The following is a 57,671-nucleotide window of genomic DNA, read 5'->3' on the forward strand; positions in this document are numbered from 1 at the left end:
CCCTGGCCGCTCTCGGTGCGAGCGTGCTCATCGACGGGGTACGGATGCGGCCCGGCCACCCCGTCATGGTGGCCCGCCTGGGCGACGGCCGGCTGATGCTCTGCCTGCCCGGCAACCCGCTGGCCGCCATGCTGGTCCTGGCCAGCCTGGGGATGCCGCTGATCGACGGGCTGCTCGGCCGGCCGCTGCTGCCCCTGGACCGGGTGGCCCTCGCGCACGACATCGCCAACCTCAGCGGGTCGACCCGTCTGGTGGCATACCGGCTCACCGACGACGGCGCGGTGCCCACAGCACGGCAGGGCTCCGGCATGCTGCGCGGGCTCGCGGAGGCCGACGGTGTGGCCGTGGTCCCACCCGGCGGGGCGTGCGCCCCCGACCCGGTCGCCACGCTTCCGCTGCCCTGGTAACCGCTCCGGTCTGCCGTCGGCCGTCGGCCTCTCGGAGTGGCCCAGGTGCTGGCAGACGGCTGCTCAACAGGCCAGGGAAGTGAGGGTCTTCGTCTCGCCGTTCCAGAACCGTGCCGCGACGCAGGACCCGGCCGCCGGCGGCTCACCGAGAACCGCGAGCGCATGGCCGACCTGATCGGCGCCGAGCCGGCGGGCGAGGGTGACGTGCGGCGTCCACCGATCGGGCCGGGTGAGCTCCACGGCCCCTGGCGCCACTCCGAGCACGGTCCGGTGCACCTCCAGCAGGACCCTGGTCATCACCACGGGGCGGGCGAGCACGAACCGGCCGGGCCCCGCCCGGAACAGCACCAGTCCGGAGACCCTGAGTTCAACGGGCAGCGGCGCGGCCGCCCGGTCGAACGCGGCCCGCACGGCATCCGTGAGCTCGAGTGCCGGTCCGGCCGCCAGCGTGAGGTGCGGCCGGTTGCTCGCACCCTGGTGCCGGCCCAGATTCGGCAGCCCGGCCTCCTCCAATGCCGTCCACTCCGCGCGAAACGCAGCCTCGGTAGCCGGGTCGAAGGTCAACTCGATGCTTCGCATGGCTTCATCCTGCCCTGTTCCCGGCTGGCCCATCGCACCACGGATAGCGCACCACGTTTACGGGAAGAAGTGAGATTCCAAGGACGGAATCCGGCACAGCATCCTTTCTGCCGGCCGTTGTCCTGATAAACGTTCGTCGCAGGGAACCGCGCGGACCGACCGATTGCCGTGGCACCTTTCCGGTGCTATTTCTGGAGCGCACGTTTCCTGCCCCGACCGAAGGAGACCCATGAACGCCCCCGTACCCGACGACGGGCGGCCCGACGGCCGGCTCGACGACCTCAGCCGACGGTTGACCCAGGCACTGCAGATTCTCGACCTCGACGTCGACTACCCCCTGCTCCTCGGACTGGCCGCCGATACCTCCCGAGCAGTGGGGCCCGACGGCGGACCGATCAGCACCTTCCTGGTGGGCTATGCGGCCGGCCTGACGAGCACCTCCGACAAACAGTCCGTGACCGACGCCGTGCAGCGCGCCGTCGACGTGGCCAGGCAGGCCACCCGGAAGACCGGGGACGGCGGCATCGACGACGGCTGGGCGAACACCGCGCAGTAGCCGTCGGTGCGGCACCGGTCTGCAGCCGCCGGTGTCGTGGCGCCCTGCAGCCGTCGACGTGGGCCGCCCCAGACGACGAACGGCGCCTACGTGGTCAGCACCGCTTCGACGTTGTGCGCCGGTTCCAACCGCACGATCACGGCCTTGGACACCGGGGTGTTGCTGCCCTCCGCCACCTGGTCGAGCGGAACGAGCACATTCGCCTCCGGGTAGTACGCCGCCGCGCATCCCCGGGCGGTGGGATACGCCACCGCTCGGAACCCGTGCAGCACCCGGTCGACGCCGTCGTCGTAGACGCCGTGGACATCCACCAGCTGCTCGTCGGCCAAGCCCAGCTCGACCAGGTCGTTGGGGTTGACGAACACCACGTGCCGGCCCTTCTTGATGCCGCGGTACCTGTCGTCATGGCCGTAGATGGTGGTGTTGAACTGGTCGTGCGAGCGCAGGGTCTGCAGGATGAGCGTGCCGTCGGGCCGGTCCAGGTGCTCGAGGTCGTTGACCGTGAGCATCGCCTTGCCTGTGGGGGTGGGGAAGGTGCGGGAGTCGCGCGGCCCGTTCGGAAGCAGGAAGCCGCCCTCCCGGCGGATCTTGGTGTTGTAGTCGTCGCAGCCGGCGACGACGTGCGAGATGTGCTCCCGGATCAGGTCGTAGTCGCGCTCGAAGCCCGTCCAGTCCACATTCACCTTCGTGCCCAGCACGGCGCGGGCGAGGCGGCTGACGATGGCCACCTCGGAGAGCAGGGTGGGCGCGACCGGGCTCACCTTGCCCCAGGACGGATGCACGGCGCAGACGGTGTCCTCCACCGACACGAACTGTTCCCCGGTGGCCTGCCGGTCGATCTCGGTGCGTCCCATTGTCGGCAGGATCAGGGCCTCATCGCCCACCACGGCGTGTGAACGGTTGAGCTTGGTGGAAACCTGCACCGTCATTTCGGCGCCGTGCATGGCGGCCTCGGCGGCCTGGGTGTCGCTGATCGCGCTGACCAGGTTGCCGCCGAGGGCCATGAAGACCTTGATCTGACCGTCCCGCAGCCCCCGGATGGTGGCGACGGCATCCACACCGTGCTCGCGGGGCGGGTTGAAGCCGAACTCCCGTTCGAGGGCGTCCAGGAACGCCGGCGGCATCTGCTCCCAGATGCCCATCGTGCGGTCGCCCTGCACGTTGCTGTGCCCACGGATCGGCGAGGCGCCGGCGCCGGGCTTGCCGATGTTGCCCCGCAGCAGCAGCAGGTTGATGATCTCCTTGATGGTGGCGACGCCCTTCTTGTGCTGGGTGAGCCCCATCGCCCAGGTGATGATCACCTTCTCGGCACGGAGGTACCGGGCGGCAAGCTCGTCGATCTCGGCGGCGCGCAGCCCGGTGGCCTCGAGCACGGCCTTCTCGTCGACCCGGGCGAGGTGTGCTGTGAGTTCCTCGAGACCCTGGCAGTGCTCACGCAGGAACTCGTGGTCGAGAACGGTGCCCGGGTTCGCGGCCTCCGCGGCGAGCACCCGCTTGGACACCGCCTGCAGCAGCGCCATGTCACCGCCGAGCCGTACCTGCACGAACTGGTCGGCCATGTCGGTGCCGTGCCCGATGATGCCCTTCACCCGCTGCGGGTTCTTGTAACGCTTGAGGCCGGCCTCCGGCATGGGATTGACCGCGACGATCTCGGCGCCGTTCTCCTTCGCCTCCTCCAGGGCGGTCAGCATCCGCGGGTGATTGGTGCCCGGGTTCTGGCCCATCACGATGATGAGGTCGGCCTTGCCGAAGTCGTCGTAGGTAATGGTGGCCTTGCCGATGCCGATGGTCTGCCCCATCGCCCAGCCCGACGACTCGTGGCACATATTGGAGCAGTCCGGCAGGTTATTGGTGCCGAAGGCGCGCACGAAGAGCTGGTAAGCGAAGGCGGCCTCATTGGAGGTGCGGCCGCTCGTGTAGAAGGCGGCCTGGTCGGGCGAGTCCAGCCCGTTGAGCTTGTCGGCGATCACCCTGAACGCCTCCGCCCAGCCGATCGGCCGGTAGTGGTCGTCGCCGGCGGCCTTGTACACGGGTTCGGTCAGCCGCCCCTGCATGCCCAGCCAGTAGTCAGTGCGGCCGAGCAGGTCGCTGACCGGATGCTCGGCCCACCATTCCCTACCGATCGTGATGGGCGTGGCCTCCCAGGTGACGGCCTTGGCGCCGTTCTCGCAGAATTCGAACGTCTTGCGGTGGGTGGGATCCGGCCAGGCACAGCTCATGCAGTCGAAGCCGTCCTTCTGGTTCATCGCCAGGAGGGTCTTGCGGCTGCGACTGACGCCCATGCCTTCCAGCGCCGGGATGGTGGAGTGCAGCACGCCCGGCACCCCCGCCGCCCAGGACTTGGGCGAGCCGACCTCGAGGGTGGACTCCCCCGACTCGTCGGTGTCGTCCAGGTGCACGGGACTCTTCTGGTGCGCCGCCGGGTTGGTGGTCACTTTCTTGGGCGTCATCCTGGGCATCCCTTTCGCCGGCCGGGATCCACCGGCACCTCTGCGCCGTCGCCCCGGAGAACATTGGAGTTACCCTGTCAGAGCTATCAGCATCCGCGGCTCACGGCAAGGACCCTGGGCTGTTCAGGGCACACTCTGGGCGGCGGCGCGCTCGAGGACCTCGCCGATGCGTCCCTTGCAGCCGCCGCAGCCGGTGCCCGCTCGGGTGGCCGCCCCGATGCAGGCCACGGTGACGTTGCCCGCCGCGGCGGAGGCGGCGATCGCCTCCACGGTCACACCGTTGCACCAGCACACCGTGGACTCCGGCGCGAAGGCATCGCCCGCGGTCTCCGGGTCGTAGTCGGGGCCGTCGAACCGGAGCAGCACCGACCTGTCGGCGGGCAGTTCGCTGCCTCGCTCGAACAACAGGGTCAGTTCGGCGCCGGTGCGCGGCATACCCACGCAGACGAAGCCGGTGAGGATGCCACCACGGGTGACCATCTTCACGTACCGGCCATGCTCGGGGTCGGCCCACTGCGCCACTGCCAGCGGTGCCGGGTCCCCGGCGGCGCAGCCGTGCGCGTGCGCCGAATCGTCGACATCGAACGGGTCGGCCGCGGTGTCGCCGGCGGCGACCACGTCGATTCCCTCGGCCTTGAGCATCACGACGGATGCCCCGGGCCCGGCAGCAAGCACCGGCGCTGACTCCGCAACCGCGGGCGCCGCGCCCCAGTCGACCGTGGTCGTGCCGGCCGTGGTCATGCCGGCGGTGATCTCGGCACTGAACCGGGCCGCGAGGCTGTCGGCCTGGCGCCAGCCCGGACCGATCAGGCCGGAGGGCCCGCCGGCCGGGGCCATCCGGGCACCGTTCCAGGCTGCGCCGAGGTCGGCGTCGACGGGGCGGGCGGCCACGTGCGCGCAGTCGCCGATGGCGTGGATGGCCGCATCCGCCCAGCTCTGCAACGACTCGTCGACCAGCACACCGGTGGACACCGGCAGGCCGGCCAGGTGGGCCAGTTCGGTGCGGGCGCCCACGCCGCAGGAGAGCAGCAGCAGGTCGCCGCTGATCTGCTTGCCGTCGGCGCAGATGAGGGCTTCGAAGCGTTCGACGCCGGCGTCGTCGTGGTGGAACAGGACGCTCTCGGCGCGGGCGTGGTTGACCATGGTGACCCCGGCGCGCCTGGCGCTGCGGGTGAGCACCGAGCCGGCACCGCGGTCGAGGTTGCGGTTCATCGGGATCTCGCCGTGGTAGACCACGCAGACCTGGGCGCCGGCGGCCGCCGCGGCGAGCGCGATCTCCATGCCCAGCACGCCGGCGCCGAGCACCACGATGCGTTGGCCGGCCTGCACGGCCGCCAGAACGGTGGCGGCGTCGGCGAGGTCGCGCAGCGCACTGATGCCGCTCGGCAGCGGGGCCTCGGCGGAATCGAGGGTGGCGGCAGCCGCGCCGGGCTTCATCAGGCCGCGCCGCACCCGCTTGACACCGTCGAGGGTGGGCACATTGGCGCGGGCACCGGTGGCCAGCACGAGCCTGTCGTAGGGCAGGGTGCTGCCATCGCCGAGACTGACCGTGCGGATGGTGCGGTTCACCGCTACGACTGCGGTGCCGGTGAGGATGCGGGCGCCGGCGGCTCGGGCCCGGCTGCCGTCGGTGAGGTCGAGGGTGTCGCGGTCGGTACGGCCAACGGCGTAGTCGGCCAGCAGCACGCGGTTGTAGGCGTGCTCCCCTTCGGCGCCGACCACGGTGAGGTCGGCCAGGCCGGCCTCCACCAGCGGCAGGATTTCGTCGACGAACCTGGCGCCGACGGGGCCGTAGCCGACGACGACGATGCGTTCGGGGGTGGGGCGTGCGGCTCCGGTCGGTTCAGGCATCCGCCATCACCCTCTCGTGGTCGGTGGTCGGCAGGTCAGGACCCGCGATCGCCCGCACCCGCACAGCAGTGCGCTTGAATTCGGGCATCCCGGAGATCGGGTCGGTGGCCGCGGCGGTGAGCAGGTTGGCGCGCTGGTCGGCGGGGAAGTGGAACGGCAGGAAGACCGTATCTGGCCGGATGTCGGCGCTCAGCTGCGCGCGGCAGCGCACAGTGCCGCGCTCGTTGGCCAGTTCGGCCCAGCCACCATCGGTCAGGCCGAGCCCGGCGGCGGTGGCCGGATGCACCTGCATGCGGGCCTCGGGCTGGGCGGTGGCGAGTTCGGCCACCCGCCGGGTCTGCGCACCGGACTGGTAGTGCTCCAGCAGCCGGCCGGTGATGAGCGTGAGCGCCCCCCGGGTCTGCGCCGGCGCCAGCACGCCGCGCGGCGTCACGGCCACGATGCGGGCCCGGCCGTCGTCGTGCGCGAACCGGTCCAGGAACAACCGCGGGGTGCCGCCGGACCCGGCCGGGTAGGGCCAGTAGGCCGGCTCCCCCGCATCCAGCAGTGTGTAGTCGAGGCCGGAGTAGTCGGCGATTCCGCCCGCCGAGGCCTGGCAGAGCTCGTCGAAGACGGCGCTGGGGTCGGCGCTGTACACGCCGGGGGCGTCCAGGCGCCGGGCCAGCTCCTGGAAGATCCACAGTTCGCTGCGCACGCCGGCGGGCGGGTCGATCGCCCGCCGGCGGCGCAGAACTCGCCCCTCGAGCGACGTCATGGTGCCCTCCTCCTCGGCCCACTGGGTGACCGGCAGCACCACGTCGGCCAGCGCGGCGGTCTCGGAGAAAAAAAAGTCGCAGACGACCAGGAAGTCGAGGTTCTTCAGGCCCCGGCGAACGCTGTCGGCATCCGGTGCAGAGACCACGACGTTGGCGCCGTGCACGAGCAGGGTGCGGATGCCGCCCGGCCGGCCGAGCGCGCCCAGTAGTTCGACGGCGGGGATGCCCGCGCCGGGGATCTGCTCCGGCTCGACTCCCCAGACTCCGGCGACATGGGCGCGGGCGGCCGGGTCGGTGATCTTGCGGTAGCCGGGCAGCTGGTCGCATTTCTGGCCGTGTTCCCGGCCGCCCTGCCCGTTGCCCTGCCCGGTGAGGGTGCCGTAGCCGGAATGGGTCGTGCCGACCAGGCCGAGCACGAGCGCGAGGTTGATGGCCGCGGTGGCCGTGTCGGTACCGTCGACGTGCTGCTCGACGCCGCGTCCGGTGATGATGTAGGTGCCCCGGCCGGCGGCCAGCCGGCTCGCCAGTTCCCTCAGCTGCCGGACCGGCACCCCGGTGTGCTCCTGCACCCGCTGGGGATACCAGCCGGCCACGCTGTAACGCAGCTGGTCGAAGCCGGTGGTGCGCCGGGCGAGGTAGTCGGTGTCAGCGAGGCGTTCGGCCAGAACCAGATGGGTGAGCCCGAGCAGCAGCACCAGGTCTGTACCGGGGGCGGGCTGCACGTGCAGGCCGGCGCCGTCGTCGGTCAGGCGGGCGGTGGCGGTACGGCGCGGGTCGACGACGATGAGGCCGCCCGCTTGCCGGGCACCGTCGAGGTGGCCGATGAACGGCGGCATGGTCTGGGCCACATTGGAGCCGAGCATCAGGATGGTGTCGGCCGCGTCGAGGTCTTCGACCCGGAACGGCAGGCCACGGTCGAGGCCGAAGGCCCGGTTGCCGGCCGCCGCCGCGCTGGACATGCAGAACCGGCCGTTGTAGTCGATGCGGGAGGAGCCGAGGGCCAGGCGGGTGAACTTGCCCAGCTGGTAGGCCTTCTCATTGGTCAGCCCGCCGCCGCCGAACACACCCACGGAGTCGGCGCCGTGCTCGGCCCGGCTGGCGCGGAGCCTATCGGCGATCAGGTCGAGCGCGTCCGTCCAGGAGATCGGGGCGAAGCTACCGTCGGCCGCGCGCCGCATGGGTTCCCGGATGCGCTCGGCCGAGCCGAGCAGTTCGGCCGCGGTCCAGCCCTTCTTGCAGAGGCCGCCGCGGTTGGTGGGGAAGGCCCGGCCGGCGATGGAGACCGGGAGGCCGATCGCATCCGCGGGGCGGACGGCCGGCGCCGGGCGGGCGGCGGGCGTGGCTGCTGCTGCGGGCGTGGCTGCTGCGGCGGCGGGTGTGAGCGTCATCGCGCACTGCAGGGCGCAGTACGGGCAGTGCGTGTCGACGGGGTTCACGGTGGTGCCTTTCGTGGGAGCACAAGTTCGCGAGAGCGGCCGTGTGGTTGCTTCAGCTGGCTGAGGCGACCACACGACCGCTTTCGCGGGATGTGCGGGGTGCGATTTGCGAGCGAGAAGAGCTAGATGCGGTGGCCGGCCACGGAGGAGCCGCGGCGGAGGTAGACGAACGCGGTGACGGCCATCATCACGACGTAGGCGCCGGCGAAGGCGAAGATCGCGCTGGAATAGTCGCCCGTCGAGGTCTTCGAGAAGCCGAGCACCTGCGGGATGACGAATCCGCCGTAGGCGCCGATGGCGGAGATGAGGCCGAGGGCCGCCGCGGTCTTGCGCTGCGTGCCGACATCGCCGGACTCCCTGTGGGCATCCGTGACCCCGCTCTTGGCGGCGAAGACACTGGGGATCATGCGGTAGGTGGAACCGTTGCCGACGCCGGTGGCCACGAAGATCAGCAGGAACGTGACCAGGAACAGCCAGAAGCTGCCCAGCGGCAGCACCAGGTTCACCAGCACCGCGCCGACGGCCATCACGCCGAAAGCGAAGACGGTCACCAGGGCACCGCCGAAGCGGTCGGCCAGGCGACCGCCGAACGGGCGGGCCAGGGAACCGGTGAGGGCGCCGAGGAACGCGAGCGACAGGGATGCGGAAACGACCTGGAACGAGGAGTAGTCGGGAAACTGGTCGGCGATGAGCTTGGGGAACACGCTGGCGAAGCCGATGAACGAGCCGAAGGTGCCGATGTAGAGGAACGCCATGATCCACAGGTGCGGTTCCTTCACCGCGGCGATCGAGCCGGCGAAGTCGGCCTTGGCGCTGGAGAGGTTGTCCATGTACTTCCAGGCCCCGAACATGGCGAGCAGGATGAACGGCACCCAGAAGAAGCCGGCCAGTGGCAGGTTCAGTGTGCCGAGGGCACCGAGGGTGATCACGATGGGCACGACCAGCTGGGCGACGGCTGCACCGAGGTTGCCGCCGGCGGCGTTCAGGCCGAGCGCGTACCCCTTCTGGCTCTGCGGGTAGAAGTAGGTGATGTTCGACATCGAGGAGGCGAAGTTGCCGCCGCCGAGACCGGCGAGCGCGGCGATGAGCAGCATCACCGGGAACGGGGTGTCCGGGTTGCCCACCGCGATGCCCAACCCGATTGACGGGATGAGCAGCAGGCCCGCCGAGATGATGGTCCAGTTGCGGCCACCGAACTTGGGAACCAGGAACGTGTAGGGGAACCGCATGGTGGCACCGACGAGAGTGGGGATGGAGATGAGCCAGAAGATCTGGCCGGTGTCGAACGTGAAACCGGCGTTCGGCAGCTGTACCACCACGATGCTCCAGAGCTGCCAGATCACGAAGCCGAGGAATTCGGCGAAGATCGACCACTTGAGGTTGCGGGAGGCGATGGACTTGCCGCCGCCCGCCCACTGCGTGGGGTTCTCGGCGTTCCAGTTGTCGATCCACCGGCCCGGGCGGTGCACCAGTTCGGCGGACGGAACGGTAGGGGTGGTCGCGGAGACCGGGGCGGGTGGGGCGCTGGTCGTCGTGGTCATCAGGTTCTCCTCAAGAATGTGGTGCCGGGAGTGCTGCGGGAAGTGGTGCCGGAACTGCGGTGGTGGTGTGTCTTCGACGCTACGCAGCCGGTGTTTCGGCGGGACGCTGGGCCAGTTACCTTCTCGTCACCGTGTTCTCACCCCCGGCGAGCGCCGCTGATAGGCCGCTGTTACATGTCGGACACATGAGCGCCGCGACTCCGTCGTTGAGGAGGAATACACGGGTCGAGCGTGATTCCGCCGGTCAGGAACGGGTGCTGAACGACCAGGGCAGTCCGGCGAGCGCCTGCTCCAGCCGGGCGGTGGACGCGTAGAGGTCCAGGACCACGTCGACGAGCCGCTGCGGCGGTGCCTCGCCGTCCACCAGGAGAGGCCGGCTCACGGCATCCGCGCCGCAGGTCTCGGCCAGGCCGGCGAAGTAGCCGGGCGCGAGCAGGTAGGTGGCCACCACGACTCGGCCGGATGCCGCGGCGCGGGCGGTGAGCACGGCGTCGGCCAGCCGGGGCTCGGCGGCGGAGATGAACCCGACCGTGACAGAGCGACCGAGCACCGCGGCGAGCTGGCCGCCGACGGTGTGGCAGTCGGCGACGGCGTTGGCGTCGGTGGAGCCGGCCGCGGCGAGCACCACGGTGTCGGAGGGCTGCAGGTCGATCTCGTGCAGCCGGTCGGCCAGGATCCGGGCCAGGCGCGGGTCGGGGCCGAGGGCCCCGGTGACCCGCACCGGCTGGCCGGCCTCCGCGGCCGCCTCGGCGAGGTCCACGCGCACGTGGTAGCCGGCCGAGAGGAGCAGCGGGACGATCACGACCGGCCGGGCGGCGGCTTCGGCCGCGATGCCGGTCAGGCAGGTGGGCACATCCGGGCTCTGCACGTCGACGTAGCCGCCCACCACGGTGAGCTGGGGTGCCGCGGCAGCCACGGCGTCGACGAGGGCCAGGACGGCGCGCTGCCCTGCGGGGTCGCTGGTGCCGTGCGAGGTCGCCAGCAGCACCGGGGCGCCGCCTGTCTGAACGGTGCGCACCGGGGCGGGCCGCACCGGAACGACGATCATGCTGCCGCGAACTCCACCACGGCGGGTTCGGACTGTGCCCCGCGCTCGGCCTGCTCGCGCACCTGGATCTGTACCGTGCCGTGGTCGATGCGCACCGGGAAGGTGCGGAGCACGTAGTCGAGTGAGGTGAAGCACTCGCCGGTTTCGAGGTCGTAGACCTGTTTGTGCAGCGGTGAGGCCAGGGTGGGCCGGGCGCCGCGGGAGCCGACGATCCCCCGGCTCATCACGAAGGAGCCCGTCGCCGGGTCCTGGTTGGACACGGCGTACAGGCTGCCGTCCGGCAGCAGCACCAGGGCGACCTGCACACCGTCGATCAGCGCGGCCTCCCCCCAGAGCGGTTCGAGGCTGTCGAGGGCGCACACGCTGGTCCACTCGGCGGCGGTGCCTGCGGAGTCGTGCGAGTCGGTGGGTGTGTGCACGGGATCCTCCAGTGGGTGGGCGAGACGCGGGTCGAGCGGTTGCTGGTGTCAACGGTAGGCAGCCCGCGTGACGGTCATCCTGCGAGGCCGTGACGATCGCGTAACGAAGACCTCTCAGTGCTCCCAAAACGACGTGAGGCGCCCGTCACACTCCGTTACGTCGGGGACACGGCAGAGAAATCGCCGACTTTTAGGCTGACGGAACAGCTCATGACTCGGAAAGGCCATCCCATGGACAACGTCACCCCCGCCCCGGATCACTCCGGCACGCCCCGACGCGTCGTGGTGATCGGCGGCGGCCCCGCCGCCCACAGGTTCACCGAAGCGATGGCAGCCCGCGCGACCGCGGCCGGCAGCATCGCACACACCGTGACGGTGTTCGGCGAGGAGCCGCACCTGCCCTACGACCGGGTGGCGCTGTCCCGCCGTCTGGTCGATTCAGAAGACCTCACCCTCGGCGACACCACGCTCTGGGATGCCGAGGCGATCAGCTACCGCGGCGGCAGCACGGTCGTCGGCCTCGACGCCGAGACCAAGGCCATCACCCTCGAAGGTGGCGAACGCGTCGACTACGACGACCTCGTCTTCGCCACCGGCTCCGCGGCCACCGTGCCGCCTATCCCCGGCGCCGAGGCCGGCCACGTCTACCGCACCCTCGAAGACGTCGACTTCCTCGTCGGTGAGATCACCCGGCTGCGGGAACGCCTGGGCCGTCCGGCCAACGTCGTCGTCGTCGGCGGCGGACTGCTCGGCCTCGAGGCCGCCGGCGGTCTCGCCAGGCTCGGCGCCGCATCCACCCTGGTGCACTCGGGCAACTGGTTGATGAGCGCCCAGCTCGACGAGGGTGCCGGCCAAGCGCTCGGCCGGCTGATCGGCGCGCAGGGCATCACCCTGGCCCTCGGCACCCGGCCCACCGAGATCTTGCGCTCCCCCACCGGACGGGTCCTCGGCGTCGCCCTCGGCAACGGAACCCAGCTGCACGCCGATCTGGTGGTCTTCTCCATCGGCATCACCCCGCGCGACGAAATCGCCCGCGCGGCGGGCCTGGACCTCGGCCCGCGCGGCGGCATCGTCATCGGCGACGACTGCCGTACCTCCGCCGCCGATATCTGGGCCATCGGCGAGGTGGCCAGCATCAACGGCGTCTGCGTGGGCCTGGTCGCCCCGGCCAACGCCATGGCCGAGGTCGCCGCCGACCGTCTGCACGGCGGCGAGGCCCTCTTCCCCGGCATCGACGACGCCACCAAGCTCAAGCTCTCCGGCGTGGAGGTGGCCAGCTTCGGCGACGCCCTGGGCCGCACCGAACACTGCCTCGAAGTGGTCTACGCCGATCCGGCCCGCGGCCTGTACCAGAAGATCGTCGTCACGGGCGATGCCAAGACCCTGCTCGGTGGCATCTTCGTCGGCGACGCCTCGCCGTACACCTCTCTCCGCCCCCTGCTCGGCCGTGAACTGCCCGCAGAGCCCGGCGCCTACCTCTCCGCCGCCGGCGCCGAACCGCCCGCGGGCAGCGACCTGCCCGACGACGTGCAGCTGTGCTCCTGCAACAACGTCTCGGTCGGCGCCGTCCGCGAAGCCATTCGCGGCGACCACGGCGAGGCCTGCACCGAACTCGGCCCGCTCAAGGCCTGCACCCGCGCCGGCACCCAGTGTGGCTCCTGCGTTCCGCTGGTCAAGAAGATCCTCGAGACCGAGCTGCAGAAGGCCGGCATCGAGGTCTCCACCGCCCTCTGCGAGCACATCGTCTTCAGCCGCAGCGAACTGTTCGAGAGCGTGCGCATCCTGCAACTCACCTCGTTCGACGAGATCATGGAGCGCTTCGGCACCGGCCTCGGCTGCGACATCTGCAAGCCCACCATCGCGTCGATCCTGGCCACCCAGACCAACGGCTACGTGCTGGATGCCGGCCGTGGCGGCCTGCAGGACACCAACGATCGTGCCCTGGCCAACATGCAGAAGGACGGCACCTACTCGGTGGTGCCGCGGATCCCCGGCGGGGAGATCACCCCGGCCAAGCTCAAGGTGATCGCAGAGGTCGCCGAACAGTACAACCTCTATACCAAGATCACCGGCGGACAGCGCATCGACATGTTCGGTGCCCGGCTCGAACAGCTGCCCGAGATCTGGACCATCCTCGTCGACGCCGGGTTCGAGTCCGGCCAGGCGTACGGCAAGTCACTGCGCACCGTCAAAAGCTGCGTCGGCAGCACCTGGTGCCGGTTCGGCGTGCAGGACGCCGTCTCGATGGCCATCCAGCTGGAGCTGCGCTACCGGGGGCTGCGCTCGCCGCACAAATTCAAGCTCGGCGTCTCCGGTTGCGCCCGCGAGTGCGCTGAGGCCCGCGGCAAGGACATCGGCATCATCGCCACCGATCAGGGCTGGAACCTCTACGTGGGCGGCAACGGCGGCTTCCAGCCGGCGCACGCCCAGCTTCTGGCCCAGGACCTCGACGACGACACCCTGATCGCCTACATCGACCGCTACCTGATGTACTACATCCGCACCGGCGACCGCCTGCAGCGCACCGCGCGCTGGCAGGAAGAACTTCCCGGTGGACTCGAGCACGTGCGCGACGTGGTCGTGAACGACAGCCTGGGCCTGGCCGCCGAGCTGGAACTGGCCATGGCCGCACACGTGGGCAGCTACGAGGACGAGTGGGCGGCGACGCTCAAGGATCCGGAGCGGCTGCGCCGGTTCCGCTCGTTCGTGAACGCGCCGACCACCCCCGACCCGGCCATCGTGCAGGTGCTCGAGCGCGGCCAGCCACGGCCGGCCTGGCCCGGCGAGCGCGCAGCGCGGGCGGATGCGGCAGAGGCGCCCGAAACGCAGACCGGCGCCGACTTCTTCGGAGTGAGCGTCAACGAGCCCGACGACAGCGCCCCCGCCTCTGGGCCCGTTTTGCTCGCCGGCGCCCGCATCCCGATGCGGCCGGCCGACCGCACCGAAACCGGACGACACTCAGCCGCCGCCGGCGCGCACGACAAGGGAGAATGAGACCATGCCGAACCCGTCCCTCGACATTTCCCTCGACGTGACCGGCCGCCGCGTGCTCGTGATCGGCGGCAGCCGGCCCGCGCGCCGGGTCATCGCCCGCTACGTCGCCGCCGGCGCGGTGGTCTACCTCGCCGCCGACACCTACGAGGTGCCCAACCCGCTGGTGCGGCCGGTGACCTGGCCGCACTCCCCGAGCGGCTGGCGCGACCTGGTCTCGGCCGTCGACCTCGTCGTGGCCGTCGACCTGCCCGCCGAGGCCCAGCCGCTGCTCGTGGCTGCCTGCGCCGAACGCTCCGTCTGGCTCACCCGCGAGGCCGCCGCCCCCGTCTCCCGGCCCGGCCACGTCACCCTCGTCGGCGGCGGCCCCGGCGACGACGAGCTGCTCACCGTCGCCGCCCTCAGAGCACTGGCCGGCGCCGACATCGTCTACTACGACAGGCTCGGCCCGCACGAACGGCTGAACGAGTGGGCGCCGGGTGCCGAACAGGTCAACGTGGGCAAACATCCCGGCCACCACGCCGTGCCGCAGGCCGAGATCGAACGGATGCTGGTGGCCAGTGCCCTCTCCGGCCTCACGGTCGTGCGGCTCAAGGGCGGCGACCCGTTCGTGTTCGGCCGTGGCGGCGAAGAAATGGCCGCCTGCCGTGCCGCAGGCGTACCGGTCACCGTCATTTCCGGGGTCACCAGCGCCATCGCCGTGCCGGCGCTGGCGGGCATCCCGGTCACCCATCGCGACGTCTCGCGGCTGTTCACGGTTCTGAGCGGCCACGTGCCGCTCAGCGAGGAGGAACTCGCCCACCTGGTGGGCCTTGGCGGCACCATCGTGGTGCTGATGGGGGTGGGCACCCTGCCGCACCTGGCCAGCGGGCTGGCCCGGCACGGCATGCGCGCCGACATGCCCGTCGCCATCATCGAGCGCGGCTTCTCCGCGCAGCAGCGCACCACGGTGGCCGATATCGACACCGTGGTGACGGTGGCCGGCGAGGTCGGCGCCCGCTCCCCCGCCGTGCTCGTGATCGGCGAGGTGGTGCGCCTGGCCCAGTGCGACGACGCCGCGGCGGTGGCGGTGCTCGCGAACGCCGCTACACTCTCAGGCCAGAGGTAACCCGCCCCACGCGACCCAGACAACTCTGCCCCAGACCATCGGAGACACCGTTAACGACATCGGAATCGAAGCGGGGCTGCCCGGCTTCCGTCCGGACCAGCTCGAGGGCTTCCGCATCGGCGTCACCTCAGACCGTCGAAGTGAAGACCTGATCGCCGCGTTCGAACGCCGCGGCGCCGACGTGCTGCACGCCCCGGCCATCCGCATCGCCGCCGCCGCGGACGACTCACGGATCACCGCCGACACCGCCGCGATCATCGCCGGACGCCCGGACATCCTGCTGGCGACCACCTCGTACGGTGTGCGTCGCTGGTTCGAAGCGGCGGATGCGGCCGGGCTCGGCCACGACCTCACCAACACCCTCGAGCACAGTCGCATCTTCGTGCGCGGGCCCAAGGCTCGCGGCGCCATCCGGGCCGCCAACCTGGACGACTCCGGCATGAGCGACGAGGAAACCACCCGCTCGCTCGTGGACAAGGTGCTCGGCGAGGGCGCGGCCGGACTGACCGTGGCCGTGCAGTTGCACGGGTTCACCGACGAGTCCCAGATCCAGCGGCTGCACGACGCCGGCGCGACGGTGCTCACCGTGGCGCCGTACCGTTGGCTGCTGCCGGAGGATTCCAGCCGGGTTCAGAAGCTCATCGACGCCGTCTGCACCGGGTCGCTCGACGCGGTCACCTTCACCAGCGCCCCGGCCGTCGAGGCTCTGTTCGGCGCGGCGGATGGCGTCGGTCGGCTCGAAGCGCTGCAGGAGGCCCTGCGCGGACCCGTCGTGGCCGCCGCGGTCGGCCACGTCACCGCCGCGCCCCTGGTCGCCGCGGGCATCACCCCGATCGTGCCTGAGCGGTTCCGCATGGGCGCGTTGATCAAGCTGGTCTGCGACTACCTCGTTGAGGAGCGCATTCTGCGCCTGGACAGCCGGCACGGATCTGTGGAGCTGCGCGGCCGCCGCGTGTCGGTCGCCGGCGCATCCGCCCTGCTGGCGCCCACCTCGCTCACCCTGATGCGCGCCCTACTCGCCGCGCGTGGCTCGGTGCTCTCCCGGGCGGACCTCACGGCGGCGCTGCCAGAGATCCAGGACGACCATGCCGTCGACGTGGCCATCAGCCGGCTGCGCCAGGCCCTGCCGGTGCCCGCCCTGGTCGCCACCGTGATCAAGCGCGGCTACCGCATCGACGTCTAACGGCGTGGGGGCGGGTTAGGCGAGGCGGGCGGCGACCTCGTCCAGCACCGACTCCGAGCCGGCGTAGATGCCGTCGGGGCGCGGCCAGTGGCTGATCACGTCGGTGAAGCCGAGCTCGCCCGCGCGCCCGGCAGCGTCGTCGAAGGCGCCGATGCTCTGCAGCGAATAGGCGCCGCCGCTGTCGAGCGAGAGGTAACGGTCCAGCGTGCCGGGCTCGCGGCCCGCGGCGGCGAGGGTGTCCTCCAGCCGGCCCACCAGGGCCGACACGGCGCTCCACCACTCCTCGCCCACGGCGCCGTCGGCGCCCGTGGTCACCCAGCCTGCCGCGTGCTCGGCCACCAGCTTCAGGCCCTTCGGACCATTGGCGGCGATCACGAACGGCACCCGGGGGGTCTGGGCCGGCCGGCCCACCATGCGGGCGTCCACCGCGCTGAACCAGTCCCCGGCGAAGCTGAACCCGCCGGCGCCGGGCTGCTCGTGGCGCAGCAGCCGGTCGAGGTCGGTCACGAACTCGGCGAACCTCTCGTGCCGCTGACGCGGCGTATAGGCAGGTTGGCCGAGCACAAACGCGTCGAAGCCCGTTCCGCCCGACCCCACCCCCAGCAGCATCCGCCCGCCGGAGATGTCATCGACGGTGGCGATCTCCTTGGCGAAGGGCACCGGATGCCGAAAATTCGGCGACGCGACGAAGGTACCCAACCGGATCCGGTCGGTGACCGCGGCGGCGGCGGACAGCGTGGGGATGGTGGCGTGCCACGGCTGGTCGGCCAGGCTGCGCCAGGACAGGTGATCGTAGGTCCAGGCGTGGGCGAAACCATACTGTTCGGCGGCCTGCCATTTGCGGCGGGCCTCCGGCCACTCGAACTGGGGCAGGATCACGATTCCATGGCGCATACCCGAAGTCTACAAACCGACTCGGCCGGCATCCCTGAGCTCTCCCGCCGTTCTTCCCGTCGCTGACTCCCACTACCGTCCCGCCCAGACGGTGCTATGAATGGTGCGTTCGCAGGTTCACGCCCGCGGCACACCCGAACCACCCGCGTCAGGACTGCAAAGGAGCTCCCGATGGACACCGCCGTGACCCCGGGCCGGTTCGCCGGCCAGACCGCCATCGTCACCGGAGCCGGCTCCGGGATCGGCAAGGCCAGCGCCGTGCGCCTCGCCCAGGAGGGCGCCAGGGTGATCGCCGGCGACGTGGTTCCCGCCCGCCTGCAGGAGCTCGTCGACCAGTACGGCGACCTCGACATCGTCACGATCGACGGCGACATCAGCCACGAGGACACCTCGACCCGGCTGGTCGCCGCGGCGAACGGCCGCATCGACGTGGTCGCCAACGTCGCGGGCATCATGGACGGTTTCCTGCCCGTCGCGGAGGTCGACGACGACACCTGGGAGCGGGTCTTCGGCGTCAACGTGACCGGGATGATGCGCCTGATCCGCGCCGCCCTGCCCGTCATGGTCGCCGGCGGCGGCGGCTCGATCGTGAACGTCACCTCGGAAGCGGGTCTCCGCGGCGGCGCGGCGGGGGTGGCCTACACGGCGTCCAAGCACGCCGTGATCGGCCTGACCCGCAACACCTCCGTCATGTACTCGGCCCAGGGCATCCGTTGCAACGCCGTCGCGCCCGGCGGGGTGCAGACCAACATCGAGGCACCGATGCTCTCCCCGCTGGCCGGGTCGGTCCTCGGGCCCGTGTTCCAGCACGTGTTGCCGCCGGTGGCCACCTCCGAGCAGCTCGCCGCCGCCATCACCTGGCTCGCCAGCGCTGACTCCGCGAACGTCACAGGCATCATCCTGGCGTCAGACGGCGGCTGGTCGGCGATGTGAGGGCGCGGATGTCGGACGGTACTGGCAGACTCACCGCATGACAGGCACAGACCAGACTCAGAGCCCCGTCCCTCACGTCCGATGCGGAGTCGTTCCGCCCTACCTCCTCGAGCGCCTGGCCACGGTCGACGATCCGCGTTTCGAGGCGGCGGCCGAGGCCGCGCGGAGGTCCCTTCGTCTCGACGGGCCCATCCGCAACCTGCGGGTCGAGCGCCGCACCGGCGTCCTGCCCACGCCGAGAGTCCGGGCCGTGCCCGGCCACCCCACCCGCACCATCAGCGATGCCGGTCAACTGCAGCAGCTCCCCGGCCGCACCGTGAGAACCGAGGGGCAGGGTCCGGTCGCGGACGTGGCGGTCAACGAGGCCTACAGCGGGCTCGGCGACACCCACGGGCTGTACTGGAGCCGGTACCAGCGCGACTCCATCGACGGCCGCGGCCTGCCGTTGGACGCCACGGTGCACTACGGCCGGAACTACGACAACGCCTTCTGGGATGGCGAACGTATGGTGTTCGGCGACGGCGACGGCGAGGTCTTCAACAGGTTCACCGTCTCGTTGAGCGTGATCGCGCATGAGCTCACCCACGGCGTCACCCAGTACAGCGCCAACCTCGCCTACCAGGGCCAGTCCGGCGCCCTCAACGAATCGGTGTCGGATGTGTTCGGTGCACTCGTCGAACAGTACGCCGCCGGTCATGACGCCCAATCGGCGAGCTGGTTGATCGGTGCGGGGCTCTTCACCGAGCAGGTGCAGGGCCAGGCGCTGCGGTCGATGAAAGCCCCGGGCACCGCCTACGACGACGACGTTCTCGGCACCGACCCGCAGCCGGCGTCGATGGACGGCTACATCGAAACCGACGACGACCATGGTGGGGTACACCTCAATTCGGGGATTCCCAACCGGGCGTTCTACCTGGTGGCCGAGGCCATCGGTGGAAATGCCTGGGAGGCAGCCGGGCAGATCTGGTACGACACGCTGACCGGGCCGAATCTCACCGCCACCGCCGATTTCGCGGCCTTCGCCGCGGCGACGGCGACGGCCGCGTCCATCCGCTACGGCACCGGCTCCGCGGAGCACGACGCCGTTCTCGCCGGCTGGGACGGCGTGGGCCTGGGCTTCGATCCGCTGCAGGCGGCCTCCTGACGGGCCGGGTATCACCCGGCGTTCACTGGGAAGCCACTTCCGATCGTCCCGGCATCCCCGATCGTTCCCCGGCCGGACGTACCATGGGGCCATGAAGGTCGTCGTCTCACGCAGCGGAGGGTTCGCTGGGCTCCGGGTCACCTGGGATCTGCAGGTCGACGAACAACCGGATGCGGCCGCCTGGATGAAGTTCCTCGAGGAGCTGCCCTGGGATGAGGCCGAAGACACCACACCGGCGCCGGACCGTTACGTGTACCGCATCCGGTGCGCACCGCACGAGGTCGTGCTCGCCGAGCCTCAGGTGCAGGGTGCCTGGAAAGACCTGATTGACAGGGTCCGCGCCGCCAGCGAACGCTGACCATGGTCCGCGCCGCACAGAAGCGCACCACATTCCGGCGGCTGGAGTGCTCCACTGTGGCGGAGTCGCCGAGCGGACCGCAAAGTGGGACTATGAGGTATGGACATCAACGACTCGGATCCGGTTCGCATTCTCAGCGAGGACGAGTGCTGGGAGTTGCTGCTCTCCTCGAGCTTCGGCCGTCTCGCGGCTGCCGTCGCGGACGACATTGAGATCTTCCCGCTCAACTTCGTCGCCGCCGACAAGCGCCTGTTGTTTCGCACCGCAGAGGGAACCAAGCTCTTGGCTCTCACCGTGAACAACAGGGTCGCTCTCGAGACCGACGACATCGGTCGCTCCGACGCCTGGAGCGTCGTCGTGAAGGGCATCGCCCGGGTCCTCGACACCCAGGCCGAGATCGAAGCCGCCAACGCGCTCCCGCTGCGGCCGCTCGTTCCCACCCTCAAGTACATTTGGGTGGAGATCACCCCGACCGAGCTGAGCGGGCGCCGGTTCGCCCTGGAACCGGAACCGGAACGGTACTAGTCGCTGGCTGCGGCCGGAGCAACCCGGCCCTCGCCGGAGAGCCCGATCAGCATCAGCACCGCAATGCCGTAGGCATCCGCCGCCGTGGCCGCCTCGAAGACCTCGTCGGCGCCACTCACGTGCACGCTCACCCGGTAACGCTCGTCGCCGAGCCGGTGCAGGGCGCGGAACGTGCCGCGAAGGAGCGCCCGCAACTGGTCCTCGCGCGGTAACCACAGCGCATCCTCCAGTGCGAGCGAATCGAGCGCCCACTCCGTCGTTCCGTTGAAACCGAGGATGGTGCCGGTGTCGAACTCGTGCGCCTCGATGGTCATCTCGCTGACCGTGAAGACCTCGGAGTCGAAGCCCGGCCGCTCGATGCGGAAGGCGTCACCGGATGCCGGATGCCAGGACAATCCGGCCTGCTGCAGAGCACGGGCACAGTCGATTGTGATCATGCCCCATTATCGGTGCGCGGCACCTGGGAAAGCGAGGGCAGGCGTCCGCAAAAGGCCCCGGAGAGCCGTAGGCATTCTCCGGGGCCACCGCTGACGAATCAAGCGGGTATGGATCGAACGATCTAGCTGACGCCGAGCAGGTCGATGACGAAGATCAGGGTCTTGCCGGACAGACGGTGGCCGGAGCCGGCCGGGCCGTAGGCCAGGTGTGCCGGCACGGTGAGCTTGCGTCGGCCGCCCACCTTCATGCCGGGGATGCCCTGCTGCCAGCCGGCGATGAGCGAGCCCAGCGGGAAGTTGATCGACTGGCCCCGGTTCCAGGACGAGTCGAACTCTTCGCCGGTGTCGTATTCGACACCGAGGTAGTGCACGTCGACGGTGGCGCCGGCGGTGGCCTCGGCCCCGTCACCCACCACGATGTCGACGATGTCGAGCTGTTCGGGCGCGGGGCCCTCCGGGAAGTCGAGTTCGGGCTTGGCATTCAAATCAGTCATGAGACCATCCAATCGGATTACGGGCTCTGACGCACACCTGGAAATTCCCCCTTGCGCGAACGCCGCCGCAGGGTGCATCCTTATCTCACAAAACTCGTCGCACCGGGAGAGTTGTCGGCATTGCCACACCACCGGGCGGCGAGTTTTCTCTGGCCTGACCGGCAGCGCCTCCGGCCGGCCGAGCTCCACCGGGGCAGCGCCCGCTCGGATCAGCCGAGCACTGCGGCGCGGTCGGTCATCAGCAGCCGCAACAGCCGGGCCTCCTCAATCTGGTCGGGGGTCCCCCCTGGGCGTACCGGCCCGCGCCGGGACGGGTGCAGCTGGGCGCTGACCAGGCGTTGCCGCACCGACGCCAACCGGGTGGCATCCGTGATGAATCGGTTCATGGCCTGGCGGCGCGCCGGCGGTTGCCCGTGGGCCCACGCCCGCGCCTGGCGCCGGCCGAGAGGTGTGGCCAGCATGGCCACCTCGGCCGGGGTGAACCAGCCCACCGCGGCGTAGTCGCCGAGCCGCTGCACCGTCAGTTTCTCCTCCTTGCGCCGCAGCATGGCCATGACCAGGATCGCGCCGATGAACAGGGGCACCTGCACGAGGAAGTAGTAGCCCACCAGGGAGGCGTCGTCGGTGAGGAAGAAGAACGCCCCGTTCCACAGCGCGTGCAACAGCACCGCGGCGACGAGTCCGATCAACACCGCGCCGAGGTAGCTCGACCCGCTCGCACGGCGAGCGGCGAGTCCGATCGCCAGGCCGGTGCAGGCCGTGAACAGAACGTGCGCGAACGGGGAGATCACCCCGCGCAGCAGGAACGTCACACCCAGATCGGCGATACCGCCGTCGAGCATCGCCACACCGAAGTACTGGATGTTCTCCGAGAACGCGAACCCGGCGGCGATCATGGCCGCATAGACGACCCCGTCGATCGGGCCGTTGAACTGGCCGCGGATCACCCAGAACAGCAGCAGGATGCCGAAGCCCTTCGCCGACTCCTCCACGAGGGGCGCCTGGATCACGGCGGCCGTGAAGTCCCCCGCAGGGCGGGCCACCCCGCTGGTCGCGGCGACGATCTGCACACCGAGGTCGAACACCAGCGCCGTCACAATCGAGACACCGGCGCCCCACAGGAACGCGAACCAGAGGGCCGGTCGGGGCTCAGGCTCCCACCGGTCAAGCCAGCGCACCGCGAGCACCACCAGGGTCAGCGGCACCAGCGCGAGCAGCAGGCAGACAACGAGCGCGCCCGGGCCGAGGAATGTCGACAGGTACACCAGCACCAACAGCAGCGCGAGCGCGGCGACCACGATGCCGATGGTCGCCCACACCACTGTGCTCAGGTTCGTGCGCCGCACCGGTGCGCTCCACACCGGCGTGTGGATGGGTGTGTCCTGTGGGGGCACGGCGAGAGGTCGGCCGGTGGGGTCGAGGGTCATGCCCGCCAGTTTACGGCGGACGGGCACGGCCGGAGCGGGCGGTTTCCGCCTCCAGCCCGACCCCCGACGGCGGTGTCCGATTCCCGCTACCGGTGCGGCGGGCGGCGTGTCAGTCTTGATCTGTGACACCCGCGACCAGCTCCCCCGACCCAGCGCTCCCCCCGGCACGCTCCCGGCGCCCCGGCCCGGTCGGCGCGTCGGCGCGTGGCAGCGTCGACGACCCGGTTTTCGCCGAGCGCTACCGGGCCATGTCCTCGCGTGACGCCCGCTTCGACGGCCAGTTCATCACCGGCGTGCACTCCACCGGCATCTACTGCCGGCCCAGCTGCCCGGCCATGACCCCCAAACCCGGCAATGTCTCGTTCTACCTCACGGCCGCCGCCGCCCACGAGGCGGGCCTGCGAGCCTGCAAGCGCTGCCTGCCCGATGCCGTGCCGGGGTCGCCGGCGTGGAACATCCGTGACGACCTGGCCGCCCGGGCGATGCGGCTGATCGGCGACGGCACCGTGGAACGCGAGGGGGTGCCGGGGCTGGCGCACCGGCTCGGTTACACGTCACGACACCTCACCCGGGTGCTGGTCGCCGAGGTCGGCGCCGGGCCGCTTGCGCTGGCTCGAGCCCACCGAGCCCAAACCGCCCGGGTACTGCTGACAAGCACCGATCTGCCGGTCACCGACGTCGCGTTCGCCGCCGGATTCGGCAGTGTGCGTCAGTTCAACGACACCATCGCCACCGTGTACGAGCGCACCCCGTCGGCTCTCCGCGCCGGCGCGAGGGTAGAAGCCGGCGGCGATCCCGACGCTGGCACCGGTTCGAGGATCAGCCTGCTGCTGCCCGCCCGGGCGCCGTTCGACGGGCAGGGCCTGCTCGATTTCCTCGGGGTGCGCGCCGTCACCGGTGTCGAACGCTCCACGCCGGCCGGGTACGAGCGCACCCTGCGGCTCCCGCACGGCTGGGCGCGACTGCACCTGGCCCTCGCCGGCACGATCGAGGCTCCCGCGATCGCGTGCACCGCCCGGTTGCACAGCCTCGCCGACCTCGCCCCGCTGGTCAGCCGGGTGCGCCGGTTGTGCGACCTCGATGCGGATGCTCAGGCCATCGATCTGGTCTTGGCCGGCGACCCGGTGCTGGCCGGGTCCGTGCACCGCACCCCGGGCATCCGGGTGCCTGGCAGCCTCGACCCAGAGGAAACCCTGTTCAGGGCGCTGCTCGGCCAGCAGGTGTCTGTGGCCGCCGCCCGTACCTCACTCGGCCGGCTCAGCGCCGCACTCGGCACGGCGGTGGACGCCGTCGAGCCGGACAGCGACCCGGAACACACCGACGCCCCGCACCTGCTCTTCCCCACCGCCGCCGACATCGCCGACAACGGCCGGGACGTGCTGCGCGGCCCGGCCGCCCGCATCGAGACGATCATCAGTGTCGCCAGGGCCCTGGCCTCCGGCGACCTTGTGCTCGACATCGGCGAGAGCCGCGACGATCTGCAGGCCCGCCTCACCGCCCTGCCGGGCATCGGCCCGTGGACGGCCGGCTACGTGGCGATGCGGGTGCTCGGCAGTCCCGACATCCTGCTCACCAGCGATCTCGCCCTGCGGCAGGGGGCCGGCCGGCTCGGCCTGCCCGACGCAGCCAAGGACCTCGCCGCTCATGGCGGCGTGTGGGCGCCGTGGCGTAGCTACGCGGGCATGCACCTCTGGCGGGCGGCGGGCGGCCCGCGACCGACCGGGCCGGAAGTTACCGGCGGGAACGGCGCCTCCCCGTTACGCTGAAGAAGTGAAGTTTGCGCATCTCAGAGTCGAAGGCCAATCCACCCCCCGTCTAGCCCTCGTGGTGGACGACGCGGCGCTCTTCCTCGACGAGGTGATCGACGACGCCCCGCGCGATCTCCAGGACCTCATCGAAAAGGGCGCCCCGGAATACGACAGGGTGCGAGCGCTCACCGCGAACGCGCTGACTCACGGCGCCACCCTGACGCCCATCGACGATCTGCGGCACTCCTCCGCGGTGTTGCGGCCGCCGCAGATCATCGCCATCGGCGCCAACTACGCCGCGCATTCGTCCGAGCTCAAACTGCGCAGTGAAACCGCTGCAACGGTGTTCTCGCTCTGGCCGAACTCGCTCACCGGGCACGAGTCGATCATCACCTGGCCGAGCGACCTCACCAGCCAGGTGGACTACGAGGCCGAACTCGGCGTGATCATCGGCCGGCCCGCCCGCAACGTCTCGGTGCGCGACGCCCTCGACTATGTCTTCGGCTACACGGTCGTGAACGACATCACCGCCCGAGACCTGCAGTTCTCCGAGGCGCAGTGGTCCAGGTGCAAGTCGTTCGACGGCTTCACGCCCACCGGCCCGCTGGTGGTCACGGCTGACGAGATCGCCGATCCGCAGAATCTCTGGCTGACCACCCACGTCGACGGGCGGGTGCTGCAGGATGCGTCGAGCGGCGACATGGTGCGCACCGTCGCCGAGATCATCGCCTACCTGTCGCTGACCTCCACGTTGATGCCGGGCACGCTGATCTCCACCGGCAGCCCCGGCGGCGCCGGCTACAGCCGCAAGCCGCAGGTGTTCCTCAAGGACGGGTCGACGGTCACCGTCTCCATTGACCGGATCGGACTGCTCACGACCCACTGCCGTGAGATCTGACCCGGGCCCGCCACACCCCCCGATCACCCTCTCGGTGGTCATTCCGGTCTACAACGACGCGGACTTCCTGCGCACCTGCCTCCGCGCCCTGTCCCAGCAACGCCGGCCGGCCGACGAGATCATCGTGGTCGACAACGCGAGCACGGATGCGACCGCGACTATCGCGCGCGCAGCCGGCGTGCGGGTGATCTTGGAACCGCTGCGGGGTATCTGGCCGGCGTCGGCGGCCGGTTATGACGCGGCCACCGGCGACGTGATCGCCCGGTTGGATGCCGACTCCGTGCCTCCGGTGGACTGGCTGGAACGGATCGAGGCCCGGTTCACGGCCGACCCCGGCACCGCCGTGTATACCGGCCCCGGCGACTTCTACAACTGCGGCCCCGTGACGGCCTGGCTCGGCGGCCACCTCTACATCGGCGGATATTTCCGTTGGATGGGCCTGTGGCTGGGCCACCCGCCGCTGTTCGGGTCGAACTTCGCGATGCGACGGCAGGTATGGGCCGCCAACCGCGACCGGGTGCGGCGCACGATCACCGACGTGCACGACGACCTCGACTTCAGCATGCACCTGGGCCCGGACGAACCGGTCACCCTCGACCCCAACCTGCGGGTGCTGATTTCCGCCCGGCCGTTCGAAACCCCTCGCGGGCTCGGCCGGCGGGTGGCCTGGGCCGGCCGCACGCTGTTCTTCGACTGGCCGGACTACTCCCCCTGGCGGCTCCGGCGGCACTCGGTGAGTCCGCGCGAGACCCACCCTCGCGCGCTCTGACGCTAGCTCGGCCGCACCGAGGTGACGGCGAGGATCGCGCGGCGCAGCGTTTCCGTTTCGGTCTCCACTCGCACGGCCTCGGCGGGTAGAGCGCGCTCCATCATGAGGCCGTTGATCACTGTCGCGAGGAATCGTGCCCGTGACTCGACCCCGCCCGCCGGAATCGCGCCCTCCTCGATGAGCACGGTCAACCATCGCTCGATACGGTGCCGACCAAGCCGTTCGAGCGCGAGGTAAGTCGCCACCTCATCACCGGACGGAGTGGAGGCCACGTAGGCCTCGTAGAGCGCCCCCCAATGCTGGCGGGCGCGATCGCCGACGCCCACGTGCGCGAGCATCAGTCGCATGCAGGCGATCAGGCGCTCGGTCGGGGTCAGCGTGTGTTCGTTGATCGGGTCGTCGGGGATGTCGAGGTCGTAGATCCCGGCGACGACGGCGTCGAGGAGATCGCGCTGAGTCGGGAAGAAGTGTCGTAGCGAGCCCGTGCTCACCTGGCCGCGAGCGGCTACCGCGCGGACGCTCAGGCGCGCGGTCGGGTTCTCGCCGAGCATCGTCGCCGCAGCGATGAGGATCTTGGCGCGCGTGCCTGGTTCGTTGGATTCCGCGTCCATGACTCTCCTTCTTGTGCGCTCTTTATCACAGTGTGCTAGCTTAGCTCCTCGTTGACTATCACACTGTACTAGTTCAGCGCGAGTGCGCGGTGCGGTGTTGCACGAACAATGCTCGAACGATGAGACGGAGAACCAGATGCGTACCCGAGTGAAACACGACGAGCGAAGCCCGTGGACGAAGCCGGGGTTGGCGGTGGTGGCCGTTGTCTCGCTGCTGCTGATCGCTGGGTGTACCAACGCGACACCGGACGAAGGTGGGAGCGCGAACGCGGTGGGTCTTGACCAGTACCTGGAGCAGTCGCTCGAATTCGGGGCCTGCGACCCCACCATCGTGGGCTCGCAGCCGCCCGTTCCCGAGATCATCGAGGCGGCGGAGAAAGCCGAGTGCGCCACACTCACGGTGCCGATCGACTATGAGAACCTCGACGGGGAGACCCTCGACATCGCCGTGACGCGCAACGCCGCCACGGGCGAGGACCCTATCGGTTCTGTTGTCCTGAATCCGGGCGGTCCGGGCGTGCAGGCGACAACCTTCGCCCCGCTCGTCGCCGCGCTGTGGACGGGGGGCCCCATCGCCGAGAACTTCGACCTCGTCGGATTCGATCCGCGCGGTGTCGGGCTGACCGACCCAGCGGTCGACTGCTACACGGACCAGGAACGCGACGCCGACGTACCGCTGTCGGCCCTCGGCGAGTGGACGGACGAGTCGGCGCGCGCGATCGTCGAGAAGTGTGCGACCGGATCGGGAGGCGAGGAGATGCTCGCCCGCCTCGGCACCCGAGATGTCGCTCGCGACCTGGACGTGCTCCGCTCGGCGCTCGGCGACGACAAGCTCACCTACGCGGGCGCAAGCTACGGCACTCGGCTCGGCTCGGTGTATGCCGAGATGTTCCCCCAGAACGTCCGGGCCCTCGTTCTCGACGGCGCGGTAGACCCACGCAAGGACACCGGTGATCGCCGGATCCAGCTCAGCGAGGGGCTCCAAGCCTCGTTCCAGCGCTTCGCGGACTTCTGCGCAAAGCAGACACCGTGCCCCCTCGGTACCGACCCGGCGCAGGCGACCACCGCGGCGCAGCAGCTCCTCCGTCCACTTCTGGACGAGCCGCTTGTGGCCGCTGACGGCCGAGAGGTCACCTTCCTCGCCGCAGCCGAGGGAATCATCTCCGGACTGTACGCCGAAGCCAGCTGGACAGCCATCATCGCTGGGCTGTCGGAGCTGCAAGCGGGTCGGCCCGAGGCACTGCTCGCGCTTCGTGACGGCTACTACGGCCGATCCGACAGCGGGTAATACAAGAATGACTACGAAGCCACGTTGGCCATCAATTGCGTCGATGAGGAACGACTCACGGCAGACGAGATGACCGAGCTCGGCAACCGGCTCAACGACGCGGCGCCGTTCCTCGACACCGGAAGAAGCCCTGCGACGCAGGACGGGTGCGAGTTCTGGCCATCCGAGCCGACGCTGGGCTTCCCCTACGCCACCGACATCGAGGGCTTACCCGAGGTGCTCGTGACCTCGACCACCGGCGACCCGGTGACGCCACACGACGGTGGCATCAGCCTGGCCGAGACCCTCGGCGCCCGGTTGCTCACGGTTGACGGCAACCAGCATGGGTCGATCATCTCGCGCAATGAGTGCGTCGACGGCGTGGTGGCCGACTACCTGGTCAACCTCGAACTACCAGACGAAGGGACACGCTGCGCTCTGTGAATCTGCTCCGTGACCCGCTATCGGTGCGCCGTTCCGCGTACCGGCGGATCCCGCCCCGGACTCAGGGGACGCTGGATGGCTGCCGCACTTCAGCGACCGCGCGCGTAGAGCGCCAGCAGGTCCCGGGCCAGCTGGTGTGGGGTGGTCTCGCAGGGGCTGTGCCCGGCGGGATAGACGCGGACGTCCGCGCCGATATGGGCGGCGAACCTGCGGTGCTGGCGCAGCGTCCAGAGGTCCCGGTCCCCCACGGCGATGAGCATCGGCACCGGGCTGCCGGCCAGCTCGCTGCGCACATCAGGGGTGTGCTTCATCAGTCGCATGATCTCGTCGAGGCTCGTGCGGCTGGTGTAGTCGAATCGCATCCGCGCGAGAGCGAGCCGGCCCGGCCTTGTGTGATTGCGGTTGGTGACGATGCCCCAGATCATCAGGGAGGCGATGGTGTGCGGCGGCACCATGCCGCTGACCGGGCCGAGCCAGCGCACGCCGCGGAAGGTTTGGCCCGGACCCGGCGGCGTGGTCAGCAACACGAGGGAGGCGAACAGCTCCGGCCGCCTCGCGAAGGCCAGCTCGGCGACCAGCCCCGCGAACGAGTAGCCGAGCACGTGCACCGGGGTGTCCCCGGATTCGAGGACCGCGACCAGGTCGGCCACGAACAAGTCGTAGTCGAAATGCCGGCCGAGCGGTGGTCCGGCCGCCGCCGACTCGTACTGGCCCGGGAGGTCGAAACTCTCCACCCGGTAGCCGGCCTGGGCGAGGAGCGGTGCGAGCAGCACGAAGTCCTCTTTCGACCCGGTGGCGCCCGGCACCAGCAGCACCCGCGGGGCGCCCAGCCGGCCCAGGGCGATCGCGGCGAGCCGGCCGCTCGGTGCGGGGAAGGACACACGTTCGGTTCCCGGCGGCAGAATCGTCCAGTCGAGGTCCGGCAGGGCGGCGTCGAGCCTCGCGAGCCGATCGGGGTGGATCGGTTCGTGCCGGCGGAGCTGCTGCCTCACACGCAGGGACACGGCACCAGAGTAGCGCCGTGTCCCGTCTCGTGCGGCCTACTCGATGATGGGGATCGACGAGGTGCCGGTGTCCGGCAGCATGCCGGAGAGCCGGGCCGGTTCGAGCTCACGCATCACGTCTTCGCGGGTCATCAGGTTCGCCTCCACCACGAGGTCGGCCACGTTCCGCCCGGTGAGCAGTGCCGTTTGCGCGAGCGCCGCAGCGGCCGCGTAGCCGATGTGCGGGATCAGCGCGGTGATCACTCCGACGCTGGACCCCACCATGGCCGCGAGCCGATCCTCGTTCGCGGTGATGCCGTCGATGCAGTTCACCCGTAGCGTCCACATCGCCTGGGTCATCCAGGTGAGACTCTGGAACAGGTAGTGCGCGATGACGGGCTCGAACGCGTTCAACTGCAGCTGCCCGCCCTCCGCGGCCATCGTCACGGTCACATCCGCCCCGGCGACGGCGAACGCCACCTGGTTGACGACCTCGGGGATGACCGGGTTGACCTTGCCGGGCATGATGCTCGATCCGGCTTGGCGGGGCGGCAGGTTGATCTCGCCGAACCCGGCCTGCGGGCCGGAGGAGAGCAGGCGGAGGTCGTTGCAGATCTTGGAGAGCTTGATGGCGCTGCGCTTGAGGTTGCCGCTGAATGACATGAAGCTGCCGGCATCGCTGGTCGACTCGATCAGGTCTGGTGCGGCCTCGAGGTTGAGCCCGGTGATCACGTTGAGGTGCCGGATGGCGGCGGCGGCGTAGCCGGGATCGGCGGTGATTCCGGTGCCGATCGCGGTGGCGCCCAGGTTGATCTCGGCGAGCAGCCAGATCGTCTCGGTGAGCCTGTCGTAGTCCTCGCCGAGGGTGGTGGCGAAGCCGTGGAACTCCTGGCCGAGGGTCATCGGCACGGCGTCCTGCATCTGGGTGCGGCCCACCTTGAGGATCTGCTCGAACTCGTCGGCCTTGACCGAGAAGGAGCCCTGCAATGCCTTGAGTTCGCGCAGCAGGTGCTTGAGGAAGAAGGCCAGGGCGATCTTGATCGCGGTGGGGTAGGTGTCATTGGTGGACTGGCTGCGGTTGACGTGGTCGATCGGGCTGAGGATGTCGTAGCGGCCCCGGCCGTACCCGGCGTTCTCCAGGGCGAGGTTGCAGATGACCTCGTTGGCGTTCATGTTGGTGGAGGTGCCGGCGCCGCCCTGCATGACTCCGACGACGAACTGGTCGTGGTGCTTGCCCTCGATGATCTCCTGGCAGGCCGCGTCGATCCAGTCGGCCCGTTCCTGGCTGAGCGCACCCACCTCGGCGTTCGCGCGGGCGCAGGCCTGCTTCACCGACGCCAACGCCACCACGAAGTCGGGGTACACCGAGATCGGCCGTTTGGCGATGGGGAAGTTCTCCAGCGCCCGCTTGGTGTGCACGCCCCAGTAGGCGTCGGCGGGGACCTCGACCCGGCCGAGCGAGTCGCGCTCGATGCGGAAGCCCGGGGCCGCGGGGACATCGGCGCCCACATCCCCTGGTGCGATCGGACCTGGTCCGGAGGTGTCTGTCGTCACGTCGGTGGTCATCGTTTCAGTGTCTTCTGCGGACATGCTGGGTGTGGTGTGCACGCTGGCTCCATTGCCGTCGGGGACGAGCTTGTGGCTCATGACCGATTCACTCTATCGCGGGCGCAGACCCCGGCACCGGAGCCGCACATTTCGACAGCGCCACGCAGCGAACCGTCGCCGTCAGGCCGGGTGGTGCAAGAAAACGCAGTCCGGGCCGGCGGTGGCCGGGCGGCATCCGTTAGACGCCGAACATGACCTCGATGGGCCCGCGCACGAAGAAGACCAGGAACCCGACGGCGACGACCCAGAGCAACGGGCTGATCTCGCGGGCCTTGCCCGAGAGGGAGCGCACGATGACCCAGCTGATGAAGCCGGCACCGATGCCGTTGGCGATGGAGTAGCTCAGCGGCATCACGATGATGGTCAGGAACACCGGCAGCACGATCGAGAAGTCGCTGAAGTCGATGAACCGGATCTGCGACACCATCATGGCGCCCACGATGACCAGAGCGGCGGCGGCCACCTCGAGCGGCACGATCTGGGTGAGCGGGGTGAAGAACATCGCCGCGAGGAAGAGCAGCCCGGTGACGATGTTGGCGAAGCCGGTGCGGGCGCCCTCGCCGATGCCGGCGCCGGACTCGATGAAGACCGTGTTCGACGATGAGGAGGTGGCGCCACCGACGACGGCGCCGACACCCTCGACGATCAGGGCCGACTTGAGCCGGGGGAAGTTGCCGTTCTTGTCGGCCACGCCGGCCTCGTTGGAGAGCCCGGTCATGGTGCCCATGGCGTCGAAGAAGTTCGTGAAGACCAGGGTGAAGACCAGCATCACAGCCGCGAGGATGCCGATGCGCTCGAACGCGCCGAAGCTCACCTCGCCGACCAGGGACAGGTCGGGCAGCGCGACGAAGCTCGACGGCAGCACCGGGGCGTTCAGGTTCCAGCCGGCCGGGTTGGTGCCGAGCGACGGGCCCACCTTGAAGATGGCCTCGAGGATGACGGCGAGCACGGTGGTGCCGACGATGCCGATGAGCAGGGCGCCCTTGACCTTGCGGGCCACGAGCACGCCGATGACGAGCAGACCGATCACGAACACCGCGGTGGGCAGGCTGGCGACCGAACCGGACTCGCCGAGCTGCACGGGCGGGGAGGCGACGCCGCTGGCGCGTACGAACCCGGAGTCGACCAGGCCGATGAACGCGATGAACAGGCCGATGCCCACGGTGATGGCGATCTTGAGCTGGCGTGGCACGGCGGTGAAGATCATCGCGCGGAGGCCGGTGGAGGCCAGCAGCACGATGATGAGGCCGTTGATGACGACCAGGCCCATCGCCTCGGGCCAGGTGACCTGGCCCACGACGCTGACGGCGAGGAACGAGTTGATGCCGAGGCCGGCGGCGAAACCGAACGGCAGGCGGGCGATGACACCGAACAGGATCGTCATGACGCCGGCGGTCAACGCGGTGACGGCGGCGACCTGGCCGTTCGGCAGCCAGTTCCCGGCGACATCCACTGCGGCCTGGTCGGCGCTGAAGCCACCGAGGATCAGCGGGTTGAGGATGACGATGTAGGCCATGGTGACGAAGGTCACCAGACCGCCGCGCACCTCCCGGCCCCAGGTGGAACCGCGCCGGGTGATCTCGAAGTAGCGGTCAAGCACGGACTTCGTGCCGCGACCGGTCGGTTCCGGTCTGGCGGCCGGCTCGGGAGCGGGTGCGGTGGTTGCTGCGGTGGTGCCGTCTGCGACGGCGGCAGACTCATGCTCTGATGCGGAAATGATGCTCTCCCAGTCGACGTTCGGCGGCGCGCCAAACGCCTCAGTCTACGACTCGCAGCGCGGTCCTGGAAATCAGGCCAACCGCTCTGGTCAAACGTGCGGGACGAAGGCGCCCCACGCGATGCGGCGTTCGGCCTGCGGATCCGGCACCACCCTGTCGACGGTGTCGATGACAAGCGTCAGCCTGTCGGCCTCGGTGTACTCCGGCCACGCGGCATCCGGAACCCCGGTGCGGGCGAAACTCAACCACCAGCCCTGCATCCGCAGACCGATGGCCTTGAAGGCGCGGCGCCCGCCGAGCACGGTCATGCCGCGGCCGAACCAGCCGTCGAGCCTGTCGAAGAGCGGGAACAGTTCGAGGCCGTGGGTGGCGTCCAGTCCCATCCGGCGCAGCAGCCGGGGTGCCGCATCGAATCGGTAGAAGTGCACCGGAGCGTACCTGGAGTGCCGCTCCCCCACCTTCACGCTCGGGTACCAGAACGAGTAATCGCCGCCGAAGTCCAACGCGGCCCGCGGCGCCGGGATGCCGGGGTACTGCGCCTTGAGCGCCTTCTTGGCTTTTTTCTTGGTGTTGGCGAAGACGGCGCGCATGCGCGGCGGTGTCGACGCGAGAATGTCGATCCGGCCACTGAACAGCGAGCCCTCGCGTTCGTTGGTGCCGATGATCAGCGGGATGCGATGCGCCCGGCCGTCGCGGAACGCGTCCAGGGGACGTTCGGGCAAAAAGTCACCGTCGATGACCGGGCAGAGCGGGATGGTGCCCGGGTACTGGTCGGGCGAGCGCGTGGTGAGGGTGGTGGTCGCCCCGGCCAGGCGGGCCGGGTCGGCGTCCAGCAGCAACCGCACGGCCTCGGCATCGGTGAGACCCGAACCCACCGGGGGCTCGGCCGGCTGGCTCGCGAGCTGCGCTGCCGGATGCACGAGGTCGGGTCCGGTGTCCGGTGCGCCCAGCGTCTGCTCGGCGAGGATGCCGACGAACGTCGCCGCCCACTCGGCGGTCAACGCGGGTGGGTACACGGCGTTCGGCGGGGAGCTCTGGGCGATCGCCCGCCGGAACAGGCCCGCGGCGGCCGGGACGGTCATCAGGGTGGTCACGGCGTTGCCGCCGGCCGATTCACCGAACAGGGTCACGGCATCCGGGTCGCCGCCGAAGGCCCGGATGTTGGCGCGCACCCAGGCGAGCGCGGCGACCTGGTCGCGCAGCCCCAGATTGCTCTCGAAGGGCCGCTCCGGTGTGGAGTACCGGCTGAAGTCGAGGTAGCCCAGCGCGCCCAGCCGGTAGTTGATGCCCACATAGAGGATGCCGCCGCGCCGCACGAGACCCTCACCCTGCCGGGGGTTCTCGCGAGAGGAGCCCACGCTGTAGGCGCCGCCGTGCACGAAGACCATCACGGGGCGGAGCGCACCGTCGTCGATGGGGGCATCCGGGGCGATCACGTTCAGGGACAGGCAGTCCTCGCTCTGCGGGATGCGCGGGTGGGCGCCGATGAACTGGCCGCGGTGGCTCTGGGTGGCGACCGGGCCGAACTGGGCTGCGTCGCGCACGCCCGGCCAGGGCAGGGCGGGTGCCGGGGCGCGAAAGCGCAACGGTCCCACCGGGGCGGCTGCGTACGGGATCCCCCGCCAGGCGCGGATACCGCGTTCGCTAACGCCGCGCACCAGGCCGCCGGACACCCGCACCTCGAGCGGATCGAGGGGGCGAGCGCGAGTGGGCGAAGTCATGGGGGTGATCCTAATCCGGTCGGCTGACACCGGGGCAAACTCGATGGCCCGGCCGGCGGAGCACTACGCTCAGCTAGGGCCGAGTGACGTATCCGGCCGCGCGGCTTCCACAGAAACGAGACACCAATGGCACTGCCCTGGACCCTGCACGGCGACGGCAAGACCGTCGGCCCGACCGACGTCGTGGCCCCGGGGGAACGCCTCAACTGGCCCATCACGATCGGCATCGGCGCCCAGCACGTCGTCGCGATGTTCGGCGCCACCTTCCTGGTTCCGCTGATCACCGGTTTCCCGCCGAGCACCACCATCCTGTTCTCCGGTATCGGCACGATCCTGTTCCTGCTGATCACCCGCAACAAGCTGCCCTCCTACCTGGGGTCGTCGTTCGCGTTCATCGCACCGATCACCGCCGCGACCGCCACGGCGGGTATGGGCAGCGCGCTGTTCGGCATCCTGGCCGTCGGTCTGCTACTGGCCGTAGTGGGCGCCGTCGTGCAGTTCACCGGGGCCGGCTGGATCGACGCACTGATGCCGCCCGTCGTGTCCGGTGCGATCGTCGCGCTGATCGGCTTCAACCTGGCACCGGTGGCCAAGAACAACTTCACCGAAGCGCCGCTGACCGCTGTGATCACCCTCGCCGCCGTGATCCTCTCCACCGTGCTGTTCCGCGGCATCCTCGGCCGGCTCTCGATCTTCCTGGGCGTCATCGTCGGTTATGTCGCCGCGGTCATCCAGGGCGAGGTCGACTTCAGCGCCGTCGCCGACGCCGCCTGGGTCGGGCTGCCGCCGCTCACCCTGCCGACGAACCCGTTCGAGAACCCCGCCGTGTGGGCGATCCTGCCGGCCTTCCTGCCCGTGGTGCTGGTGCTGATCGCCGAGAACGTCGGCCACATCCGTGGTGTCGCGCAGATGACCGACAGCTCGGTCAACCGGCTCACCGGGCGGGCGCTGCTCGCCGACGGCCTCGCCACCGTGCTGGCCGGCTTCGGCGGCGGCTCGGGCACCACCACCTACGGCGAGAACATCGGCGTGATGGCCGCTACCCGCATCTACTCGACAGCCGCATACTGGGTGGCCGGCATCACCGCGGTGCTGCTGGGCCTCTCCCCCAAGATCGGCGCCGTCATCAGCACCATCCCGGCGGGCGTTCTCGGCGGCGTCACGACGGCCCTGTACGGGCTGATCGGCATCATCGGCGTCAAGATCTGGCTCGACAACAAGGTCGACTTCAGCAAGCCGGTCAACCAGTTCACCGCCGCGACCGCGCTGATCATCGGCATCGCCGACTACACCTTCAGCGCCGGCACCCTCACGTTCAACGGCATCGCACTGGGCACCGTGGCCGCCATCGTGATCTACCACCTGATGACCTGGGTGGCCCGCGTCCGCCGCACCGCCTAACCACCCCCGCGAACTGTGAGCTAAGCACCTTCGCGCGGCGTTTTTAGGTGCTTAGGTCACAGTTCGCGGAAGGGGGCGGGGCTACTTGTGCAGGGCGGGGACGATCAGGTAGACGCCGTAGAGCACGATCAGGCCGCACAGCGCGAAGCAGAAGTAGCCGGCGTACTGCGCCAGGCGCTTCTGGCCCTGGGTGAGCGGGTTGGCCTTGCGGGCCTTACGTGCGCGCTTGGCGTCCTTGGCGGCCCGGGCCGCGCTGAGCACCGTGATGGCACCGGTGAACTCGGCGGGTTCCACCATGGGGATGCGCCCGGCTGTTGTAAGCAGGCGCAGGCCCAGCGAGTACAGCGAGACGACGATGGCCGAGGACACCAGGGCGGCGACGGCGACAACGAGGAAAGCGGCCCAGTCGATCACAGTGCAACCTTCGATCGGTCCTTGCGGGACGGCTTGCGGGGCGTCTTTCTGATCTTCACGACGTGGCCCGCGTCATCGATGTCGTGCAGGTTGTCGTGCGAGACCCTGTCGCGCTTGGACCACTGGAACAGCACGTAGACCACGCCGGTGCCGATGAGGATGTCCAGCAGGATGCCGATAGGACCGAGCAGCGCCAGGCCGGCGGCGAAGGCACCCATGATGGCGGAGGCCGGCAGGGTGAGCAACCAGCCGAGGGCGATCTGACCTGCCATACCCCAGCGCACTGTGGAGCCGCGTCGGCCCAGTCCGGAACCGATGACCGACCCCGAGGCAACCTGGGTGGTGGAGAGGGCGAAGCCGAGGTGGCTGGACGCGAGGATGGTCGCGGCGGTGCTGGTCTCGGCGGCGAAGCCCTGGGCCGGCTTGATCTCGGTGAGACCGCGGCCCATCGTGAGGATGATGCGCCAGCCGCCGGTGTAGGTGCCGATCGCTATGGCGAGGGCGCAGCAGGCCACCACCCAGAACTGGGGCCCGGAGCCGACTGCCTGGTAACCACCGGCGATGAGGGTCAGCGTGATCACACCCATGGTCTTCTGCGCGTCGTTGGTGCCGTGCGAGAGTGCCACCAGCGACGAGGAGAAAATCTGCGCGTAGCGGAAGCCGCCGCGGCCATCCGGCTTACCGGCGTCGCGGCGGGTGATGGCGTAGGCGAGACGGGTGGCGAGGTACGCGACGATGCCGACGGTGATCGGAGCAATCAGCGCGGGCAGGATCACCTTGGCCAGAACGACGTCGTAGGCGACCGCCTGGGCGCCGACCCCGATGATGGTGGCGCCGATGAGCCCGCCGAACAGGGCGTGGCTGGAACTGGACGGCAGTCCCCGCAACCAGGTGATCAGGTTCCAGACGATCGCACCGATCAGTCCGGCGAAAATCATCTCCGGGGTGATCTGGATGCCGCCGTCACCCTCCTTGATGATGCCGCCGGAGACGGTCCTGGCGACCTCGGTGGACAGGAACGCCCCCACGAGGTTGAGCACCGCGGCGACACCGACGGCGACCTTGGGCTTCATGGCCCCGGTGGCGATCGGGGTTGCCATGGCATTGGCCGTGTCGTGGAATCCATTGGTGAAGTCGAAGATGAGTGCCAGTGCGATGACCAGCGCGACGATAAAGGTGAATTCCACCGGCGTCTTTCCTTGTGTTTCAACCCGAGCCGTGGCCTGGAAACACGCCCGGGCACGCAAGAGAGATGGCTGGCTCGAAACCGGGCCCCGTTGATCCTGACAGCCTCAGGCGAGCAGGTCAATTCAGGGGGTGTTCACGCGACGTTTACCTACCGTTCAGGTACCCGGCCTGGATCAGCCGCGGGCGACCACGGTGGCGAGGTCTGCGCCGAAGGTGAAGGTGGCCTCGACACTCCGGCCGGCCAGCACGCCGGGCAGCCAGTGCCTGGCGTCATCCCACATGTCGTCGACGGGCAACTCGGCGATCGTGAACCACTGTGGGTTCAACTCGTCCGACTCCCGCGGGATGCCACTGAACCGGTCGGTGACGAAGACGTTCGACAGTTGACTCCAGCCCGGTTTGTGCGGGAACAGGTAGGTGAGCACGCCCATCGGGGTGAGATCATCGGCGGTGACCGTGAGGCCGGACTCCTCCTCGACTTCGCGCACGGCGGCATCAACGGCGGACTCCCCCGGCTCCAGCTTGCCGCCGAGCCCGACAATGTTGCCCAGACCAAGGCCCTTCTTCTTGCGACCGAGCAGAACCTGGGGCTCGCCGGTCTCGGACAGGCGGGTGAGGTAGCACACGCACACCTGGGGTAGGTCGGTCATGGTTTCATCGTAGCGAGCGGGCCGGAGCGCTCGCCGAGTTCTCCGTATCCTCGGTTACGCTGTATGCATGGATTTTGTGCCTGAGACCGGAACTATCACGATGTTCACCACGACCTGGTGCGGCTACTGCTCGCGCCTGAAGAGCCAGCTCGACAAGGTCGGCATCGGCTACACCGAGGTGAACGTCGAAGAGGTCGACGGCACCTCCGAGCTCGTCATGAGCCTGAACGGCGGCAACCGCACCGTGCCCACGGTGCTGTTCCCGGATGGTTCGGCCGCGACGAACCCGTCGCTCGCGCAGGTGCAGGCCAAGCTCGCCCCCGCAGCCTGACCTCGTCAGAGTTCAACCACCGTCGTTCAACCGCACACTGCCCGGCCGACCTCAGTCGTCCGGGCAGTCCTGTTTGCGGATTCGCGGTTTAGCCGAACAGCACGGCCGCTTCGTCGTAACGCTCCTGGGTGACCCGGTTGAGGTCCATGGTGGCGTCGGCGATGCTGACGGTCTCGATGTCGGTGCCCTTGAGCGACACCATCGATCCCCACTTGCCCTCGATGACGGCGTCGACGGCCGACATGCCCAGGCGGGTGGCGAGCACCCGGTCGTAGGCCGACGGGGCGCCACCACGCTGGGTGTGGCCGAGCACCGTCGCCCGCGCCTCGATACCGGTGCGCTCTTCGACCATGGGGGCGATGAGCTCGCTGATGCCGCCGAGGCGGGGACGGTTGAACGCGTCCAGGCCCTTGTGCGAGTGGGCCTCGCCCATCTCGGCGAGCAGGAAGCCCTCGGAGACCACCAGCACGGGTGCGCGGCCGCGGTCGCGGACGCTCTCGACCCACTCGCAGATCTGCTCGATGGTCTGCGGCTGCTCGGGGATGAGGATGGCGTGAGCGCCACCGGCCATGCCGGAGTGCAGGGCGATCCAGCCCACGTGGCGGCCCATGACCTCGACGATCATGCACCGGCCGTGCGAGTCGGCGGTGGTGCGGAGGCGGTCGATGGCCTCGGTGGCGATCTCGACGGCGGTGTTGAAGCCGAAGGAGTAATCGGTGGCGGCGAGGTCGTTGTCGATGGTCTTCGGCACGCCGACGATCTTGATGCCGGCGTCGGTGAGACGGCGGGCAGCGGTGAGGGTGCCCTCGCCGCCGATCGCGATGATGGCGTCGATGCCCTCGGCGTCCATGGTGCGCTGAATGTTCTCGGGGCCGGCGTTCTCACCCTCGAACGGGTTGGTGCGCGAGCTGCCGAGGATGGTGCCGCCCTGGCGGGAGAGGCCACGAACACTGTGCCGGTCGAGTTTCATGAACTCGCCCTGCACCAGCCCACGCCAGCCGTTGCGGATGCCCACGAACTCGGAGTCGTACGCGCGTCCTCCCTTGAGAACAGCACCCCGAATCACTGCGTTGAGGCCCGGGCAGTCTCCACCGCTGGTGAGGATACCGATCTTCATATCTGGCTGCTCCTTAGTGCATACATATTTGTTGCGGCAGATTGCCCGTCCACCATCATGGTGGCGCGCTCTGGCCTGGATCAAGTCAACACCGGCGGCGCTGCTCGGGGGTAGGGACTTCCGGCCCGGTGTTAAAGCTCTCCGTCGAGCGCCTGCGTGAGCACGTAGACCAACGCGCTGGCCTGCACGGAATCGGCCGGCGAGACGTCCTCGTCTGCCCCGTCGAGCGCGCGGGCCGCGAGGCCCTGCTTGCTGCCGATGAGTTCGGCGATGCGCGCGTCGATGGTGTGCGCGGCGATGATCCGCCACGCCGTGACAGGTTCGGCCTGGCCGATCCGGTGCACCCGGTCGATGGCCTGGGTCTGCTCCGCCGCCGTCCAGCTCAGTTCAGCCAGCACCACGTTGGATGCGGCCTGCAGGTTCACGCCGACGCCGGCCGCGGTGAGCGAACACACCACGATGGCGACCTCCGGATCGGTGTTGAACGAGTCGATCGCCGCCTGGCGGGCCAGGGCGCTCTGATCGCCGCGCAACGACACCGTGCGGAGGCCCCGCTTGGCGAAGATCTCCTCGGCGGCATCCATCACGTCGATGTGCTTGGCGAAGAACACCACCTTGCCCACCGAGTGGGCCAGCTGGGCCGCGTAGTCCGCGGCGAGCCCGGCCTTGGCCTGGCCGATCTTGCGCACCATGGTGAACACGTTCTCGCCGGTCGTGGTGCCCTTGGACTCCTCGAGGTCGGCGTGCGCGACGGCGCGGATATACGCGGCGCGCTCCTCGTCGGTGAGCGCGGGCGCCTTGACGCCGGGGTGGCGGGCGGCCACGAGGGCGTTGTAGCGCTTGACCAGGCGGGCGCCGAGTTCGCGCTCGGCCTTCTGGATGGAGCGGCCGAGTTCGCTGTCCAGCTCCACGGGCAGGTCGGCAATGCGCTTGGCGGGCAGGTCGGCGGCGACGTCGACCTTGCGGCGACGCACGATGCCCATGTCGATGACGGCCGAGCGGGCGGCGGTGTAGAAGCCGGCATCCGCGGGGGTGAGCCCGGTCTCTTCGAGGCGCTGCATGAGCTTGGCGGTGGGTTTGTCGCCGTCGATCCAGCCGAGGAACTGCCAGATGGCGCGGAAGTCGTCGACGTCGTTGATCAGCGGGGTGCCGGTGAGCGCCATCAGCAACGGGTTGTTGCCCGGCGTGCGGCGGCGGATCTGCTCCGCGAGGCTGAGCACGTGCTTGGAGCGCTGCGACTGCAGGTTCTTGATGAAGTGGGCTTCGTCGACGACCATGCCCTTGAAACCGAGGGTTCCGAGCCAGGCCAGGTGCCGGTCGAGCACGTCGTAGTTGACCACGACGACATCGGCGAAGGCGTCCAGGGTGTCGCCGTCGCCGTGGATGACGGTGGCGCGGCGGTGCGGCGTCCACAACTCCACCTCGCGCACCCAGTTCATCTTCACGACGTTGGGCACGATCGCCAGCAGCGGGTAGGCGCCGGCGACGGATGCGGCGAGCAGGCTCTGGGCGGTCTTGCCGAGGCCGGGTTCGTCGGCGAGGAGGTAGCTGCGGTGACCGAGGCGGGCACTCTCGATGAAGCGGGCCTGGTGCCGCATGAGCTCCATGCCGCGCGGGGAGAACCTGTCGACGTTGGGAGCCTCGGGCAGGTCCATGCTGGCGGCCTGACCGCCTGAACCGTATTCGAACGCCTTGAACAGCGGGCCGAGCAGTTCCCAGTTGGCCAGGCGACGGGCGGAGGACACCGGCGCGGCCTGCACGGCACTGAAGTCGGGGGCGAGGAACGGGTTGGCCAGTTGCCGGGCGCGCACCGACTGCGGGATGACCTGGTTCTGCGGGACCTCGGGCTTGGCCTCGGGTTCGCGGGTGATGATGAGCTCGTCCGGGCTGAGTTCGGCGCCGGATTCCAGGAGCCAGTCGCGGCGGAAGCGCTGCGCGACGGTGGAGACACCGGCATCCGGTTCGAGCAGGGTGATCAGGCTGGTGTCGCGGGCGGCGGTCTTCGCGAGGATCTGGGCGATGCCGTCGAGGCGCTTGAGCAGTTCGGCGCGGTTCGCGTCGGTGAGGAGCGGGTCGGTCTTCACACGGGCGCGTTCTTCACGCATCAGCAGCGCGATGACCTGGTACTTCGTGCGGTTGGTGGGGCCGAGCTTGGTACCGCTCTGGGCTTTGGCTTCGACCTCGCGCACCTTGCGGGCGAGGATCGGGATGATCGGGGCGTCGTCGTCGCGCGAGCGCGGGCGTTGACGTGTTCGACCGCTGCCGGCTCCAGCGCGGCCCGCTCCGTTGGGGCGGGTGTATGCCATTTTTCTCCACTTCACACCAGCGCAGCACTCAATGCGCGCTCGTCGTGTTGCGCATCCGCAGGATGCCTGTGCGATCGATACGCCGAACCCCATGAACGAACAGCGGGACGCCGCAACTTTCAGTCACTTGTGCACTGATGGCCGCGGGGCCACGGTCGAGCCCGGCTCCAGACGCATGCTTAGTCTATGCCCGCCCCCGGAATTAGCGGTGCATCGGCACCGGGACCTTGGTGCGGATCCCGACGACGATGAAGATCAGGGCCGCGATGAACTGCGCGGACACCCAGCCCTGGCCATGCCAGTCGATCACGACGATCGGATTCCACAGCACCGCGATGGGCACCAGGCCGATCAGCCACCACCACGCCTTGGCCTGGATGACGAAGACACAGATGATGAGGGCCAGGATGCTGACGATGTAGCGGATGATCACGAAGCTGTCGACATCGAGCAGGGCCAGTCCGGCCAGGAGGGCGATCGCGGCGAGCAGTCCGGGCGCCAGGGCCGAGCGGGTGTAGGTAGGTTCTGCCGGTGTGCCCATCAGACACCGCCTCCCCCACCGCCGCCGCCGCCGCCACCGACCGAGCCGCCGCCGCCTGAGCCGGAGCTGGACGAGCTCGATGCGATGCCCGACGATGCGGATGTGGCGAATGCCGAGACGCCGGTGGCGAAGTACGCTGCGCTGAACGGCGCGGAACCGACGTACCAGTCCGGCTGTTGGTGGGCCCCGGCGTAGTAGTCGCCGAGCACGGAGGACCATTCCTTCTCTTGCCCGGTGAGCACCGCGAACGGCAGCAGCCGCTCGTAGAGCTTGAGCACCTGGACGGGTTCGGTCGCCACCGCTGTGGCCGCGTCGGGCCGGTAGGGCGTGCGCAGCGCGCCGCGGGGGCTCTGCAGCACCCGCAATCGGTCCGCTTCGGCAAGCGAGATGTACACGGAGACGCCCTTCAGGTAGTCGCGCAGTTCGGCACCGCGAATGGTGAGCGGGCGCACATCCACGGTCACGGCCATCGTAACAATTGCCGCGGCCAGGCCCACGACCAGGAACAGCGCCGGCCACGCGCCGGCGACCTCGGTGGCGAACGAGATGATGCTCGCGATCATCGCGACCAAACCGGTGACGACGGCAATCCCGAGCAGCCAGCCGCGCAACGGGCCGCCTTTCTTCTCGCGGAGACCGTCGGCGAGCAGCTGTTTGCCGGCCGCGCTCCGCGCGGCGGTGAGAGCAGTGCCCAGTTTCGTATCCGTTTTCTTGAAGTCGCGGATCGTGCCGATGGGTTGGCTGGTGGGGAACAGGGCGTCGAGCACGGCGCGTTCGGTAGGGTCAAGGCCCGCCCGGGTGCGCAGCTCAAGAAGGTAGTGGTTCTTGCCCTCCCCCTCGAGGACCCGCACGTTGCCGTTCACGGCGAACTGCAGGAACTGGGCGGTGAGGGACTTGCCGCCGGCCTTGGCGCCGAGCACACCGCCGGCCTGCAGCAGGTTCACCCCCGCCGGCGGCAGGTATTCGGCGATGATGGTGGGCCGACCGGGCTGGTCACGCCACCGGGTGGTGCGGGCGGCGACGCCGATCACGGCGGTGACCAGCGCCGCGAGCGCCGCGAGGAGCGCGATCGACGGGAACACGTTGGCCGTGAAGGAATCGTCCCTGGGCACGAATGTTCCCTCATCGAAACCCACGGCCAGCGCCAGGCCTTCCCTCGGGGCCAGATCGCGGGCGGTGGCTTGGACGACCCATTCGTCACCGTCTGCGGCGCTTTCAAGCGCGTCGCAGGCGGCCCCGGATGTCGAGATGCCCTGGTAGCAGGCCGCTTCCCCGGTGAGGGCGGGCACCAGGTCGGCCGCCACATGCAGGGTCGCCGAGACGGTGCCGAACGGTTGGGCCCATCCGGTGCCGTTCACCTCCCAGAAGAACTCCTCGTCCGGGGTGTCGTCAGGGTAGCGGGCGATGTTCTTCTGGGTGTAGCTGATCACGTAGGTCTGGTCGCCGTGCACGAAGCCGTCCTCGGCGATGGTGACGACGAGGTACTCGTTATTGTCGTCGTCGCTGTCGGTTTCGGTCTCGTAGCCCCGCTCCCGGCCGGTCTCGTCGGTGACGCCGACGACGGACAGCTCGGTGGGTTCACCCCTGTAGTGGGTGGGGATCAGCCGCCGGATGCCGTGGTTCTGGTCGGTCTCCGGGAACCGGGCCACGAGAGTCTCGGTGGTGGCCAGGGTGGAGTGACCCTCGTCGTCGCGGTCGAGCCTGTAGTCGGCGTGCATGGAGGCGAAGCTGAAATCGTCGACACCGGCGGACACTACGGCCGGTTCGGGCAGCGCCGCCGCTGAGCTCGCGGCGAGCACGGGGAGTCCGGCGAGAATCGTGACGGCCAATGACACTCGCAAGCTGAAACGTACGGGTCGGCGCATGCTCTCATGGTAGCGAGAGCGTCAGACTCCGGGTCACCGGCGGCGTGCACGTTCACCCGGCCGGCCGGGGCGGGGCAGGTCAGGCTGGGTGCCGGCTGACCGACATCGTCTGCGGCGGGCTTTCGAGCAGGTCCGCGAGCGCCGGGCGGAGTTCGGCGAGCCAGACGAGGTAGCCCGCCTCGGTGAGATGCAGGTGGTCGGCTGACCACTCGGTGCTGAGGGTGCCGTCCTCGGCGGCCAACGTCGGCCACAGGTCCAGGTAGCGTGCCTTCACCGTGGGAGCGAACTGGCGCAAGTGCCGGTTGACCGAGCGGATCAGGTGCACGAACTCCTTCTCCCGCGGCGGCACCGACTGCACGAGCACTCGCACGCCGGGAAGCCGTTTGCGCAGCGTGCAGAGAATGGTTTCGATGTTGCGCACGATGTACTCGTCCGAACGATTCCAGCCGACATCGTTGGTACCCACCTGCAGGACGACGGCATCGGGGTCGGTCTCAACGACCTGATCGAGCCGTCCAAGGACCTCATCGGTGGTGTCCCCGTTCACGCCGAGGTTGTGCACCTCGAGTTCGGGAAATCGTTCCTCCCATCGAGCACCCCCGCTGAGGCCATCGCCGACGAACACCACCACTGACGACATTTCGACTCCTCAACACTCGATACCATGATGCGCTCCCGGCCGGACGGTGGCTAGGGCCGAAGCTGGCAAGGTTCCGTCAGCTGCCTCGACCCCGACGGAGGGCGGCGAACCACAGACCGGGTCACCGGGTCACCGGGTCTACCTCGACAAGCTCAGCACGGTTTCGACAAGCCCGGCCTTCGGGATGGGTGCGTTCCGCGGGGCGGGTCAGGAGTTGAGGGCGACCTCCGCGGGCGCGACGGTCTCCTGGGTCGCAGCGGTGCCGCCGGGAGAGCCGGGTTTTGTGGTCACGACAGTGGCCTCCTTCTCGGCGGCGGCGGTGATGCGGTTGGCCATGCCGCTGAAGATCACCCCGTGGAACGGCAGGATCGAGAACCAGTAGAGCCGGCCACCGAGTCCGCGCGGGAAGAACACCGCGCGCTGGCGGTAGATCGAGCCGCCGTCATCCGTGGGCTCGGCCCGCATTTCGAGCCAGGCCCGGCCGGGCACCCGCATCTCGGCGCGCAACCGCAGGAAGCTGCCCCGATCGATGCGTTCAACACGCCAGAAGTCGAGCACGTCGCCGGTCTGCAGGCGGTCCGGGTGCCGGCGGCCGCGCCTCAGGCCCACTCCCCCGACGATCTTGTCCATCCAGCCGCGTACCGCCCAGGCCAGCGGGAAGGAGTACCAGCCGTTCTCCCCGCCGATGCTCTCGATGACCCGCCACAAGTCGGCGGGCTTGGCTGTGGTGCGCTTCTCCTTGAGGTCGGTGTACACGAGGTGGCCGGCCCAATCGGGGTCGCTGGGCAACGGGTTGCTCGAGGCCCCCTCCGTCGCGGCGTTCTGCCAGCTGGTCTCCACGTCGCCGTCGCGCATCCGGCCCAGCGCCAGCCGCACCGCCCGGCGGTAGGTGGTGAGGCCGCCGGCCGGGGGCGGGATCACAGCATCTATGTCGTGCTCGTGCATGACGCAGTCGTATTGCAGCGACGCGATGATCGGCACGGCGAGGCTGCGCGGGATGGGCGTGACGAGGTTGACCCACTGCGACGCGAGCCAGGGGGTGAGCACCGGCAGTGGCGCGATGGGCCGCTGGTGCAGCCCGGCTTCGACGGCGTAGCCGTTCATCATCTGGCCGTACCGCAGCACATCCGGGCCGCCGATGTCAAAGGTGCGGTTGACCTCCGCGGGCACGTCGGCGGCGGCAACGAGGTAGTAGAGCACGTCGCGCACCGCGATCGGCTGGATGAAGTTGCGCACCCAGCGCGGCGCCGGCATGTACGGCAGCACCTCGGTGAGGTGGCGGATCATCTCGAAGGACGTCGACCCCGACCCGATCACGACCCCGGCCTGGAACGCCACGGTCGGCACCCCCGATTCCAGCAGGATGCGGCCGACCTCGGCGCGCGAACGCAGGTGCGGAGACAGGGTCTCGCTGTCGGGGTGCAGGCCGCCGAGGTACACGATGCGGGAAACCTGGGCGTCGGCAGCTGCGCCGGCCACGTTCCGCGCCGCCGTGCGTTCGGTCTGCTCGAAGTCGCCCTTGGCGCCCATCGAGTGCACCAGGTAGTAGAACACGTCGACGCCGGCGCTCGCCCTGGCCACCGAGTCACGGTCGCCGAGGTCGCCTTCGACGATCTCAACGTCACCGGCCCAGGGCACATCGGTGAGTTTCTGGGGCGAACGCACCAGCACACGAACCGTGTGGCCGGCCTCGAGGAGCTTGGGAACCAAGCGTCCCCCGATGTAGCCGGTGGCTCCGGTGACCAGTACGCGGCGAGCAGTCTTCTCAGTCATTGCGTCAGCCTAAAGCCGGAGTCTGGGCTGGACCTGCACATTCCTGCAGCCAGCCGCCGGCGCCTGTGGATGGATCCCGCGGCGCCGACCGGTCTGGGGGAAAATCGCCGGATGATCCTCCGACTCGACCCGCGGTATCCGCTCGTCTGGCGCACCCCAGACACGATCCAGCTGGGCATCGACCGGCCGGTGGCCATCGTCCCGGGCGTGACGGCACCGCTGGAGAGCGTCATCGCCGCCCTGCGGGTGGGGGTCCCCCGATCGGGTGCGCTGATGCTCGGTCGGCAGGCCGGCGCGACGGATGCGGCCACCACCGCCCTGCTCGGCGCCCTGGCCCCTGCCCTGGTGGGCCTGGACTCCCACCCGGAGCTGCCGGGCGCCGACGCGGCGCCCCTCACGGCGACCTGGTTCGACCCGCGGCCGGCCGGCGCGGTCCGCCGGGACAGCCGTCCGGTTGTCTTCGTCGACGGAGACGGCGACACGGCCGAACGCATCCGGCGGCTGCTGGCCGACCTGGGCATCACGGCCGCCCTCACACCGGGCGGCGCCGTGCCCGAACGCCCCGACCTCGCCGTGATCGTGGACCACTACGTGTTCGCACCGGAGCGGCACGGGCACTGGTTGCGCCGCGACGTGCCGCACCTGCCGGTGCTGTTCAGCGACACCGAGGCGCGCATCGGCCCGCTCGTTGAGCCGGGCGCCGGCCCGTGCCTGACCTGCCTCGACCTCGAGCACGTCGACGATGACCCGGCCTGGCCCGCGATCGCCAGTCAGCTGCTGACACGCACGGCGCCCACCGAAACGCCGCGGTTGAGCATCGAGGTGGCCGCAACGGCGGCGGGCATCGTGCACGAGAGGGTGTTCGCGTCCTCCAACGAGTTCGCGGCCGCGTCTCTGGCGATCGACGCGGCGTCCCTGGCGGTCAGGCGCCGCGCGCACCGGCCGCACGCGCGGTGCGGATGCCGATTTCTGCCAGAAAGCGTGATCGTTCTCGCGGGGAACGCTGCTGGCTTCCGGCCGCGGACCAGCTGAGGGACAGCCGCTTGCGCGCCCGGGTGACTCCGACGTAGAGCAGGCGGCGTTCCTCGTCGACCTGCTCGAAGGTGCCGGCGTAGCTGATCGGCACGAGGCCCTCGGAGAGGCCCACCACGAACACGGCATCCCATTCCAGGCCCTTGGCGGAGTGCAGGGTGGCCAGGGTGACCGCCGCGACGGTGGGTTCGTGCTGGCCGGCCTGGCGTTCCATCAGTTCGTCGGTGAACTGGCGGAAGGTGGTGCCGGGGGCTGCTTGGTCGACGAGTCCCATGATCGCGTTGAGCGCTTCCCAGCGGTCGCGCACCGCACCGCGGGTGTCCGGCGCGGTCTGGCTCCAGCCCAGGCCGCGCAGCACGTCGCTGACCGATTTGAACAGCGGTTCGCCCATGATCGAGACGGATGCCGCGCGCAGCGACATCACCGCCTGCTTCACCTCCGGCAGGTCGAAGAACCGCTTCGACCCCTTGATCTGGTAGCTCACGCCGACGTCGCCGAGAGCAGTCTCCAGCAGGGCGGCCTGCACGTTGACCCGGTACAACACGGCGATGTTCTCCGGCGCCACCCCGGCGTCGATGAGTTCGAAGATGTTCTGGGCCACGCCCCGGGCCTCGGCCATGTCGTTTGGATATTCCCGCACCACCGGCTCCACCCCGGTGTCGGCGACGGCGGCGTGCAGCGACAGGGCGCCTGGGCGGCCGCGCATCAGCTGGTTGGCGGTGGCGACGATCGCGGCGGTCGACCGGTAGTTCTGTTCCAGGCGCACGACGGTGGCGTCTTCATAGTGCTTGGGGAAGTCGAGCAGGTAGTCGCTGCGGGCGCCGGCGAACGAGTAGATGGTCTGGCTGGCGTCGCCGACCACGCAGAGGTCGCGCCGGTCGCCGAGCCAGAGCTTGAGCAGGTCGTACTGCAGCGGGGAGACGTCCTGGAATTCGTCGACGACGAAGAACCGGTACTGCTCGCGCACTTGCAGCGCCACCGAGGGCTCGGCTTCGATCATGCCGGCCATGGCCAGCAGCACGTCCTCGAAGTCGATCTGCTTGCGGTCGTCCTTCAACCGTTCGTAGCCGGCCTGCATGTCCAGGGTCTGCTCGATGTCCAGCCGGCCGGGCAGGGCGCGGCCGGCGGTGGCGTACTGGTCGAGGGAGAGCCCGCTGGTCTTCCGCCACTCGATCTCACCGGCCAGGTCGCGCAGGGTGGCGGTGTCGAGCTTGAGCTTGAGCACCTCGGCGGCGTGGCCGAGCAACCGGCCCTTGCCCTCGAGGATGCGCGGGGCCTGGCCGCCGACGACGTGCGGCCAGAAGTAGTTCAGTTGACTCAGCGCGGCCGCGTGGAAGGTCCGTGCGGCGACGCCGCCGGCGCCGAGCTGCCGGAGCCGGCCGCGCAGCTCGGCGGCGGAGCGGGCTGTGAAGGTGAGCGCCATCACCCGGGTGGGCGAGTACGCGCCGCTCATCACGCCGTAGGCGATGCGGTGCGTGATGGCGCGGGTCTTGCCGGTGCCGGCGCCGGCGAGCATGCAGACCGGCCCGATCAGGGCCTCCGCTGCGACACGCTGTTGCTCGTCGAGTCCGGTGAGCAGGGACTCGGCGGTGGGGGTCAGGCGGTCAGACACCCGGCAGCTCCGGCTGGGCCAGCCAGTCGTCGATGAGGGCACGGGCGATCGACGACGCTCCGGGCAGCATGATGCCGTTGTCGGGGTCGGCGAGCTCGGCGCGGCTGAACCAGCGCAAGTCGAGGATCTCGGTGCCGTCGGGCACCAGGGAGCCTGCGTGCTGGCCGTCGGCGAGCCTGGCGGTGAAACCGACCATGATCGACGCCGGGAACGGCCACGGCTGCGACCCACGGTAGACGGGGTCGGCGACCCGGATACCGGATTCCTCGAAGACCTCGCGCACCACGGCGGATTCGAACGATTCGCCGGGTTCCACGAAACCGGCCAGCAGCGAATACCGGTTGGCCTCCCACATGGCGTTGGAGCCGAGCAGCACCCGGTCACGGTCGTCGGTGATCAGCACGATCACGGCCGCATCGGTGCGCGGGAACACCTGGCTGCCGTCGACGGGGCAGTGCCGCACCCAGCCGCCTGTGGTCACGTCGGTCGCGGCGCCGCAGCGGGGGCAGTGCGGGTGCGAGTCGTGCCAGTGCAGGATGCCGAGGGACTCGGTGAGAATTCCGGTGTCGCGGTCGGAAAGCAGGGTGGCGTAGTCGCGGAGGCCCACCCAGGCGGCTTCGTCGGGTTCGAGCCGGGTGGCCTGGTCGTCGTCCAACTGCACGACCACGAGCGGGGTGCCGACGGGTTCGGCGGCGTCGGCGTCCAGCGACCGGCCGAGGTAGACCCGCGGGGTGGTCGTCGCCGGGGCGGTGAGATCGGCCGGCGCCAGCAGCAGCAGCCGGGGCGCGGCGTTCGCGGCAGCGGCAGAGGCGAGCAGCACCTTGTCGTGCCAGAGCGGCAGAACCCGGGTGCCGGCATCCGCCCAGAGCCTCTCGAACAGGTCGGGTTCGGCGCGGGCGTCGTGGTCGCGATCGACGGCGTGCCGGGAAAGCGGCAGCCTGGCCGTGAACCTGAACGACATGAGACCCCTCAAAGATCGGGCAACACGTGCCGAAGTTGTCTGCAGGCGTGGCGAATGGCCTCACCGGGAGGAACTCGACCTAACCTAGAAGGCATGGCCAGATCCCATCTCACTCTAGCCGCGTTGGCCACCAATGCAGTGCCGGAGCTCGACGTCGCACACGCCCGAAACCACAGTCACGCCGGCGACGGGTTGTTCGACTCTGCCCTGCTGATCACCCGCGACGAGAGGGAGCTGATCATCAGGGTTCCCACGTCGCAGGCGGCCGAAACCGAGCAGTCCGCCGATCTCGTGGCGCTCCGCGCGCTCACCACAGGCAACCGCAGCCGGCTGCCGTTCGACGTGCCCGTTTTTGTGGGTCAGGCGCCGTTCGAGGGCACCAGGGCCGTGGTCTACGAGCGCCTGCCCGGCGCCTCCTACGACGCGGATGCCCTCACCGGCCATGAGGGTGTGTCGGGTTCGATCGGGCGAGCGATCGCCGCCATCCACGGTCTGCCGTCGGCGTTCATCGGCGACGCCGGCCTGGTGCAGCAGAGCGCCCAGGACTGCCGCACCTCCACCATCGACCTGATCGACCGGGCCGCGAACACGGGCAAGCTGCCCGCGGCGCTGCTACGGCGTTGGGAACTCGCCACCGACGACGACGCGCTCTGGCAGTTCGCGCCGACCGTGATCCATGGTTCGCTGACCGCTGAATCGTTCCTGATCAGCGACGACGCCGTGTGCGGTGTGCTCGGCTGGTCGGGGCTCTGCGTCGGCGACCCGGCCCGCGACCTCAACTGGCTGCTGGCCGCCCGCGGTAGTGCCGCGGAGACCGCCGTGGCCACCTACACCGCCGCCCGGCAGGGCAACGACCCGCTGATCACCCAGCGGGCGATGCTCTACGCCGAGCTGGAACTGGCCCGTTGGCTGCTGCACGGCGTCGACACGCACGACGAGGCCATCGTGGAGGACGCGGTGTCGATGCTCGACGGTCTGGTCGACAACGTGCACAGCCACACCATGAACTCGCTCTCCCCCGACACCGGGCCGATCCTCAGCGTCTCCGACGTCGAGTCGATGCTCAAGGACACCCCGCGCACCCAGGCGGCCGGGTCCGGCGGCCGGAACAGCGACGAGAGCTCGGACTACGGCACCAGCGAGTTCGCCGACACCGGCTCGTTCGCCAGGGTCACCAGCTTCGACGGCACCGGCTTCGACACCGACTACACCGACGACGCGACGGGACCGATCTCCACGACCGGCGGCACCGCGGATGCCCCGGCCACCGACGACCAGGCCGCCAAGAGGTCCGCCTCGGAGTAGAGCCGTTCGGGGGCGACGATGCGGTCGTCGGCGACGAAGTAGAAGACCGCGTCGACGATGGCAGGGTCGATGCCCTTCCAGCGGGCGTAGGCGAGCCTGTACAGGGCGAGCTGGGTCTGCTTGAGCTCGAGGTCGGCGGCGTCCTTGGGCGCCTTACCGGTCTTCCAGTCAACCACCTGATAGCCGGTCGGGGTCTTGTAGACGGCGTCGAGCTTGCAGATGAAGACCTGGTCGCCCAGCACATGGTGGATCTCGATCTCCACCTCTTCCGGCGCCAGGGCGGCCCACGGCGACCTCTCGAAGGTGGCCTTGTAGCGGTCCAGCTGTTCAAGCTCGAGCGGCATCCCGTCGGCGTCGGCACCCCCGTCGAGGTCGAGTTCGCCCGGCCCGATGTCGATGAGGTCGCCGGACGACGCCTGAGTGGAGCGCTGCTCGACCCAGGAGTGGAACAGGGTGCCCAGTCGTGTGGCCCGGTACGGCCGTTCGGGCATCGGCCGGCGCAGCTTGGCGAGCACCGCGGCGGGATCGTCGACGTAGTCCTTGAACCTGGATGCGGGGATGCGGGTGGGCACGTCGAGGGTGTCGGGGCCGGCCAGGCGCTCCGCGCGTTCCCGCAACAGCAGGGTCACTTCCCGCGACCAGGGCGTCTCGGCGCCGCCTGCGCTCTCCGGGTCGTCGTGGGCGCGCACCAGGGCGGCGGCGGCCTCGACGACCGGGCGGCGCGTGCCGAGCGGGTCGAACGGCCAGACTTCGGTGGCGTCCTCGTCGGTGACGGGCTTCTCCTCGTGTTCGCTGCCCTCCGGCGGCGAGGCGATCAGCCCGGCTTCGGCCAGTTCGAGCAAGTACCGGCTGGGCTTTCGCACGGTGGTGCCGCCGCCCCAGAACGCCCCGGTGAGCAGCAGCTGCTGCTGGGCACGGGTGGTGGCCACATAGATCAGCCGGCGCTCCTCGGCGTCGTGCCGGTCGGCGAGCTCCTCCTTGTAGAGCTCGAACTCGATGTCGAATGACATCTGGGTCTCGTGGCCGAGGCGTTTGAGTTCAGGCAGCTCGGCCCGGTCGCCGCGGCAGGGGTAAGGCAGTTCGCCGAAGCGCAACCAGCCGGAGACCTCGCGGGACGGCGCGGGCAGGTTCTTCTCGGTCAGCCCGGGGATGGCGACGTAGTCCCACTCCAGCCCCTTGGAGCCGTGGATGGTGAGCAGCTGCACGGTGCCGGGTTCGGCGGCCTCGCCGCGCGGGCCCAGGTCGTCCTGGCGTTCGGCGCGGGCCAGCCAGCGCAGGAAGCTGGCCAGGGTGCCCACCTCGTCGCTGTCGAGGAACGCGGAGACGGCGTCGTGGAAGGCGTAGAGGTTGGCCAGGGCGCGGCCGTGGCTCTCGTTGGCGACGAGTTCCAGGTCGAGCAGGGTTTCCTGTTCGATCAGCCGCACGAAGTCGAGCAGGCCCAGGCCCGAGCGGCTCCGCAGCCAGGCCAGCTGCCGGCCGGCCTGGCGCAACCGCTGGCGGCCGTCGTCGCTGAACGCGGCGAGTTGGCCGTGCGATTCGGGGGCGGAGGCCACGAAGTCGAGCGCGTCCACGAGGGACCGGCTCTCCTCGGTGGCGACAGAGGCCCGGAGTTTGGCCTTGAGCTCGTCGGGTACGGCCTTCTGCGCCCAGTCGTGGGTGGCCAGCCAGCCGGCCACACCGGACAAGGCCTGCAGGTCTCGCACGCCGATCCGCCAGCGGCCGCCGGTGAGCAGCCGGATCAGGTCGCTGCCGGCGGCCGGGTCGTGCACCACCCGCAGCACGGCGAGCACATCGGCCACCTCGGGGGTGGAGAGCAGGCCGCCGAGCCCGAGCACGTGCGCGGGCACGCCGTGTTCGCGCAGGACCTCGGCGTAGAACTCCATGTCGCGCCGGGCGCGGAACAGCATCGCGCCGGACTCCGGTTCGGTCTCGGGTTCGCCGGGTCTGCTGCCGAGCCTGGCGGCGAACCACCGGGCGATGGCGGCGGCCTCGTCTGCGATGCTCTCGTGCATGGCAGCCTGCACCTGCCCGGCGGCCTTGCCCTCCGGCACTTTGAGGGTCTCCACCTGGATTCCGTTGGGCCGGGCGCGCAGCTCGGCGCTCAGCGGGGCAACGAGGGCGTTCGCGGTCTCGAGCACGGTCACCGGGTTGCGCCAGGTGAAGGAGAGTGACATCGACGGCGCCTCCGTGTTGGCCAGACCGGCGAAGTCGGTGGAGAAACCGAGCAGGTTGGCGGAGCTGGCGCCGCGCCAGCCGTAGATCGATTGGTGCGGGTCGCCGACGGCCATCACCGGGTGGTGCGCGAACAGGGTGCGCAGCAGCTCGGTCTGCAGCACCGAGGTGTCCTGGTATTCGTCGAGCAGCACGATGCGGTATTGGTCCCGGTAGTGGGACACCACGGCGGGCACCTTGCGGCAGACTTGCAGGGCCAGGGCCACCTGGTCGGAGAATTCGATCAGGCCCTGGCGGCGTTTCTCGGCCCCGTAGGCATCCGCCAGTTCGGCCAGCACGGGCAGCGGGGCGACGGCGGAGATGGCCTCGAGCACCGAGTCGTACGGCTTCTTCTTGCGCGGGTTGCCGTAGGGCAGGTCGGCGAGGTAGCCGAAGCTGTTCGCCAGCCGGGCGAGGTCGTGCGGCACGGGTTCCTCGCCGGGCACGAACGGGGGCGGGTTCTCGGCCAGGGCGCGGCTGAGCGAGAGCACGGCATCCGTGACGGCGTCGACGCCCTTGCCGTACTGCACCAGCCGGCCGTCGCCATGGGCCACGACCACCCGGCGGGCGAGCAGCCAGGCGCTGGTCTCGCTGAGCAGCACCGACTCGGGTTCGCGGCCGAGCAGCAGGGCGTTGTCGGTGAACAGCCGGCTGGCGAACGAGTTGTAGGTGGAGACCGCCGGGGCGTTGAACAGGTCGGCGGAGTCAAGGCTCCGCACAGGAGTGGGTTCGCCCGTGCCGGCATCAGCCACGCTCGCGGAGGGCATCAGCCCGGCCTCGCTGAGTTGCCGGATACGCCCGTTGATGCGTTCGGCGAGCTCGCCGGCGGCCTTGCGGGTGAAGGTGAGGCCGAGGATCTGGTCGGGCCTGGCGTGGGCGTTGGCCAGCAGCCAGAGCACCCGGTTGGCCATGGTCTCGGTCTTGCCGCTGCCGGCGCCGGCCACCACGAGGGTGGGGCGAAGCGGCGCCTCGATCACGGCCTGCTGTTCGCTGGTGGGCGGGAACATACCGAGGGCGGCGGCGATGTCGAGGGCGGACACCGACCGGGCGGGCGTGGTTTCTGGGTTCATGAGCTGACCTGCTTGATGACGTGGATGCGGCACGAGCCGAAGGACCGGGGGTTGAGGCAGTGCTCGGCGATCTCCGCCACGAAGGTGGCACCACCCATGCCGGCGGCATCGTCGGTGACCCGGGTGGTGAAGGCCGCGAGTTCGTCGGGGCTGAAGGCCGGCTGGGTGGGATTGCGGTAGTTCTGCTTCTGGGTGCCGGAGGACACGATCACCAGACGCGCGCCGGCCAGGTCCATCCCGGGTTCCAGGCCGTCGATCACTCCCGCAGAGAAGGCCAACTGGTAGGCGCCGAGCTGCGGGTGTTCGGCCACCCCGGTGTCGCTGGTGGGGTCGCCCTTGCCGGTCTTGAGGTCCACGATCACGGCCCGGCCGTCGGGCAGCCGCTCCACCCTGTCGATGGTGCCGGAGAGCACCGCGCCGCCGAGGTCGAGCTCGAATCGGCCCTCTGCGCTGAGCAGCCGGGTGCCGTCGCGGGCGCCGTCGCCGAGGTAGGCGGCGAGCCGGTCGGTGAGTTCACGGGCCTGGGTCTTCTGCACCCTGGACTGCCAGTCGGCGTCGAAGACGAGTTCGCCCCAGCGGGCCTCGACACCCGCCCAGAGCGCGTCGGCGGTGATCCCCGCCGGGTCGGGGCTTGTGGCCGGGTCGGTGGCGTCTTCCATCACCTTGTGGATGATGGTGCCGAGGTTGGCCGCGGTGCTCGAGTCGCCGCCGCCGATCTGGCCGATCAGCCAGTGCAGCGGACAGGTCTCGAACGCGCTCATCCGCGACGGCGACACCCGCACAGGCCCGTCGCCGGACTCGGGGTCGTTGAGCGGGCGGTCCGTGCTGGCCGGGCGCAGTCCATACCATTCGTCGGGCGACGCGCCGGGGACCTTCTCGCCGGCCAGGCGTGCCAGCGTGGCGGCGGCATCCGTGGCCCGGGCCGGCAGCACGGCGGGCAGCGCGGCAACCGGGTCGAGGTCGGCTCCGACGGGTTGCAGCCGGGGCCGCAGGGTCTGGGTGAGGTCGCGGCGCAGCCGGCCGACCAGCCCGCGCAGCGACAGCGGGTACCGGGCCAGCAGGGCGGGGTCAGGCTCCGGCAGCAGCCGCAGGAACGCGGAGGGCTGGTTCTCGTCGTTATCGACCGCGGTCACCAGCAGTTCGGCTGTGCTGCGCGACGCGGCCTGGGTGAACATGCGCAGCTCGTCGTGCAGCACGCCGGTGCGGGCGCCGGCCGGGTCGGGGGTCTCCCCGGCGGCGATCAACGCCAGATCGCCGGAGCCGAGCAACGAACCGCGGATGCGCAGGTCCGGCCAGACGTTCTCCTGCACGCCGGCCAGGACCACCAGGTCGTAGTCGCGGCCGATGGTGCCGCTGGGGGTGGAGACGACCACCGATTCGGCCAGGGCGCGCGGGGCGAGGGTGTCCTCGGGCACGTCGGTGTCGACAAGGTGCTCCACAAAGAGCACGGGCGGGGCGGCCGGGGTGCGTTCGACGAAGCGTTGCGCGGCGGAGAACAGGGCCACGACGGCGTCGAGGTTGTGGTTGGCCTCGTCGGCGTCGATGCCGGTGCCGGTGGATTGCTCGGCCCAGGCTGGGGCGAGGCCGCTGCGCTGCCAGAGTCCCCAGAGCAGTTCCTCGATGGTGGCGCCGGCCGCGAAGGCTGTGCGGGTCTGCCGCAGGTTCTTGGCGCAGGACGCGGCCCGCCGGGCGGTGCGGTTGTCGATCGGGTCGAGCAGGGCCGGGTCGGCGAACACCTCGACGAGAAGCTCGTCGGCGGTGCGGATGTCGTCGGTGCTGAGCTCCGGCCGGCTGAGCTCCTGCTGGCGGAGCGCGGCGCGCAGGCGCCGCAGGGTGATCGGGTCGAGGCCGCCGAGCGGGCCGCGGAGCAGCTCCACGGCGGCGTCCGCGTCGAGCTGTCGGCGGCCCAGGGTGACGTCGAGGGCCAGGATGAAGGCGCGCACGGCCGGTTCGTCACGGAGGGCGGCCTGCGAGGCGGCCACCTGGGTGGGCACCTCGAGCGCGGCGAGACCCTTGGACAGCGCCGGCACCAGGGCGCCGGTGCGCACGATCACGGCCATCCGCCCCCAGGGCAGACCGTCAAGCACGTGGCGTTCGCGCAGGCGCCGGGCGATCACGGCGAGCTGATCGGCGGGACTGGCGGTGACGACGGTTTGCACGGCGGTGGGCACGGCGGCCTGCATAGCGGTGGGCGCCGCAGCGGGCTCGGCAGCTGGCACGGCGGCCGTCTGGAGGTCGGCGGTGCCGGCCGCGCGCTGGGTTCCGGCCGCGGCGGCGCCGATCCGGCCGCTGAACTCGCGGATCACGGCGCGCAACTCACTGCCGTGCCGGTGCACAGTGTGCAGGGTGAGGGTGGTCACGTCGGGCAGGCGCAGGTAGTGGCCGAGCCGGCCGAGGGCATCCGGGTGGGCGCCGCGGAACGACCCGGTGCTCAGGTCGGGGTCGCCGAACGCCACGATCGTGACGCCGCGGGCGGCGAACTGGGCCAGCAGCGCCAGAGTGGACTGGGTGGCCTCCTGGGCGTCGTCGAGCACGATCAGCTTGAGCGCACCGAGCGGGCCAAGCGGGTTGCCGGTGCTCCCGCCGCTCAACGCGCCGGCGCCGGCGTGGCGCGCGGGCAAACGCGGCGCATCCTGAACGATGGCCGCGGCGAACTGCACAAGCTCGGTGGAGTCGAACTGGCCGGGCCGGCTCTGGTCCTTGATGTCTTGGTAGTCGTTGATGAACGCGGCGGCGGCGGCCCACTCCGGCCGGTCGTTCTCGGCGGCCATGGCGGCCAATCGGGCGGGTGTGACGCCGTACTCCACGGCGCGCATCATCAGGTCACGCAGTTCGGTCCGGAATCCGCGCAGACCCCGCACCTCGGCGTCGAGCGGGCTCGGCCAGGCCGGACCGGTGCCCGAGGCGATGTCGCCGGCCAGGATCTCCGCGATGATCTGGTCCTGCTCACC

At 69.9% G+C, this 57,671-nt stretch carries 47 protein-coding genes (2 of these 47 only partly in view); 18 read left to right on the forward strand and 29 right to left on the reverse strand.

Going from position 1 to position 57,671, the window contains the following annotated elements; all coding sequences use genetic code 11:
• Positions 1-407, forward strand: the 3' end of a protein-coding gene (locus tag E3T61_RS06245) for a molybdopterin molybdotransferase MoeA (protein WP_134640036.1). It extends 787 nt beyond the left edge of the window; the window shows 407 of its 1,194 coding nt (coding positions 788-1,194); its start codon lies off the left edge, out of view; the stop codon is at positions 405-407.
• 63 nt (positions 408-470) lie between these two features.
• Here E3T61_RS06245 and E3T61_RS06250 read toward each other — a convergent pair whose 3' ends face one another.
• Complete coding sequence (locus E3T61_RS06250) at positions 471-986, reverse strand: 2'-5' RNA ligase family protein (protein ID WP_134640037.1); 516 nt, start codon at positions 984-986, stop codon at positions 471-473.
• 229 nt (positions 987-1,215) lie between these two features.
• Between E3T61_RS06250 and E3T61_RS06255 the strand changes: the two genes are divergently transcribed.
• Entirely contained in the window at positions 1,216-1,542 is a 327-nt protein-coding gene (locus E3T61_RS06255; RefSeq protein ID WP_134640038.1) for a DUF6457 domain-containing protein, read from the forward strand.
• 86 nt (positions 1,543-1,628) lie between these two features.
• Here the strand turns inward: E3T61_RS06255 and E3T61_RS06260 are convergent, their stop codons facing one another.
• From E3T61_RS06260 to nirD, 6 genes are all read right to left on the reverse strand, one after another.
• Positions 1,629-3,992, reverse strand: a complete 2,364-nt coding sequence (locus E3T61_RS06260; RefSeq protein ID WP_134640039.1) for an FdhF/YdeP family oxidoreductase — start codon at positions 3,990-3,992, stop codon at positions 1,629-1,631.
• Positions 3,993-4,115: 123 nt separating this feature from the next.
• Positions 4,116-5,843, reverse strand: coding sequence for an FAD-dependent oxidoreductase (locus tag E3T61_RS06265; RefSeq protein ID WP_134640040.1), 1,728 nt, complete (start codon positions 5,841-5,843; stop codon positions 4,116-4,118).
• On the reverse strand, positions 5,836-7,986 hold the full coding sequence (locus E3T61_RS06270; RefSeq protein ID WP_241992429.1) for a molybdopterin oxidoreductase family protein: 2,151 nt from the start codon (positions 7,984-7,986) through the stop codon (positions 5,836-5,838). The genes E3T61_RS06265 and E3T61_RS06270 overlap by 8 nt, the downstream gene beginning before the upstream one ends.
• 170 nt (positions 7,987-8,156) lie before the next feature.
• Positions 8,157-9,575 (reverse strand): MFS transporter, encoded by a 1,419-nt coding sequence (locus tag E3T61_RS06275; RefSeq protein WP_134640042.1) that lies wholly within the window; start codon positions 9,573-9,575, stop codon positions 8,157-8,159.
• A gap of 244 nt (positions 9,576-9,819) precedes the next feature.
• Positions 9,820-10,623 (reverse strand): sirohydrochlorin chelatase, encoded by an 804-nt coding sequence (locus tag E3T61_RS06280; RefSeq protein ID WP_134640043.1) that lies wholly within the window; start codon positions 10,621-10,623, stop codon positions 9,820-9,822.
• Positions 10,620-11,042: a nitrite reductase small subunit NirD gene (gene nirD / locus E3T61_RS06285; RefSeq protein WP_134640044.1), complete on the reverse strand. Its 423-nt coding sequence runs from the start codon at positions 11,040-11,042 to the stop codon at positions 10,620-10,622. Before nirD ends, E3T61_RS06280 begins: the two co-directional genes overlap by 4 nt.
• A gap of 231 nt (positions 11,043-11,273) precedes the next feature.
• On the opposite strand from nirD, the gene nirB reads away from it, so the two are divergent.
• From nirB to E3T61_RS06300, 3 genes are all read left to right on the forward strand, one after another.
• The gene (gene nirB, locus E3T61_RS06290) at positions 11,274-14,036 is read left to right on the forward strand and encodes a nitrite reductase large subunit NirB (RefSeq protein WP_134640045.1); all 2,763 of its coding nucleotides are present in this window, start codon (positions 11,274-11,276) and stop codon (positions 14,034-14,036) included.
• A gap of 4 nt (positions 14,037-14,040) precedes the next feature.
• Complete coding sequence (gene cobA, locus E3T61_RS06295; protein WP_134640046.1) at positions 14,041-15,141, forward strand: uroporphyrinogen-III C-methyltransferase; 1,101 nt, start codon at positions 14,041-14,043, stop codon at positions 15,139-15,141.
• 76 nt (positions 15,142-15,217) lie between these two features.
• On the forward strand, positions 15,218-16,324 hold the full coding sequence (locus E3T61_RS06300; RefSeq protein WP_255455657.1) for a uroporphyrinogen-III synthase: 1,107 nt from the start codon (positions 15,218-15,220) through the stop codon (positions 16,322-16,324).
• A gap of 15 nt (positions 16,325-16,339) precedes the next feature.
• Here the strand turns inward: E3T61_RS06300 and E3T61_RS06305 are convergent, their stop codons facing one another.
• Complete coding sequence (locus tag E3T61_RS06305) at positions 16,340-17,218, reverse strand: LLM class flavin-dependent oxidoreductase (RefSeq protein WP_134640048.1); 879 nt, start codon at positions 17,216-17,218, stop codon at positions 16,340-16,342.
• A 171-nt stretch (positions 17,219-17,389) separates the two neighbouring features.
• Here E3T61_RS06305 and E3T61_RS06310 point away from each other — a divergent pair, with 171 nt between their 5' ends.
• The 4 genes from E3T61_RS06310 to E3T61_RS06325 all read left to right on the forward strand — a co-directional run bounded on the left by E3T61_RS06310 (position 17,390) and on the right by E3T61_RS06325 (position 20,178).
• The gene (locus E3T61_RS06310; protein WP_134640049.1) at positions 17,390-18,151 is read left to right on the forward strand and encodes an SDR family NAD(P)-dependent oxidoreductase; all 762 of its coding nucleotides are present in this window, start codon (positions 17,390-17,392) and stop codon (positions 18,149-18,151) included.
• Positions 18,152-18,188: 37 nt separating this feature from the next.
• On the forward strand, positions 18,189-19,295 hold the full coding sequence (locus tag E3T61_RS06315) for a M4 family metallopeptidase (protein ID WP_134640050.1): 1,107 nt from the start codon (positions 18,189-18,191) through the stop codon (positions 19,293-19,295).
• Between the two features lie 91 nt (positions 19,296-19,386).
• Entirely contained in the window at positions 19,387-19,653 is a 267-nt protein-coding gene (locus tag E3T61_RS06320; RefSeq protein ID WP_130178321.1) for a protealysin inhibitor emfourin, read from the forward strand.
• Between the two features lie 99 nt (positions 19,654-19,752).
• The gene (locus tag E3T61_RS06325; protein WP_134640051.1) at positions 19,753-20,178 is read left to right on the forward strand and encodes a pyridoxamine 5'-phosphate oxidase family protein; all 426 of its coding nucleotides are present in this window, start codon (positions 19,753-19,755) and stop codon (positions 20,176-20,178) included.
• On the opposite strand, the gene E3T61_RS06330 is transcribed toward E3T61_RS06325, so the two are convergent.
• The 3 genes from E3T61_RS06330 to E3T61_RS06340 form a co-directional block, all read right to left on the reverse strand.
• On the reverse strand, positions 20,175-20,615 hold the full coding sequence (locus E3T61_RS06330) for a hypothetical protein (RefSeq protein ID WP_134640052.1): 441 nt from the start codon (positions 20,613-20,615) through the stop codon (positions 20,175-20,177). The two genes, E3T61_RS06325 and E3T61_RS06330, sit on opposite strands and share 4 nt — an antisense overlap.
• A gap of 122 nt (positions 20,616-20,737) precedes the next feature.
• A complete protein-coding gene (locus E3T61_RS06335; protein WP_130178319.1) occupies positions 20,738-21,109 on the reverse strand; it encodes an FKBP-type peptidyl-prolyl cis-trans isomerase in 372 nt (123 codons plus the stop codon).
• Between the two features lie 209 nt (positions 21,110-21,318).
• Positions 21,319-22,536: a PrsW family intramembrane metalloprotease gene (locus E3T61_RS06340; protein ID WP_134640053.1), complete on the reverse strand. Its 1,218-nt coding sequence runs from the start codon at positions 22,534-22,536 to the stop codon at positions 21,319-21,321.
• Positions 22,537-22,658: 122 nt separating this feature from the next.
• Between E3T61_RS06340 and E3T61_RS06345 the strand changes: the two genes are divergently transcribed.
• The 3 genes from E3T61_RS06345 to E3T61_RS06355 are packed head-to-tail and all read left to right on the forward strand — an operon-like array spanning position 22,659 to position 25,951.
• On the forward strand, positions 22,659-24,302 hold the full coding sequence (locus E3T61_RS06345; protein ID WP_241992417.1) for a DNA-3-methyladenine glycosylase 2 family protein: 1,644 nt from the start codon (positions 22,659-22,661) through the stop codon (positions 24,300-24,302).
• A 4-nt stretch (positions 24,303-24,306) separates the two neighbouring features.
• On the forward strand, positions 24,307-25,182 hold the full coding sequence (locus E3T61_RS06350) for a fumarylacetoacetate hydrolase family protein (RefSeq protein ID WP_166793160.1): 876 nt from the start codon (positions 24,307-24,309) through the stop codon (positions 25,180-25,182).
• A complete protein-coding gene (locus E3T61_RS06355; protein ID WP_241992418.1) occupies positions 25,172-25,951 on the forward strand; it encodes a glycosyltransferase family 2 protein in 780 nt (259 codons plus the stop codon). The genes E3T61_RS06350 and E3T61_RS06355 overlap by 11 nt, the downstream gene beginning before the upstream one ends.
• 2 nt (positions 25,952-25,953) lie before the next feature.
• Here the strand turns inward: E3T61_RS06355 and E3T61_RS06360 are convergent, their stop codons facing one another.
• On the reverse strand, positions 25,954-26,562 hold the full coding sequence (locus tag E3T61_RS06360; protein WP_134640055.1) for a TetR/AcrR family transcriptional regulator: 609 nt from the start codon (positions 26,560-26,562) through the stop codon (positions 25,954-25,956).
• Between the two features lie 136 nt (positions 26,563-26,698).
• Here E3T61_RS06360 and E3T61_RS06365 point away from each other — a divergent pair, with 136 nt between their 5' ends.
• Positions 26,699-27,850, forward strand: a complete 1,152-nt coding sequence (locus E3T61_RS06365; protein ID WP_134640056.1) for an alpha/beta fold hydrolase — start codon at positions 26,699-26,701, stop codon at positions 27,848-27,850.
• 24 nt (positions 27,851-27,874) lie between these two features.
• Positions 27,875-28,273 (forward strand): alpha/beta hydrolase, encoded by a 399-nt coding sequence (locus tag E3T61_RS06370; RefSeq protein ID WP_134640057.1) that lies wholly within the window; start codon positions 27,875-27,877, stop codon positions 28,271-28,273.
• 89 nt (positions 28,274-28,362) lie between these two features.
• On the opposite strand, the gene E3T61_RS06375 is transcribed toward E3T61_RS06370, so the two are convergent.
• The 4 genes from E3T61_RS06375 to E3T61_RS06390 form a co-directional block, all read right to left on the reverse strand.
• Positions 28,363-29,277 (reverse strand): alpha/beta fold hydrolase, encoded by a 915-nt coding sequence (locus E3T61_RS06375; protein ID WP_241992419.1) that lies wholly within the window; start codon positions 29,275-29,277, stop codon positions 28,363-28,365.
• Positions 29,278-29,313: 36 nt separating this feature from the next.
• Positions 29,314-30,822, reverse strand: a complete 1,509-nt coding sequence (locus E3T61_RS06380; protein ID WP_134640081.1) for an aspartate ammonia-lyase — start codon at positions 30,820-30,822, stop codon at positions 29,314-29,316.
• A 220-nt stretch (positions 30,823-31,042) separates the two neighbouring features.
• On the reverse strand, positions 31,043-32,581 hold the full coding sequence (locus tag E3T61_RS06385) for an NCS2 family permease (protein ID WP_134640058.1): 1,539 nt from the start codon (positions 32,579-32,581) through the stop codon (positions 31,043-31,045).
• A 90-nt stretch (positions 32,582-32,671) separates the two neighbouring features.
• Complete coding sequence (locus tag E3T61_RS06390) at positions 32,672-34,303, reverse strand: carboxylesterase/lipase family protein (RefSeq protein ID WP_134640059.1); 1,632 nt, start codon at positions 34,301-34,303, stop codon at positions 32,672-32,674.
• Between the two features lie 126 nt (positions 34,304-34,429).
• Here E3T61_RS06390 and E3T61_RS06395 point away from each other — a divergent pair, with 126 nt between their 5' ends.
• Positions 34,430-35,704: a uracil-xanthine permease family protein gene (locus E3T61_RS06395; RefSeq protein WP_134640060.1), complete on the forward strand. Its 1,275-nt coding sequence runs from the start codon at positions 34,430-34,432 to the stop codon at positions 35,702-35,704.
• An 81-nt stretch (positions 35,705-35,785) separates the two neighbouring features.
• Here E3T61_RS06395 and E3T61_RS06400 read toward each other — a convergent pair whose 3' ends face one another.
• The 3 genes from E3T61_RS06400 to E3T61_RS06410 all read right to left on the reverse strand — a co-directional run bounded on the left by E3T61_RS06400 (position 35,786) and on the right by E3T61_RS06410 (position 37,956).
• On the reverse strand, positions 35,786-36,118 hold the full coding sequence (locus E3T61_RS06400) for a peptidase (RefSeq protein ID WP_134640061.1): 333 nt from the start codon (positions 36,116-36,118) through the stop codon (positions 35,786-35,788).
• Complete coding sequence (locus E3T61_RS06405; protein ID WP_134640062.1) at positions 36,115-37,305, reverse strand: inorganic phosphate transporter; 1,191 nt, start codon at positions 37,303-37,305, stop codon at positions 36,115-36,117. Before E3T61_RS06405 ends, E3T61_RS06400 begins: the two co-directional genes overlap by 4 nt.
• 174 nt (positions 37,306-37,479) lie before the next feature.
• A complete protein-coding gene (locus E3T61_RS06410; RefSeq protein WP_134640063.1) occupies positions 37,480-37,956 on the reverse strand; it encodes an 8-oxo-dGTP diphosphatase in 477 nt (158 codons plus the stop codon).
• Between the two features lie 67 nt (positions 37,957-38,023).
• Here E3T61_RS06410 and E3T61_RS06415 point away from each other — a divergent pair, with 67 nt between their 5' ends.
• Positions 38,024-38,287 carry a mycoredoxin gene (locus E3T61_RS06415; RefSeq protein ID WP_088455649.1) on the forward strand — a complete coding sequence of 88 codons (264 nt, stop codon included), beginning with the start codon at positions 38,024-38,026 and terminating at the stop codon, positions 38,285-38,287.
• Positions 38,288-38,375: 88 nt separating this feature from the next.
• Here E3T61_RS06415 and E3T61_RS06420 read toward each other — a convergent pair whose 3' ends face one another.
• From E3T61_RS06420 to E3T61_RS06445, 6 genes are all read right to left on the reverse strand, one after another.
• A complete protein-coding gene (locus E3T61_RS06420) occupies positions 38,376-39,404 on the reverse strand; it encodes a 6-phosphofructokinase (protein ID WP_134640064.1) in 1,029 nt (342 codons plus the stop codon).
• A gap of 131 nt (positions 39,405-39,535) precedes the next feature.
• Entirely contained in the window at positions 39,536-41,710 is a 2,175-nt protein-coding gene (locus tag E3T61_RS06425; RefSeq protein ID WP_134640065.1) for a DEAD/DEAH box helicase, read from the reverse strand.
• A 202-nt stretch (positions 41,711-41,912) separates the two neighbouring features.
• Positions 41,913-42,251, reverse strand: a complete 339-nt coding sequence (locus tag E3T61_RS06430) for a DUF6804 family protein (protein ID WP_241992422.1) — start codon at positions 42,249-42,251, stop codon at positions 41,913-41,915.
• Entirely contained in the window at positions 42,251-44,116 is a 1,866-nt protein-coding gene (locus tag E3T61_RS06435; RefSeq protein ID WP_134640066.1) for a DUF2207 domain-containing protein, read from the reverse strand. Before E3T61_RS06435 ends, E3T61_RS06430 begins: the two co-directional genes overlap by 1 nt.
• 79 nt (positions 44,117-44,195) lie before the next feature.
• A complete protein-coding gene (locus E3T61_RS06440; protein ID WP_134640067.1) occupies positions 44,196-44,756 on the reverse strand; it encodes a GDSL-type esterase/lipase family protein in 561 nt (186 codons plus the stop codon).
• 207 nt (positions 44,757-44,963) lie between these two features.
• A complete protein-coding gene (locus E3T61_RS06445; protein ID WP_134640068.1) occupies positions 44,964-46,529 on the reverse strand; it encodes an SDR family oxidoreductase in 1,566 nt (521 codons plus the stop codon).
• 111 nt (positions 46,530-46,640) lie between these two features.
• Here E3T61_RS06445 and E3T61_RS06450 point away from each other — a divergent pair, with 111 nt between their 5' ends.
• Positions 46,641-47,561, forward strand: a complete 921-nt coding sequence (locus tag E3T61_RS06450; protein WP_166793161.1) for a TOMM precursor leader peptide-binding protein — start codon at positions 46,641-46,643, stop codon at positions 47,559-47,561.
• Here the strand turns inward: E3T61_RS06450 and E3T61_RS06455 are convergent.
• Both E3T61_RS06455 and nudC read right to left on the reverse strand, forming a co-directional pair.
• Positions 47,452-49,173, reverse strand: a complete 1,722-nt coding sequence (locus E3T61_RS06455; RefSeq protein ID WP_241992423.1) for an ATP-dependent helicase — start codon at positions 49,171-49,173, stop codon at positions 47,452-47,454. The genes E3T61_RS06450 and E3T61_RS06455 overlap by 110 nt on opposite strands.
• Positions 49,166-50,134 (reverse strand): NAD(+) diphosphatase, encoded by a 969-nt coding sequence (gene nudC, locus E3T61_RS06460; protein ID WP_134640070.1) that lies wholly within the window; start codon positions 50,132-50,134, stop codon positions 49,166-49,168. Before nudC ends, E3T61_RS06455 begins: the two co-directional genes overlap by 8 nt.
• A 93-nt stretch (positions 50,135-50,227) precedes the next feature.
• Here nudC and E3T61_RS06465 point away from each other — a divergent pair, with 93 nt between their 5' ends.
• Positions 50,228-51,439: a phosphotransferase gene (locus E3T61_RS06465; RefSeq protein ID WP_134640071.1), complete on the forward strand. Its 1,212-nt coding sequence runs from the start codon at positions 50,228-50,230 to the stop codon at positions 51,437-51,439.
• On the opposite strand, the gene E3T61_RS06470 is transcribed toward E3T61_RS06465, so the two are convergent.
• Positions 51,340-54,720 (reverse strand): ATP-dependent DNA helicase, encoded by a 3,381-nt coding sequence (locus E3T61_RS06470; protein ID WP_134640072.1) that lies wholly within the window; start codon positions 54,718-54,720, stop codon positions 51,340-51,342. The genes E3T61_RS06465 and E3T61_RS06470 overlap by 100 nt on opposite strands.
• Positions 54,717-57,671: the 3' portion of an ATP-dependent helicase gene (locus E3T61_RS06475; RefSeq protein ID WP_241992424.1), read on the reverse strand. Its footprint extends 474 nt past the window's final position; the window shows 2,955 of its 3,429 coding nt (coding positions 475-3,429); its start codon lies beyond the right edge, outside the window — the gene reads right to left on this strand; it ends in the stop codon at positions 54,717-54,719. The genes E3T61_RS06470 and E3T61_RS06475 overlap by 4 nt, the downstream gene beginning before the upstream one ends.

It is taken from the genome of Cryobacterium lactosi, from assembly GCF_004403945.1.
Taxonomy (GTDB): domain Bacteria; phylum Actinomycetota; class Actinomycetes; order Actinomycetales; family Microbacteriaceae; genus Cryobacterium; species Cryobacterium lactosi.

Excerpts from the sequence above, each read along its gene's own strand:
- E3T61_RS06340 (WP_134640053.1), bottom strand. The coding sequence starts at position 22,536 with ATGACCCTCGACCCCACCGGCCGACCTCTCGCCGTGCCCCCACAGGAC.
- E3T61_RS06450 (WP_166793161.1), top strand. The coding sequence starts at position 46,641 with ATGATCCTCCGACTCGACCCGCGGTATCCGCTCGTCTGGCGCACCCCA.
- E3T61_RS06265 (WP_134640040.1), bottom strand. The coding sequence starts at position 5,843 with ATGCCTGAACCGACCGGAGCCGCACGCCCCACCCCCGAACGCATCGTC.
- cobA (WP_134640046.1), top strand. The coding sequence starts at position 14,041 with ATGCCGAACCCGTCCCTCGACATTTCCCTCGACGTGACCGGCCGCCGC.
- E3T61_RS06325 (WP_134640051.1), top strand. The coding sequence starts at position 19,753 with ATGGACATCAACGACTCGGATCCGGTTCGCATTCTCAGCGAGGACGAG.
- E3T61_RS06430 (WP_241992422.1), bottom strand. The coding sequence starts at position 42,251 with ATGGGCACACCGGCAGAACCTACCTACACCCGCTCGGCCCTGGCGCCC.
- E3T61_RS06255 (WP_134640038.1), top strand. The coding sequence starts at position 1,216 with ATGAACGCCCCCGTACCCGACGACGGGCGGCCCGACGGCCGGCTCGAC.
- E3T61_RS06415 (WP_088455649.1), top strand. The coding sequence starts at position 38,024 with ATGGATTTTGTGCCTGAGACCGGAACTATCACGATGTTCACCACGACC.
- nirB (WP_134640045.1), top strand. The coding sequence starts at position 11,274 with ATGGACAACGTCACCCCCGCCCCGGATCACTCCGGCACGCCCCGACGC.
- E3T61_RS06315 (WP_134640050.1), top strand. The coding sequence starts at position 18,189 with ATGACAGGCACAGACCAGACTCAGAGCCCCGTCCCTCACGTCCGATGC.
- E3T61_RS06435 (WP_134640066.1), bottom strand. The coding sequence starts at position 44,116 with ATGCGCCGACCCGTACGTTTCAGCTTGCGAGTGTCATTGGCCGTCACG.
- E3T61_RS06365 (WP_134640056.1), top strand. The coding sequence starts at position 26,699 with ATGCGTACCCGAGTGAAACACGACGAGCGAAGCCCGTGGACGAAGCCG.
- E3T61_RS06335 (WP_130178319.1), bottom strand. The coding sequence starts at position 21,109 with ATGACTGATTTGAATGCCAAGCCCGAACTCGACTTCCCGGAGGGCCCC.
- E3T61_RS06440 (WP_134640067.1), bottom strand. The coding sequence starts at position 44,756 with ATGTCGTCAGTGGTGGTGTTCGTCGGCGATGGCCTCAGCGGGGGTGCT.
- E3T61_RS06280 (WP_134640043.1), bottom strand. The coding sequence starts at position 10,623 with ATGATCGTCGTTCCGGTGCGGCCCGCCCCGGTGCGCACCGTTCAGACA.
- E3T61_RS06470 (WP_134640072.1), bottom strand. The coding sequence starts at position 54,720 with ATGAACCCAGAAACCACGCCCGCCCGGTCGGTGTCCGCCCTCGACATC.
- E3T61_RS06305 (WP_134640048.1), bottom strand. The coding sequence starts at position 17,218 with ATGCGCCATGGAATCGTGATCCTGCCCCAGTTCGAGTGGCCGGAGGCC.
- E3T61_RS06395 (WP_134640060.1), top strand. The coding sequence starts at position 34,430 with ATGGCACTGCCCTGGACCCTGCACGGCGACGGCAAGACCGTCGGCCCG.
- E3T61_RS06425 (WP_134640065.1), bottom strand. The coding sequence starts at position 41,710 with ATGGCATACACCCGCCCCAACGGAGCGGGCCGCGCTGGAGCCGGCAGC.
- E3T61_RS06420 (WP_134640064.1), bottom strand. The coding sequence starts at position 39,404 with ATGAAGATCGGTATCCTCACCAGCGGTGGAGACTGCCCGGGCCTCAAC.
- nudC (WP_134640070.1), bottom strand. The coding sequence starts at position 50,134 with ATGTCGTTCAGGTTCACGGCCAGGCTGCCGCTTTCCCGGCACGCCGTC.
- E3T61_RS06390 (WP_134640059.1), bottom strand. The coding sequence starts at position 34,303 with ATGACTTCGCCCACTCGCGCTCGCCCCCTCGATCCGCTCGAGGTGCGG.
- E3T61_RS06270 (WP_241992429.1), bottom strand. The coding sequence starts at position 7,986 with ATGACGCTCACACCCGCCGCCGCAGCAGCCACGCCCGCAGCAGCAGCC.
- E3T61_RS06275 (WP_134640042.1), bottom strand. The coding sequence starts at position 9,575 with ATGACCACGACGACCAGCGCCCCACCCGCCCCGGTCTCCGCGACCACC.
- E3T61_RS06360 (WP_134640055.1), bottom strand. The coding sequence starts at position 26,562 with ATGGACGCGGAATCCAACGAACCAGGCACGCGCGCCAAGATCCTCATC.
- E3T61_RS06330 (WP_134640052.1), bottom strand. The coding sequence starts at position 20,615 with ATGATCACAATCGACTGTGCCCGTGCTCTGCAGCAGGCCGGATTGTCC.
- E3T61_RS06260 (WP_134640039.1), bottom strand. The coding sequence starts at position 3,992 with ATGACGCCCAAGAAAGTGACCACCAACCCGGCGGCGCACCAGAAGAGT.
- E3T61_RS06410 (WP_134640063.1), bottom strand. The coding sequence starts at position 37,956 with ATGACCGACCTACCCCAGGTGTGCGTGTGCTACCTCACCCGCCTGTCC.
- E3T61_RS06380 (WP_134640081.1), bottom strand. The coding sequence starts at position 30,822 with ATGACCACCGACGTGACGACAGACACCTCCGGACCAGGTCCGATCGCA.
- E3T61_RS06445 (WP_134640068.1), bottom strand. The coding sequence starts at position 46,529 with ATGACTGAGAAGACTGCTCGCCGCGTACTGGTCACCGGAGCCACCGGC.
- E3T61_RS06320 (WP_130178321.1), top strand. The coding sequence starts at position 19,387 with ATGAAGGTCGTCGTCTCACGCAGCGGAGGGTTCGCTGGGCTCCGGGTC.
- E3T61_RS06250 (WP_134640037.1), bottom strand. The coding sequence starts at position 986 with ATGCGAAGCATCGAGTTGACCTTCGACCCGGCTACCGAGGCTGCGTTT.
- E3T61_RS06465 (WP_134640071.1), top strand. The coding sequence starts at position 50,228 with ATGGCCAGATCCCATCTCACTCTAGCCGCGTTGGCCACCAATGCAGTG.
- E3T61_RS06310 (WP_134640049.1), top strand. The coding sequence starts at position 17,390 with ATGGACACCGCCGTGACCCCGGGCCGGTTCGCCGGCCAGACCGCCATC.